This is a genomic window from Nocardia exalbida NBRC 100660 (assembly GCF_000308575.1).
GTDB lineage: Bacteria > Actinomycetota > Actinomycetes > Mycobacteriales > Mycobacteriaceae > Nocardia > Nocardia exalbida.
Window position 1 is genome coordinate 1 of the sequence record NZ_BAFZ01000162.1, and the last position, 57,671, is coordinate 57,671.

Consider the following 57,671-nt stretch of genomic DNA (forward strand, 5'->3'; position numbering starts at 1 on the left):
ACACCGTCACCCTCACCGGGACAGGCCTGACGGCAGCCACCGCGGTAAATTTCGGTGCGACACCGGCGGCCTCGTTCACGGTCGACTCCGACACCCAGATCACCGCGGTCACCCCCGCCGGAACGGGCACCGTGCAGGTCACCGTCACCACCACAGGAGGAACCAGTAACGGCGTCAGTTACACCTACGTCTGACAACAGACGCCGCTGGGCCGCCGACAAATTATTGCCGGCGGCCCAGTCTCGATACAGTCGAATACGTAGCCCTTCGAGCGCTTCGTGCGACCAGCCCGACCGTGCCCGCGCCACCTGCGGTTCCGGTCTCGGGCTGGCGATCGTCACCGAGATCATGCGGCCTTGCCCGAACCCGGTGCGCTGACGATGAGTCCCATCGCGAGGGTATCCGTCGGCGGGCGGGGGATGTCCGGCCAGGATCCGGTTCAGCTCGACGCGCATCGGGGCTGTCGCGGCTTGCCCGCCCGCGGCGGGTAGTTCGGAGAGGATCCACCCGACGCACGTTGGTGTACTGCGAGCAGGACCACAGCAGCGCGAACGCTTGCTGCTCGCGATCCCGTACACCAGCATCAGTATCCCTTGGCCTGCTCGATCACCGCACGGCCGACCTCGAACACGAACCGATCGGCATCACCGGGCGGTCGGGGCTGTTCAATGTCCACACCTCAGCCCTACCCGAGGCGCGGCGTGCGGATTCGAAAAGCCCACGCTGGGTCACGGGGTGAGCTTGCCGGGGTTGGTCCAGCGGGCGAGTAGGACGGTGGCGTCGTCCTGCAGTGTTCCGTGCTGATGGGCGAGCACGGCGTTGATCAGTCGGCGGGCCGTCTCCGGTGGGGGGTGGCCTGCCGCGGCCTCGCGGCGCAGGAAGTCGGTGAGGCGCTCTTCGCCGAAGAACGCGCCCTCGCCGTCACGGGCCTCGGTGATGCCGTCGGTGTAGAGGACGAGCCAATCGTCCGGTTGCAGAACTTCCTCGGCGACGGTGAGCTCGGCATCGCCGAGCCCCAGCGGCAGTCGGTGCCCGCCGCGGAGGGGTTTGACGATTCTGCCGCCGCGCATGATCATCGGTTCCGGGTGGCCCGCGTTGATGTAGCGCAGCCGACCGGTGGACATGTACAGCTCGGCAAGGACCGCCGTGGCGAACTGTCCGCGTCCGAACTGGTCGGCGATGGCCTGGTCGATGACGCGGGCTTGTTCGAACAGCCCGTGGCCGGCGTGGCGTGCACTGCGGTAGGCGGCCAGCGCCGTCGCCGCGATGAGGCCGCTGGCCGGGTCGTGGCCGACCGCGTCGATGACGATGAGTTGTGCGGTGGTGTCGGACAGCGCGTAGTCGAAGGCGTCGCCGTTGAGGTCGTGGCGTGGTTCCACGACGCCGCTGATCACGAAGTTGTCCACGCCGGCGGTCAACGGAGGCAACATCGACCAGATCAACTCCGCATTGGGAGTGCGGGGCGTGGTCAGCCGGGCGCCCTCCAGAGCGTCCCCGAGCCGGGTCGTCGCCGTGACCAGGTGACCGAGCAGCCGTGACATCCATCGGCATTGCACCCGAAGTCCCGGGTCGTAGAGGTCGGCGTGGTCCTCGACCTGGATGTCGAGGACGCCGAGGCGTTCGCTTCCATCGAGCAACGGAACCCACAACCGGGGCCGGTCGGCTCCGTGGGAAGGCAGGGTCTGCACGAGCCGGAACGCGCGGCCCGGCAGAGTCGTGTCGACATCGAGAACATCCACCGCAGCGGCGTGCTCGCACGTGCTGGACGGTGCTCGGACACGATGCAGGGAGCGCTCGTCGTAATCCACCAAATACATGTCGACGTGCACGCCGAGGGCGTGGCCGGCGGCTGCGGCGACGGCGGGTAACCGCTCGGGCGCCGCTTGGTGGGCGCCGTCGAGCAGAGCCACCAGCGCCGCGAGGGGGGCGCTTTCGGGCTCGGTGTCCCGGATGATGCGGCTGTAGGCGGCGCGTTTGGCCCAGGCGAGTTGGTCGAGGCGTTCGTTGACAGCATGGGCGAGGATGTCGCGATCGAGCGTGGGAAGTCCGCGGCCCCCGTGCACGTAGGCGTCGATCTCCAGACAGCCCGCGTCGCCACCCGAGGTGAAATAGCTCATCCACAGTTCTTCGAGGCTCAGTTCGGCGCCTTTCAACGCGAGCACCAGGCTGCGTTGCTGCTCGCGGGCGCGGTCACTGCCGCGACCGGCGGCGGCCGTCCGATTCTGTCGACAGCACAGTAAGCTCCGGTCGACAACGCTGCGATCCGAACCGGCGCTCGCCACCATCTCGATTGGTCGCATATCGGGCGTTTCAATCGTAGTGCACTGGCTGCATATTCCCGCTGGCTCGGCGGGGAAATACATATGCCGGGTGCCGCGCTGACCGCCCGAGTTCTCCTCGGTGATGTTTCCGGACGTCGGCCACGGGTAGGGCCCCCTCGTTGGAGTGTGACGACGACCATCGAGGAGTGGGATGTTCATTCACAACAAGGACCTGCAGTTCGAGGTGCGGGTGGACCGGCCGGATCCGCGGTTCGCGACCCTGCTGCAAGAGCAGTTCGGTGGAGCCAACGGCGAGCTCAAGGCCGCGATGCAGTACTTCACTCAGGCGTTCGTGCTGCGCCGCAAGAATCCGAAGATGTACGACTTGTTCATGGACATCGCCACCGAGGAGCTCAGTCACCTCGAGATCGTCGGCTCCATGATCACGATGCTGCTGGACGGGCTCAACGACGATCTGAAGCAGGCGAACCAGCGGTGTGACTGGATGCCGCTGGTCGGCGACTCGGCCGGCCGTGAGCAGGTCATCCACCAAGTCGCGGTGAACCCGTTGTATTTCGCCCTGACCGGCGGCGGCCCGGACGTCAAGGATTCGGCGGGGGTGCCGTGGCAGGGTTCATTCGTCAATGCCAACGGTGAGCCCTCGGTGGATCTGCGCAGTAATCTCGCGGCGGAGTCGCGAGCGAAAATCGTCTACGAATACCTCAAGCAGTTCACCGACGACCCGGGCGTGCAGGACACGTTGTCGTTCCTCATGACGCGCGAAGTCGCGCATTTCCAGCAGTTCACCGCGGCGCTCAACGAGCTGCCGGTCAACTTCCCGCCCGGAACGCTGCCCGGTGACGATCGGTTCCAGAACGTCGCGTTCAACATGTCCAATGGTGCGGCAAGCGCCCGCGGCCCGTGGAACGAAGGGCAAGGGCCTTGGCCGGAGGGCATGCAGTGGCGTTACGTCGACAATCCGGTTACCGAGTGGCTCGGCTCCGACGAGCGAGCCAACCACGGCGCCGAGGAGAATCCGCAGGGCGAACCCGCGGTGCAGGGCACCAAGCCGTTCACCCACGAACAGCACATGCCCGGCTGACCATCGCCGGTGTCTTCCAGGCAACTCACACCGGAGGTGTACCGATGGATGCCTTGACCTTCCTGCGCAACGATCACGAGAGCGTGCTGGGAATGATCGAACAGTTCGAACGCGGGCGCGGTGATGGTGCGGCCGAGACTCGGGCGCGTTCGGATCTCGCGACGAGTCTGGTGATCGCCGCATCGCAGCACGAAGCGGTGGAAGAGCAATTCTTCTGGCCGGCGGTGCGGCAGGCGCTTCCCGACGGTGACGAGCTGGCCGATCGGGCTCTCCAGCAGGAAAACCTCGCCAAGCGTCTGCTGCAGCAGATCGAGGATTCCGAAGCCGGATCAAGCGAGTTCGAGCAGGCACTCAGCGAGTTCATCGTCGTGGTCCGCGAGCACATCGAGTTCGAGCAGGATCAGGTGTGGCCCCTGTTCCGGCAGGCGGCCGACCGGGACACGATGGAGGAACTCGGGCAGAAGATGGCCACGGCGAAGAAGGTGGCCCCGACCCGACCGCATCCGGATACACCGTCGACTCCAGGTGCGCAAAAGACCGGCGGCTTGGTAGCAGCACTGACCGACAAAGCGCGTGACCTGCTCACCGGCAGGAGGTCACATCAGCCACCGGACCCACCGCCCACCTGAGCGCACACGTTCGCTACCTCGCTCGGGTGGGACCCACACGGGACAGACGGGAACCGCTGCGGCGGTGGCGGGCAGCACCCAGCCGCTCGTCACCGCCGTGAGTGAAGGCGGCTGTCGTCCGCGAGCGCGTGTGCGCACATCGGCCGACTGCACCGGGGTGGCGTACTGCGCAACGGTGATGTCGGCGGCGGCGCGCGTGCTCATGCGCCCGCTCCCAAGGCGCAGCGGCGCGCGAGGATCTCATCGAGACATGCGCGGGGTACACCACCAGCAGAGCGTGCTGAGGGTCGGCGACCCGCAGGACGCGGTCGTGGATACGGATGCCGGCGCCGCGACGGATGGGTGCAGGCAGCGACAGATGTCCGTACTTGGTGACACCGCCCCACATTGCCCAGAGGAAGGCCGGGGCGCACTCAGAAGCGCTCGATTGCCCGCGGGGCGGTCGACCGCGCCGAAGAATGGAAGCACCGGCAGAAACGTGTCGTCTGCCCCGATATCGGTTTCACAGCCGAACGCTGATCGGGAGTCAATAGGATTCGTGGGCGGGCGTTCCACGACTTCTCCGCGTGGCTGCGTTTCGGCGGCGAGGCGATCGGGCGCAACGACCCGGACTGCCAGAAGAAGATCATCAAGTTCAACGAGCTGCTCGCGAACTGCGTGATCTACTCCAACGCCTGCGATATCACCGCCGCAGCGAACGCCCTCGCCGGTGACGAGCACCCGATCGACACCGATGATCTGGCCACGATCTCCCCGTACATCACCCACACCATCCGCCGGTTCGGCGACTGGGTTCTTGATGGCCACCACCCGCTGGGAAATCACCAGCGATGGGTCGTCCTCGCGATCGGCACCCTTCAACGATGGCTGATACCTTGCAGAATTCGCACAGTTCGGCCAGTGCCTGGTCCAGATAGATGTATGAAGGAGACCTCTCCGCATGAACACGGCTGCACAGTGGTTCACCGGTCCGAACAGGCGTCGAAGTCGGATCGCGGTGCTGGTCGTGGCCGTCGTGGTGGGTGTCGCTGCGGTCGTATGGGCGGACCGATCACCACGGCAGTCCCAGCAGGCAACGCCGGTGGTGGGCGGCAAGTTTCGTATCGAGCCCACTCTAGGCTCCGCACCCACTCCTCGCTGGACGGTGCGCGCCGCCGATCTGTCCACTGACCCCGGCGCTGTTCTACTGTCCGCTCCGCACAGTCTGAACGTCTACTACGGAAACGGCACGCCGATGGATGCCGGGACCACGATCGTGGCGGCCACCGCGGTGCCGGACAGCCCGGGTGGCGGGGTCGGGCAGCCGGTCAGCGCGGTGCGACTGCACGGTATCGACCCCGAGACCGGAAAGCCACACTGGACAATCGATGTGGGCGCGATCGCCAGCTGCGCCGAACAGGTGTTTCAGGGCCTGCTGAGCTGTTGGGACACCCATCGGGTCCTGATCGTCGACAGCGCGACGGGCACGGTGCTCACCGATCACATCACCGATTTCGAGGTGGAGCAGGTCGATGCTCGCGACGGTGTCGTCACGGTGGCGGGGCGAACCGCGGATTGGCAGACCGCTGTCTTCACGCGAGGAACCGTCTCGGATATCGCCGCGAGCTGGCGTAAGACGTTTCCGACAGTGGTTCCCGGAGAGCCGGTCAGACCCGTCATCAGCGCACCGGACTACTTCCGGTATGGGCGCTACGGCAACATTCGTGTCCACGATTTGCGTACTGGCGAGCCGCTTTTCACCGGACCGGTCGGCTATGTCTTCGACGGCGGCATGATCGCCTCGCAGGTGATCGATCGCAGCGGCACTGCGGGAAAGGTCGCGTTGCTCGGCCGCGACGGACACAGCATCACCGAGGTCGCCAATGCCAGCTTCATGCTCGAGTGGTACCCGGTCGCCACCGCGTCGCCACTGCCGATCCTGACCGGCGAGAGTGCCTACGAGCGCACGACAGGCCGAGTCCTGTGGACCAATCCCGAGATCGGCATCGACGACACGGCCGGGCGCAAGGACGCGATCGAGGGTGTGGTGCGAGATACCGTGATCATCCGATCACTCGAGGGCACAACGCTTTCCGGGCTCGATCTCACCGACGGGCATCGCATTTGGCAGCGGCCCTCGCCGTTCGAACACGCCACGAAATTCACAAGCTATGACGGCATCACCGACGCAACCCATCTCATCCTGACCGACGGTGTCACCGTGCAGGCGATCGATGGCGTCGACGGAACTCCGGTGTGGTCGATGCCGTTGCCGCCAAGTGGTGATCCCAGAGTCCACTCGCAGGTGCGGGCGATGGGCGGTCGCATGGTCACCGTGACCGCGCATGAATTCACCGGATATGCTGCGGCATAATGTGACTCGAACGTTCGGCGACAGCCTTCATCGGCAAATTCAGTCGGCGACCGCAAGCGCCGGGTAGCCGGGTCGATCGGTCCCAACATCTGCGGGCGACGTTGATCGCCGTCTCGATTCGTCGTCGTTCTCTTCGGTCGACGTCTAGCTAGGCGGGGTGGTCGTCCATCGACGGGCACTACAGCTTCTACCTGCCCGACGTCGGCGGAGCACACCGGCCACTGCGTGATCCCGACGCCCCCGCCGACGAGTGACCGGGCTGTCGTGCGGACACGCTTCATACGAGATAGGTCAATTGGCCGCTCGGCGGCTCATTGTGGGGTCCTGGTGGCAAGGGCCTGGTAGTAATCGCGCGGTAAACAACGAAGTTGCTTGGACCAGCGGTGACGGTGGACTTATCGGTGACTGGCGCGACGGTGTAGCGGCGCTTGTCACGCTCATCGAGTTCGTCGTATGTCGCCCGTATAGGCTGCACCTGCAGGGGCCGAGCTTCGGCTTCTGGCAACATGTCACGCTGCTGGTCAGGCCATTGTCGTGTTTTCCGCGCGATTACTACTAACGGAATCCCTCGTGATGCGGATGGCGCATGGTGTTCGGCTGCCGTAGGGCACAATCGGACATATGGCACGGTCTTTGCCCGAGGGCGAATCGCTTCTGGTGCGTACGGACTTCACCGACGACGCGACGTGGGCCCAAACCCTCGCCGCGGTCATCGCGTCCTACGACGAAGACATGTCCCGAACTCGCGTTCTCGTGGCGTCATCAGGTTTTCACGCTCGCCGAGGCCGGGTATCGCGTGATCGCGCCGGATATGCGCGGTTACGGCGGTAGCTCGCGGCCGTCCGAGATCGAGGACTACGACGTATTGACGATCTGCGCCGACCTGGTGGGACTGTTGAATGCCCTCGGCGTGGAGGATGCCGTGTTCATCGGACACGACTGGGGTGCCGCGGTGGTCTGGCAGATGGCACTGGCCTATCCCGGCCGAGTGCGGGCAGTCGCTGGACTGAGCGTTCCACCGACGCCGCGCTCGCCGGTTCCACCGCTGGGGATTCTGCGTTCCCGGCTGGGAGCTTCGTTCTACTCGGCAGTGCCCATGCGCAGCCGAGCGTGCACAGCGCCATGACCAAGAGGAAGGCGGAGACCGACACTGTCGAACCGGTTGCCGCCAGCAGCGCGGTCATGAGGAAGGGCGTGCCACCACTGACCAGGGGGAGGAGCCAGGTTGATTCGAGTCCGGTGGTGATTGAGCGGCTGTGTCGCATCTGGAGGTGTTTGAGCAACGCAGCATCAGCAGGAATTGGTCAGAGGCGGAACCCGTCTGCGTCGATCGGCAGTGGAATCGTCGGCATCGAGTCCTCCCCATGCGCAACGGCGAGCAGGGCGGGGAACGAGGCAAGTTTGCGCCTCGGCCGTCCCTGAACCGCGCCGAGGTCGCGCTCGGTCCGATCGATCGCCCTCCACTGGTGCACGCCGACGGCGGTGGGCTGACGTTGCCGGACTAGTGCGTCGAGTTCCTGCGGGGTGGTTGCCGGGGTGGGAAGCAATCCTTCGGAATGGTCGGCGAGGAGCGCGGCGACAGTCTCGAGTGCGCATTTCTTGTTGGCGCCGATGCCTCCGGACGGGCCCCGCTTGATCCATCCCGCCGTGTAAACGCCGGGGATGGGTTCGCCGGTCCCGGCGAGGACTCGGCCGAAGTCGTTGGGCAGCACACCGCCGTCATGGTCGAAGGGCAGGCCGGACAGCGCAGCGCCGCGGTAGCCCACCGCCCGGAGTACCAGGCCCGCCTCGATGGTCTCTTCGATTCCGGTCGGGACAGCGCGGACGTCACCGCCGGGGCCGTGTTCGAGCCGATTGCGAGCCACACGCACTCCGGTGACTCGTTGATCGCCCAAGATCTCCAGCGGAGAACACAAGTAGCGCAGGACAATACGGCGCGACGCGACGCGGTGGCGTGTGGTGAGTACCGCGGCAGCCTGCGCTTTGGCCAGCCCGATCGGGTCCGATCGAAGTGCGGCGAGCTGGTCGGGATCCAACCTGGCCTCGTCGGACAAGGCGAGGACATCGGCGCCGTCGAGATCCGTCAGGGCGAGCAGCTCGGGAGTGGTGTACGCGGCCTGCGCGGGGCCGCGCCGGCCGAGTACCACGACTTCCTCGATCGTGCCGGCGGCCAGGGCGGCCAGCGCGTGGTCGGCCATATCGGTGGCGGCGAGCTCCGCGGGATCGGCGACCAGGAGGCGGGCGACGTCGAGGGCGACGTTGCCGTTGCCGACGACGACCGCACGGCGACAGGAGAGGTCGAACGTGCGGTCGATGAAGTCGGGGTGGCCGTTGTACCAGTTCACGAACTCGGTTGCCGACGCGCTGCCCGGCAGGTCCTCGCCGGGAATCCCCAGGCGGCGGTCACCGGAGGCCCCATAGGCATAGACGACTGCGTGGTGCGCTGCGGCCAGCTCGTCGTGGGTGATGTGGATACCGACCTCGACGTTGAGGTGGAAGCGGAAGCGGCCATCGGCGGCGGCGCGCTCGAATACCTCGGTGACGGATTTGGTGGACGGGTGGTCGGGGGCCACCCCGCCTCGCACCAGACCCCACGGTGTGGGCAGCCGGTCGAACATCGTGACTGTCGCGCCCGGATGCTCGAGCAGCTCGAGTGCGGCATACGCGCCCGCGGGCCCGGAGCCCACCACCGCGACTCGAAGCTCCTCGATCTCGGCCCGCGCAGCGGGCGGCGAGACGTCGGGGATGCCGGGCGGCAGCGGGTTTCGCTGGTAATAAGCCTCCGCCAGGTCCAAGAACCGGCCTGCCGCGGGCGCGGTGTCGCGGGTGATCGCCCCGACCGGGCACTCGGCGACGCACGCGCCACAGTCGATGCAGCCGGCGGGGTCGATGTAGAGGGCTTCGGCGGAGGCGAAGCCCGGTTCGTCGGGGGTGGGATGGATGCAGCCGACCGGGCACACCGGCACACAGGAGGCGTCGTTGCAGCACGGCTGGGTGATGACGTGGGGCATGGCGTTCCTTGCTAGCGGGAGTCGGGGAGCGGTTCCACGGTGACCGGGATTCCGTTGAGGGCGGCGTTTCCGCTGACGGTGTCCAGGAACAGCGGGTCGGTGACATCGTTGGCGCTCGCGCCAGCGACGCGGGAGGCCACGGACAGCCGACTTTCCGCCGCCGCGTGCCCGTACCCGTGCGGCAGGCTGACCGTGCCCGCCATGATGTCGGTGGTCTGCCTGATGTCCACCCGCACGGCGCCGGTGCGCGAGCGCAGCACGGCGGGCCCGTCGGCCAGTCCGAGGCGGGCCGCGTCGGCAGGATGCATGAGCAGATGGTGTCGCTGCGGACCGGCGACGAGGCGGGCGTAGTTGTGCATCCAGGAATTGTTGGAGCGCAGGTGCCGTCGGCCGATCAACAGCAGCGACCCTGGATCCGCCGGAGCCGTACACAGGTCGGAGCGCAGGGTGTCGAGGGCGTCCGCGATCTCCGGTGGCACGAGGTGTAGTCGGCGGTCCGGAGTGCGCAGGCGATGCTCGACGCCTGGCCGCAGCGGGCCCAGGTCCAGCCCGGCCGGGTGAGCGAGCAGTCGCCGCACGCTCAGTTTGTAGCGACCTGTGCGCAGGAGCAGGTCCACCAGCCGGCGCGGCGGTGTCCGCAGCCGAATCTCGGTGGCCAGGGCGGGCCTACTGAGGCGACGGCGCAATACCCGCATCCGGCCGCCTCCGAGGTGGCGTTGGTAGGCCGAGCCGAGGTCGCGGAAGATCTCCCAGTCGTGCCGCGCGCCGCGCGGCTTGGGCAGCACCGCGGGCGAGTATTTCGCGGTATTGCGGACGGCGAAGGACCGGAAAACCAAGTCGTAGTGGTCTCGTTCCAGCGCGCTGGTCGGCGGCAGGATGACGTCGGCGTGGCGAGTGGTCTCGTTGAGGTAGAAGTCCACGGCCACCATGAAGTCGAGGCCGCCGAGCGCGGTGCCGAGTGCGGCTCCGGCAGGAGTGGACAGCACCGGGTTTCCCGCGATCGTCAGCAGCGCCCGGACCTGCCCCTGGCCTGGCGTCGTGATCTCCTCGGCAAGGGCGGCGACCGGAAACTCCCCGGCGAAGGAAGGAAGCCCGCGCACACGGCTGCGGCGTCGGCCGAAATGGCCCGGGCTCAGCAGCCGTGTCATGTCGATGGCCGGGTCGGTGAACAGCGTCCCGCCCTCGCGGCCCAGGTTTCCGGTGATGATGTTGAGCACCTGGATGGCCCACTGGCACACAGTGCCGTGACGCTGGGTCGACACGCCGAACCTGCCGTAGCAGGCGGCGGGGCCCGCGTCGGCGAAGGAGTGGGCGAGGCGGGTGATCGTGGCGGCGGGCACGCCGCTGAAACGGCCAGCGGCTTCCGGCGTGAACTCGGCGACCGCGTCTCGCAGCGCGTCCGCACCCGTGATGTATTCGGGCAGGCGCGGTGCCCGGTCTCGCAAGACGACGTGCACCATGGCCAACAGCACCGCGGCGTCCGTGCCGGGCCGGATGAACACGTGCTCATCGGCGTCCGCGGCCGTCTCCGTGCGGCGCGGGTCGATGACGGTGACCCGCCCGCCGCGCTCGCGGATCTCCCGCAGCCGCCGCGCCATATCCGGCGCGGTCATCAGGCTTCCGTTCGACGCACGCGGGTTGGCACCGAACATGAGCAGGTGCTGTGTCCGGTCCAGATCCGGCTCCGGCAGCAGGAACTGGTGCCCGTACAGCAGTGCCGAAACGACCTGGTGCGGCAACTGGTCGACCGAGGATGCCGAGAAGTGGTTGTGGGTTCGCAGCAATGAGGCGAACGCTGACCCGTGGGTCATCGCGCCGAGGCTGTGGACCGAGGGGTTACCCAGGTAGACCGCCACCGCATCCGCGCCGTGGCGCCGACGGGCCTGAGCGAGTCCGCGGGCCGCCGCACTGATCGCCTCGGACCAGTCCACCTCCACCCATTCTCCGTCGATCTTGCGCAGCGGCCGCCGTAGCCGGTCCGGGTCGCTGTGCACGTCGGTCATCGCTACGGACTTGGGGCACACGTGGCCGCGGGACAGGGGGTCGTCGCGGTCGCCGCGCACACCGACGGCCCTCCCGCCCTCGATGGTGATTTCGATCCCGCAAATCGCCTCGCACAAGTTGCAAGCGGCCTTCGCGGTGCCGCCGCCCCCGGAGCCGCGTATCGCCCGCCCCGCCTTGGTCAACGCATCGACGGCTGCCCCGGTCGCGCTCATGGTGTAGTCGCCTCCGCAAGAGATCCGCTCGAACATGAACATGACGTCATGTTATTTTTTTCGTGTCTACCATGGATGCTGTGCCCGACGCCAGCCCCCTCCGCCGCGAACCGGTCCAGCAGCGCAGCCGCGAGCGCGTCCAGCGGATCTTGGACGCCGCCGTGGAGATCATCACGGCCCAGGGAACCGACGCGGCGACGGTCCGTTCCGTGGCGGAACGTGCTGGTGTCCCGTCCGCGACGGTGTACCAGTTCTTCACCAACCGCGACGCCATCTTCGAGCAGCTGCTCGCCCGCGAACTCAAGCGCCTCGATAGCGAACTGGAGCAGTCCCTCGCCACCGCCCGGCCACACCCGGACATCGCGGCCGCCGTCGAGGCGTTCATCGCCTTTCACGGCCGCCACTACATGTCCCACCCGGACTTCGTCGCCCTGTACTACGCCTCCCGGCACAACGAGGCTCTCCGCGACGACATCAGAAAACACCTCGGCAGGCTCACCGACCTGCTCCACCGCCACCTGCTTGCCACCGGCCTGCTCGCGCCCTCCACCAGCCGACGCGTCGTCGAAGTGGCCGTGGAGCTGGGTGACCACGTCTTCGAGCTGGCCCACCAGCGCGGCGACGAGAGTGACGCGCTGACCGACGAGGGTCGGATCGCCATCACTCGCTACTTGCAGGTCTATGCGGCCGCCCGCCAGCACGACGAGCCGATCGGGCTCCGTGAGCAGGTGGTCCGTGCCGAGCCGATGGCTTCGGCTGTTTCACAGAGCGCGCAGGCGTCGTCGTAGCGGCGCGGGACGTGAGCCTTTGGTGAGTAGCCCCGGTTGGGGCCGAGGAGGCTGGTGAGGTCTCGCATGGCCTGGGGTGCGGTTTGAAGTAGCGGGCGCAGGTTGTCGGGTTCGCGGTGCCGGGACCTGGCCATGAGTTCGAGCAGGCTGGCGTCGGCTTCCCCAGGGGGTGTGAGGACGGAGTGCCGCAGTTCGTGTGGAGGTCGCCGTGGTATCCGCCGAAAATCGGGCGGATACCGCGTAGCTCGTTGGTACAGAGCGGTTTTCTGCCCTCGACGCGTGATCTTGTAAAAACAGCGGTGGCGGACCCTGTTCGGTTGCTGATTCGTTTCATTGGATGAGGGAGGCTTCCTGACCGCTCGGCAGGTCGCGCTGTACGGCAGGTTCGGTGGTCCTCCGTCGGAGGAGGAGCTGGAGCGGTTCTTCGTCCTTGACGACGCGGACCGGAAGCTGATCGCGAAGAGGCGAGATGACAGCTCTCGCTTAGGTTTTGCGTTGCAGTGGCTGATCCGGGCCTTGCTCACCGCGGCCACGCCCGGGGTGACCACCGGGCCCCAACCGACGTTGAGGCTTGTGCCGTCAGTACCGCCGCCACCGTGATAGATAGGTCACCGAGGCGGGGTTCACCGCCGGACAGGTGCGTGTAGGAGGCCACGAAGCCGGGATGCCAGCCCCACGTCTACCAAAACTATGTTCGCGCCGAAACCCACGCCGCCGCCAACGCCCATCTCATCGCCGGGCAAGCCGGGATCGCCACCGCGCAACTGTGGGGCGGCGGGCTGGTCGCCGCGGTGGACGGCACCCGGTTCGTGGTGCCCGTGCGCAGCAACGACGCCCGACCGACGCGATGGGCTCGGCGAGGTCGCCGTTCCGGACTGGCGAGGTCGCGTGTCCAACTGTCGACTTCTTTGAGCCCCGCCCCGCCAGTTGGTTTCCAGAGGTGGAAAGGTGAATGCCTGAGGTTGTGCTGGGATGCTAGCGCGGAATGTTCGCCCCGGCGGGGTGGGGATCCGTTTCTGGGGTGGGTCAGTGGATGTGGCGTGAAGGCAGGTGTGGATGTCGATACCCGAGGAGCGGACTGCGCAACGGCAGTTCGCGTTGCAGGTCTATCAGGAGATGATGAGGGTCGGCGCCACCCGCGTATCCTACGACCCGGATGAGTTCGTCATCCGATACAACGACGGCATGGTGCTCAATCTGAGCAACATCTTCCAGCAGGTGCGGGATTTCTCTGCCGAGGAACGACGAGCTGAGGTGGAGCGGTTCGTCGCCGCGATGCTCGCTCCAGCTCTGGCACTGTCGAGCTGGGACCAGGTCCGTCCGCTGTTGCGACCTGTTCTGCGGCCCTGCACGTACATGCTCGAAGATTCCGATTCCCGGTTGCAGCGGCCGGCGTTTCCGTTCATCGATGAGATGGTGGCAATCGATGAGCCGGGCCGGATCCGACTCCCGGCACAACAGCAGCTGGTCGAATGGGGCGTGGGCGCGGAGGAGGTGTTCGAGGCCGCGCGGCAGAATCTCGCTGAAACGGTCATCACCACCGAGTTCGACGAGGGTGCCATAGTCCGTATCGTCGTCGACGACCCGAGCTATCTCCCGTCGTGGCTGCTCGTCCCGGGCTGGCTGGCGGCGTGTACCCGCAGCTACCGACATCGGCCGGTGGCGTTCATTCCGGATTACACGTCGTTGATCGTCGCTCCAGGTGATCCGGAACTGCTCGAGCATCTGTATCAGACCGTGGAGCAGGAAGTCCGTGACGCCGCCCGTCCCCTGTCACCGCAGGCCTACACAGTCGACGACAACGGGATGGTGGTCCCACTGGATCGGGCGATCACCGGACCGTTGCCGCCCGCCGTCGACCGAGCCCGGACGCTGCTGGCCTACAACGGATACGAAGCGCAGCGCGACTGGCTGCAGCAGAAATACAACTTCGACGCGGTGGTGGACGGGGACTTCGACGACGACGAGTCTGCGTCTCTCTTTGTCGCCGACATCATGATCCGGCAAGAGAAGGAGGATAGTTCGCCACAGATGGTGACGGTGTGGGGCGAAGGGGTACACTCGTCGCTGCCCGAGGCGGATTACATCGCTTTCGCATGCGAGGACATGGAACAGACGATCATCGTTCCGTTCCAGGCTGCGGTGGAGATCACCGGCATCACGCCGATCCCTGGGTTTCGCCCGACTCGATACCGTGCGGTCGACTGGCCCGACCACGTTACATGGTCCCGCCTTTCCGAGGCGGCTGTGACGACCGAATCGATGGACCGGGACCCGCGGAGCGTTGCGACATCGGGGAACCACATGACCTCCGACTACGACGGTTTCGTCGGTACCAGCGATATTGTCACCGATATTGTGTACCGCCAAGTGGTCGATTCTGAGCGGACCGCCCGAACCATTCTGGCTGAGCGCTTGACCGACAGCCCGCTCACCGCCTTGCAGGACGTCGCTCCCCATTTCCTAGGTCTCGCAGGGTATTTCAGCCGTGGCGATTTCGGTGAAAGCTCGGGAATTGTCCGTTCTCATGCTGACTCGGCCGCCAACGCGTTGGTGGCCCGGTTACAGTCGGCGCGCCGGCCAGTAGGTGATGGCTTTGTCTCGATGATCATCGGCGACGACACATACCAGATCCCGGCTACGGGCGGCACGTCACCACCGTTGCCGGCCTCGGATTTTCTGTCCGCCCTGTGGATCAGCGTTGTCACACGCAACCCGCGGCTGCTGATGTTTCTGCTGGGCAGTGCAGACCGCCCCGGCTACCCGCTCGCTGAGACGAATGACTACGCGAGTCTGTGGGGGCTGGCGTGGCAACAAATCCACTGCGGCGCCCCGGCAGTCCACGACACCTTGCACGCAGCCCAGAGTGCCGCCAAGGCGGCGGGCGACGAGTACGCTACCCGCTGCGCGGCTCCAGCGATCCAGGCGCTACAGGCTGCCGTCAGTGGTACGGCAACCGAGTTCAACACCGCGTTTCTCGACGCCCTGTGGCAGTACAGAGGCTTCTCGGGAACGAACGAAAGAAGCCTGATATCAGCCGGTTTCGTCGCCTGGCATCTGCTCGCACTGGCCTGCTTCGCTACCGATCGCGGTCTACCGCTCACCGTTGCCTCGGACTACCTCCCGCCAGCCCTTCTCGATCGTGCATGGACGCTCCCCCTCGCCGACGACATCATCCGCTACCCCAACTCGACGCACGACGATGACGGCAACCCGCTCCCTGCGCTCCGTCTCGGCGTCGACGGCCTCTGGGAGTTTGCCGGCTGGCCCAGCGACATGAGTGGGGGGTCCCGGTAGCACTGGCGTTGCGAATGCTCGACATGCAGGGCAACCCCAGGCTCGGACACGGTCAGCGCGCAGCGTCGGCCAGGCACGGTAGAGCGATGCGACCGGGGGATGCTCGCCGGCGTTCTTGCCGGTCTTGATCCGCAGACGCCCGGTGAGCGCGTTCATCGGCACGCCTTTGTCCTCGAGCGCGCGGCCCAGGATCAGCATGTCGTCGTCGATGACCTTCGGCCGAAGATCACGCGTAGAGGGCCGAGCGCGTCTGGTTCGCCGGGGCGGGGCATCCGGGCGCGTTTGCCGGAGAGCCGCAGTTGCGGGCCGTGCTTGTAAAGCAGGGTGGCCGCGGCCTCGGTACCGACGACATCGGCGAAAGCGTCGGGATGGTCGGCGGCCGCCGATTCCAGCCAGGCATAGGACAACACCATGGGCTGTGCACCCGGTCAGCTATCCCGCAGCTCGCTCGCGAGTCAGGTCCAGGCGGGTGCTCATGTCGAGCCGGAACCGGCCTTGGTTGGTGTCGGACCAGAACACCGGCCGAATCGCCCGACGCTCGCTGTCGCCGACCAGATCGTGGAAACCGGGATCCTGCAATCCGCTTCGAAACACCTGAAGCCGACCTACGAATCCCGCGCTTTACATAGGTAATTCAGCAGGGATACCATCTGGTCTGATTCGGATGAGCTGCCGGTGGGTCATCGGGACAAGCCACGAACTGGATCGTTGCTGGAGGTGGTTTCACCCGTGTTGTCCTGGTCAATGGAATCTGTCCGGGACTGGCTCATAGCTAGAACCGCCGCCCTGAGCGGGCTGGATCCCGGTGCAATCGATGGACGTGAGCCGTTTACCAGCTACGGGCTCGATTCGTTGATGTTGACGACGCTCGCCGACGAGTTGAGTGAGGCAGGGGGGCACCCCGTGTCGCCAGTCCTGTTCTGGGCGCATCGGTCGCCGATCACGCTGGCGCGCAGGCTGACCGGCGCCGGGTCGACGCCGCCGGTGCAGCGTGAAACGCCAGCTCAAGGTCAGCCGATAGCGATCGTCGGTCTTTCTTGCCGGTTCCCCGGCGCTCCCGACGCGACGGCATTCTGGCGATTACTCAGCTCAGGTGCGGACGCGCTCACCCAACCGCCGGACGGTCGATGGGCTCGCGACAGTCCGCCGCGCGGCGGGTTCCTCGACCGGATCGACGAGTTCGACCCGGAATTCTTCGGTATCTCTCCCCGGGAGGCTCCGCACGTCGATCCGCAGCAACGGCTCATGCTCGAACTGATGCAGGAAGCTCTCGATGACGCGGGCATTCCGCCTAGCGGTCTCGAAGGCAGCCGGACCGGAGTTTTCGTCGGTGCGATGTGGAGTGAATACGGGGCGGGAATCCGCGCGGACCCCGACCTGGTCACCCAGCACACCTTGGCCGGAGGCGATCCGAGCATTATTCCCGCCCGATTGTCCTACACGCTCGGTGCGCGCGGGCCGAGCCTTCAGGTGAATACCGCATGCTCGTCGTCACTGGTCGCGGTCCACCTCGCGGCTCAGAGCATGCGTGAAGGCGAGTGTGATCTCGCGTTGGCCGGTGGCGTGAGCCTGATGCTGGCGCAGGACACGGTGCACGCACTGTCCCGGCTCGGCGCGCTGGCACCAGACGGGCGGTCCAAGGCGTTCGACGCGCGTGCGGATGGATACGGCCGCGGCGAAGGTGGCGGGATGATCGTGCTCAAGCCGCTCGATCGGGCACTCGCCGACGGTGATCCGATTCACGGCGTGCTGAAGGGCAGCGCGGTGAACCACGACGGATTCAGTAACGGCCTGACGGCGCCGAGCCCGCAGGCCCAGGAATCCTTGCTGCGTAGCGCTTATCGCCGAGCGGGGGTTGTGCCTGCCGAGGTCGGGTACGTCGAGGCGCACGGGACGGGAACGGCGCTCGGTGACCCGATCGAGGCAAGCGCGCTGGGCGCGGTACTCGGCGTGGGCCGGTCTCGCGACCAGCTGTTGCCGATCGGTTCGGTCAAGAGCGCGATCGGCCATCTCGAACCTGCGGCCGGGATCGCCGGCCTGATCAAGGTGCTGCTGGCGATGCGGCATCGCACCGTGCCGCCATGCGGCCAGTTCGAAGAACCCAACCCGAATATCCCCTTCCGTCAATGGGGTTTACGGGTCCCCACGCGGGCGGAGCGGTGGCACGGCGACGCGGAAGGTCGCCTCGTCGCCGGGGTGAGCGCGTTCGGCTTCGGCGGTACGAACTGCCATGTGGTCCTCGAGAGCGGCGATGACTCTCCGGTCCACCTGCTGCCCCTTGCCGCGGGCACCGAAGACGGCCTCCGTGCCGCGGCGCGGGAGCTGGCGTCCACTCGGGACCTGCCGCCGATCGCCCGACTGTGCGCCGCCGCGTCTGTCGAGGCGGACGGCTCACACCGGCTCGCACTGTCCGTTCGCAACCGCGACGATATCGCCGCGGGCGCGGAGAAATTCCTCAGCGGCCGTGCCGGAGCCGGAATCAGCACCGGGATTACCGGCAGCGACCGGCCGAGGATCACGTTTCTGTTCGGTGGCCAGGGTGCGCAGTGGACCGGGATGGGTGCGCGGTTGTTGCGTGAGCCCGCGTTCCGGGCGGCGATCATGCGGTGCGAGACCGCGCTGCGCCCACACGTCGACTGGTCCCTCACCCGGCTGCTGACCTCGGCCGACGAGAGCTGGATCGAGCGCACTGAGCTGGTCCAGCCGGCGATCTTCGCGATGCAACTCGCGTTGACCGACCTGTGGCGATCACAGGGAGTCGAGCCGGATGCAGTCGCCGGGATGAGCATGGGTGAAGTCGCCGCCGCGCACGTCGCCGGAGCGATCACTCTCGATGATGCCGCGCTGATCATGTGCAGGCGCAGCGCGATCGCCGGCAGACTGCCCGGCCACGGCGGAATGGCCGTGCTCGACCTCTCCGCTGAGGACACCAACGACCTGCTGTCCAGGCACGGCGGTGAGGTGTGGGTCGCGGGCAGTGCGAGCCCCGGATCCACGGTCATCTCCGGTGATCGAGCAGCAATCAAGGTGATACGGGACCAACTCGCCGCGCGCTCGGTCGCGTCGGCATGGATCAGGGTCGACTACGCCTCGCACAGTCCCTATGTCGACTCCGTCCTGCCTGACCTGCGGGACGCGCTCGCTGATCTGCGGCCCGGCGAGACCCGGATCCCGTTCTATTCCTCGGCCACCGGGGCACAGATGCAGGGCGCGCTGCTCGATGCCGAGCACTGGGTGCGCACCGAACGCGAACCATGGCGGTTCGATACCGTGATGGAACACCTGCTCGCCGGGGGGCGCCAGGTCTTCGTCGACGTCGACCCGCATCCGATTCTCACGTCGGTAGTCGAGCAGCACGGCGGCACGGCGCTGCCGACATTGCGCCGTGCGGACCGCGACCACTCGACCTTGATCGACTCATTGGGCGCGCTGTACACCCTGGGAGCCGCCCAGCCGCCGCCGGATCAGGGCCGGACGGAGTTGCTGGTGCTCTCCGCCCGCTCTCGCGATTCCCTGCTGGCATCGGCGACCACGATGGCACGCGAGCTCAGTGGTGACAACGACATCGCCCTGCGCGATCTGTGTTACACGGCCGCGGTGCGGCGCGACCACCACGAACACCGGCTGGCGGTGACGGGTTCGTCTGCGAAGGAGCTGGCCGATTCACTGCGGGCCGCGGCTGTGGGGACCATGCCCGGCAACGCGTGGATGGGCAGCGTGGCACGTGGCGAGCGGCGAGCGATCGTGTTCGTGTGCTCCGGCCAGGGTTCGCAATGGGCCGGTATGGGCCGAAACCTGTTGCGTGCCGAGCCCGTTTTTCGCGCGGCTGTCGAAGAATGCGAGAAGTGGTTGCGTCCGCTGACCACCTGGTCGCTCACGGCCGAGCTGACCGCGCCGGTGGAACGAAGCCGCCTCGATGAGACCGCGGTCGCGCAGCCGGCTCTGTTCGCTGTCCAGGTGGGGATCGCGCGGCTGTGGCAGGCATGGGGGCTTGCGCCGGACGCGTTGATCGGCCACAGCGTCGGCGAAGTCACCGCCGCGTACCTGGCCGGGTCGCTGTCCCTCGCCGAAGCGGTCGAGGTGGTGTATCACCGGGGCCGGTTGATGCAGGCCGCGGCCGGAGAAGGTGGTATGGCTTCGGTGGAACTGCCCGCCGAGCGGATGAGCGATCTGCTCAGCGCGTACCAGGGTGAACTCACGATCGGCGCGATCAACGATCCCGATTCGACCGTCGTTTCCGGTGACGCCGCCGCACTGGCCGACTTGCTCGTACGGCTGCGCGGCGAGGGGATCGCATGTCGCGAGCTCCGGGTCGGTTACGCGTTCCACAGTGCGCGGATGAACCCGGCCGGGCGCGAATTGTCTCAGGCGCTCGGCACGCTCACTCCGGGGCCGAGTCGGTTGCCCATCTACAGCACGGTCTCCGGGAATCTCGTCGGCGACCAGCGTTTCGACGCGGACTACTGGGTGCGAAACGTGCGGGAGACCGTGCGGTTCGCGGACGCCATGAACGCCGCGATCTCCGACGGATACCGGGTTTTCCTGGAGATCGGCGCGCATCCGGTTCTGCTGGAGAACGTCCAGCGATGCCTGGCTGCCCGTCGGATCGAAGGTCACGCCGTTGGTTCGCTACGCAAGGGCGAGGACGAACGATCCGCGCTGCGCCGCGCGGCCGGCGCACTGTACGCCGGTGGCTGCTCGCCGGATTTCGATCGGCTACTCGAAACCGGCAGGGTCGTGTCGCTACCCGCTTACCAATGGCGACGGAAGCGATACTGGCTCGCGGCCGACCGGCGTACCGCGCTCGCCGGCGACGGCGGGGGCCATCCGTTGCTCGGCACAGGCCTGATCTCGGCGGTAGAGCAGGGAACCCGTTACTGGCAACGCGCGCTGGACCCGGTCAGGCTGCCGTATCTCGCGGACCTCACGGTGCGCGGGACCACTGTGATCTCGGCGGCCGCGTTCGCCGAAATGGCATTGGCGTCGGGCGCCGAGGCGTACGCGACCAAGGACATCGTCGTCACCGACTTGGTGTTCGAGCGCATGCTGGAAGTGACCGCGGCCGCGGCGCCCACGACCCAGACAGTGATCAGCACACGGGAGGGGCTCTTCCAGGTATTCGGCCAGCGTGGTCCGGATTGGGTGCGGCACGCACTGGCCACCGTCGGGCCGGACACCGAAAAGCCGGATGTGCGCGAGGCCCCCGCCCTGATACGGCACCGCTGCACCGGGCATCGGGACCGGTCAGCGCACTACCGCGCGCTGGCCGGGGCGGGGCTGGGAATCGGAGAGCACCTTCGTGGGGTATCGGAGCTGTGGTTCGGCCACGAGGAAGTGCTTGCCCGGCTCGTGCCGCCGGAGCTGCCACATGGTCGAGAGACCGATTACCGAATCGCTCCCTCGATACTCGACGCTGGTCTGCAGGCGCTGATCGCCCTGTGCAACGGTTCGTCCGGAAGCAATGTGGTGACCGGGATCGGTCGGTTGCGAGTGCATCGGACCCCGGCGGGCCCGGTATGGGCGCACGGCCGATCAGCGGGGTCGGGCGGCGACCTCTACCTGCTCGATGACGACGGCCGGGTATTGGTGCAGGCCGAGGGCGTGCGCCTGCGCCGGCTCACAGATCCCGATACGGTCGCGGATTGCCTGTACACGGTGGAATGGCGCGAAAGAGCGGTCCGGCAACCCGTGCCAGATCGAGCCGGGGCGTGGATCGTGGTGGCGGGCGAGGATCGCCTCGGCGCTGAGCTCGCGGAAGAGCTGCGAGCTCGAGGCAAGCAGTGTGAGCTGGTGACCGCGCAGACGGCGGACCCGATCCGAACAGACTCTCTGCGTGCGGTTCTGACCGGACCGGCCCCGGCGGGGGTTGTGCACATCGGAAGTCTCGGCAGCGCGAGCCTGCGTGGGTTGGCCGACGCGCTGGCCGGGATGGGCTGGCGCGATCAGCCACGGCTGTGGCTGGTGACCCGTGCCGCCCAGGCGGTCGGCGAGCACGTATCGGCGGTGGATGTCGACCAGGCGGCGTTGTGGGGACTCGGCAGGGCGATCGGGCTCGACCATCCCGAGCTGTCGGTCACGCGGGTGGACCTTGCCGAGCAGACGACACTCGATGAGGCGGCCACGCTGGTGACGGTCCTGCTCAGCGATGATCGTGAGACCGATGTCGCCCTGCGTCCCGGTGGCCGGTTCGTGGCCAGGCTGGTTCGCGCGCCGGACGTCCGTGAGCGAGCGACGGCATTACGGGCGGACGGCGCATACCTGATCGTCGGCGCGGGTGCCGCACTCGCCGAGTCGTTCGCCAGGTGGATGACCGACTGCGGTGCGCGCAACATCGTGATACTGGACCGAGACGGCGCCATCGGGCCGATCAGCATTCCGGGAGCGCAGGTGTCGACCATCGACACGTGCGGGACCGACGACCGCGAGATGACCAGGCTGATCACCGAGATCGAGGCTGTGTCGGGCCCATTGCGCGGGCTCATCCACGCCGATGGTGAGGACAGCGCCTGGCGGTGGCATAGACACACGCTCGATCGCGAGCTGGATCTGTTCGTGCTCTGCTCATCGGTCGCCTCGTTGTTCGGGTCTCCGGGCGACTCGATGGCAAGCGCACGGATGAACGCGATCGCACACCATCGCCGTGCCCGCGGCCTGCGCGCACTGAGCCTGCACCTCGCGCAGGCAGGCATGGCGACACACGGCATCGCCGATGCGTCCTCGGCAGACCTCGCGCGCGCATTGGACCACGGGGTATCTGCGGATCTCGGTCAACTCGCGGTGATGAAGCTGAACCTCCGGCACTGGTACGAATCCTTCCCCAGCGTGGCGGGGACACCGCTGTTCGATGAGATAGAAATCCGTGCCGCGGGGAGCGCCACCGCGCTCGCCGACAGGCTGGCCGCGGCCGGCGCCCCGGAACGGGCCGGCTTGATCGAGCAGCACCTGATCGAGCAGGTTTCCCTGACGCTGCAACGAGATCCCCCGAGCCTGAGCCGGCAGTCGACGTTCCAGGACATGGGCATGGACTCGCTGATGGCGGTGGAGCTACGCAACCGGCTGGAATCGTCGCTCGGCGTCCGGTTGTCCGTCGCGCTGGTCTTCACCTACTCGACCGTCGCCGCGCTCACCGAGTTCGTCGCGGACCAACTCGCGGGGAGGGAGACTCCGGCCGGAGATCCGGAACCGGACGATCGGTCTTGCATGGCAGCGGACATCGATCTGCTCTCCGACGAGGAAGCCGAGGCCATGCTGCTGGAGAGCATCCAGCTCGTCGAACAGGAACAGCAAGATGACTGAGCAGACATCGCCCGTGAAGAAGGCCTTGGCGGCTATGCGGACACTGCAAGCCCGGCTGGACGGGGAGCTGATGGCGAAGACCGAGCCGATCGCCATTATCGGCATGGGCTGCCGTGTGCCGGGCGGCGGCCGCGGCCCCGACGAATTCTGGCAATTGCTCGACGACGGCGTCGATGCGATCACCGAAGTGCCTCCGGACCGGTGGGTGGGTGAGGTCGGCAGTCCGACGCGCTGGGGTGGCTTTCTGTCCGATGTGGACGCCTTCGACGCCGCCTTCTTCGGCATCGCGCCCCGGGAGGCCGAGGCGATGGACCCCCAGCAGCGCCTGCTGCTGGAAGTCGCCTGGGAGGCGCTGGAACAGGCCGGGCACGCTCGGCCCGACCGGCTGGCGGGCTCGAGAACCGGTGTCTTCACCGGTGTTGTCGTCACCGACTACGACCGGCTGAGCCTCGGAAACCGGGACATCTACACGGTGACCGGCAACGGGCACTCGTTCCCCGCAGGACGGCTGTCCTACGTGCTCGGGCTGCAGGGACCCAGCATGGTCGTGGACACGGCGTGCTCGTCGTCGCTGGTCGCCGTGCATCTCGCGGTCCAGAGCCTCCGTTCCGGAGAGAGCGCGATGGCGCTGGCCGGTGGGGTCAACCTGATGCTGGCCAGAGACATGACCGACATGCTGGCCAGCTCGCGCGCGCTGTCCGAGGACGGGCGATGCAAAACCTTCGATGCGCTGGCCAACGGCTATGTCCGGGGCGAGGGCTGCGGGATGCTGGTCCTGCGACGGCTTTCCGACGCGGTGGCCGACGGCGATCCGGTGCTCGCGGTGATCCGTGGTTCCGCGGTGAACTCCGATGGCCGTTCCTCCGGGCTGACCGCGCCGAACGTCTCGGCGCAGAAGGCTTTGCTCCGTCAGGCGTTGCGCAGCGCCCGCGCCGAGGCGGCGGACATCAGTTACGTCGAGACGCACGGCACCGGAACCCCGCTCGGTGATCCGATCGAAGTGGACGCGCTCGCCGACGTGCTCGGCGGGTTGCGCGACGATGGTTCGCGTTGCGTGCTCGGCGCGGTGAAGACCAATATCGGGCATCTCGAAGCGGCTGCCGGGGTGATAGGGCTCATCAAGGTCGTGCTCGCGCTGCAGCGGGAGCGCATCCCGGCGAACCTGCACTTGCGCACCGTCAATCCCAGGATCGACCTCACCGGAACCGCCCTGGTTCTGCCGAGTGACCCGGTTTCGTGGCCCAAACGCGACGGTGCGACGCGGTTGGCGGGTGTCAGCTCGTTCGGCATCAGCGGCACCAATGCGCACGTCATCGTCGCCGATCCGCCGGAGCAGGCCGAGCCTCCCGTGACCGAACCCGGACCGGCACTGGTGCCGATCTCCGCGCGCGATGCGGGCGCACTCACCGATTTGGTCGCCGCGTTCCGCGCCATGCTCGACGAGCGGCAGGCCGAGATCCCGGATATCGCCTACACCGCGGCTGTCCGCAGGCATCATCATCGGCTCCGGGCCGCCTGGGTGCTGCCCGGCGACGGGCCGCCGCGCCTGGTGCCCGGCACTGAGCCGGCCGAACGGCCGAGAGTGGTTTTCGTGTTCCCTGGCCAGGGCTCGCAGTGGCTCGGCATGGGGCGTGCACTGCTCGCCGGCGAGCCCGCGTTCCGAGCGGCTGTCGAGACATGCGACGACGCGATCAGAAACGAGACCGGATGGTCTGTCATCGATGAATTGACCGCCGGGCCGACCACGTCGCGGCTCGACCGGGTGGACGTCGTGCAGCCGGTCCTGTTCGCGATGGAGGTCGCGTTGGCGGCACTGTGGCGATCGAAGGGCATCGAGCCGGACGCCGTCATCGGGCACAGCATGGGTGAGGTGGCCGCCGCGCATGTGGCCGGCGCGCTCACGCTGACCGACGCGGCGCGCGTCATCTGCCGCCGCAGCCGATTGCTGCGCGCACTGGCCGGGCGCGGCGCGATGGCGCTGGTGGAACTGCCGATCGAGCGAGCGAGCGCGGCGCTGTCCGGAGTCGCCGATCGGGTGTCGATCGCGGCGAGCAACAGCGCGCGCTCGACGGTGCTCTCCGGTGATCCGGACACACTGAACGAGCTCGTGGCCGAGCTGACCGGTGCGGGGGTGTTCTGTCGTCGGATCAAGGTCGAGGTCGCCGCGCACAGCCCACAGGTCGATGCCATCACCGATGAATTGAGTCGCCAACTCGGCGCGCTGACGCCGAAGGCCACCACGGTGCCGATGTGGTCCACCGTGCTCGGTAAGGTCTGCGACGGGGCCGAGCTGGATACCGCCTACTGGATACGCAACCTTCGTGAACCCGTGTTGTTCGCGCAGGCGGTCCGTGACTGCATGGCGCTGGGGCGCACGATCTTCGTCGAGCTGACCCCGCACCCCATCCTGCTGCCCTCGATCGAAGAGGACGGAGGCCTGGTCGTTGCGTCCGGGCGGCGCGAACACGATGAGCGCGCGGTTTTCCTGGAATCGCTCGCCGCACTGTATGTCCGCGGCTGCCAGGTGGACTGGCCCGCCCTCCACCGGAGTGGCGGACGCTGCGTGCCACTGCCCGCCTACCCGTGGCGGCGCCAGCGGTACTGGGTGGATCGAACTCCGGCTGCGCGCGCCGAGCACGGGCATCCATTGCTCGGTGGGCCGGTCAGCCCGGCAACCTCACCGGGTACCCGGATCTGGGAGCGCGAGCTGAATCTGCCGTACCTGGCCGACCACATGGTCGACGGCGCGGTGGTGTTCCCGGCGTCGGGATATGTCGAAATGGCGCTCGGCGCATGCGGACGATCGATGGTGCTGGAGGACATCGCATTCGACCGAATGGCGATTCTCGCGAAGGACGGCTCGGGACACGTCCAGTTCATCGAGGACTCCGACCATTTCCAGGTGTATTGCCGAGCGACGAGGGGCGAACCGTGGGTTCTGTGCGCGCACGGGACCGCCCGTCACGGTGGCGAGGGACCGCCGAGGGCCGAGCCGCCATCGTCGGTGCGGAACCGGTGCGGCACCGAGGTATCCGTAGCGGAGCACTACGCGCGGTATGCCGGGCGAGCTGTCGACTACGGCCCGGCTTTCCGTGGTGTGCAACGAATGTGGACCGGTGACGGGGAGGGCGTGGCCTTGGTCGAGCTGACCGGCTCGTCTCCGGGGTATGTCTGTCACCCTGCGCTGCTGGACGCTTGTTTCCAAGTGCTCGGCAGCGTGCTACTCGACCAGCGGGCCGGCGGCGGGGTCATTCCGGTTCGGATCGACCGGCTCCGAATGCACCGGACACCAGGTGGCCGTGTGTGGGTGCACGCCCTTGCCCGGCCCACCGAGGACAGTGGGGATCTGCTGGTGCTCGACGAAGACGGCACCGTGCTGATCGAGGTCGAGGGATTGACAGTGGCAAGGCCAGCCGGACCGGGACCGTACCGGGACTGGCTCTACCGGGTGGCATGGCGCGCCGCAGAGCGGCTCGTTGCCCCGGACCCTGGCGATGGGCCTTCGGGGACGTGGCTGGTGCTCACCGACTCCGCCGGTGTCGGTACACGTCTGGCCACGCTGCTCGAACAGCGTGGTCAAACCTGCGTACTGGTCGGCAATCGGGACATCGACGTCGCCGATGACGATGCGTGGAGCGCGCTGCTCGACGACGTCGCCGCCGATGGCGAAAGCGCCTGCATCGGGGTAGTGCATCTGTGGAGCCTGGACACCACCGGTACCGAAAATGTCACCGCCGACACGCTGACCGCCGATCAGCACATCACCGGACTCAGCACAGTGCGGCTCGTCCGCGCACTCGCTCGCCTCCGTCCGCGAGACCATCCCCGGCTGTGGTTGGTCACCAGAGGCGCGCAGCAGGTGGGCCACGAACCGGTCGAGGTGTCCCAGGCGCCGTTGTGGGGATTGGCAAGGACATTGAGCGTGGAGCACCCCGAACTGGCGTGCGTGCGGGTCGACCTCGGATCGGGTTGGGCGCCACCCCGTTGCGCCGACGAACTCCTTCCCGAGTTGGTCGGTGCGGACGGCGAGGACGAGATCGCCTTACGGGAGGAAGGGCGGAATGTGGCGAGGCTGGTACGGGCCTCGTTCGAGCCACGGGACGTCGAACTGTCCTTCGCCCGGGGCACGTACCTGATCAGTGGCGGGCTCGGCGGGCTCGGCATCGGTTTGGCGCGCTGGCTGGCCGCACACGGTGCGCGGCACCTCGTGCTGGCCGGACGGCATGATCCGGTTCCGGACGTGCGGGCCAGAATCGACGAGCTCAGGAGCGAAGGCGTCGAGGTCGTGGTCGCGCGGGCGGACGTGGCCCGGCGCCAGGACGTCGCCGCGCTGCTCGCGGACATCGACGCCCGGATGCCGCCACTGCGCGGAGTGCTGCACGCGGCCATGGTGCTCGACGATCGGACCATTCTGGAACTGGATGCCGAGCGATACGACCGCGTGCTGGCACCCAAGATGCGGGGGGCTTGGAATCTGCATGAGCTCACCGAGGACCGGGAGCTGGAGTTCTTCGTGATGTACTCGTCGGCCTCTGCCCTGCTCGGCTCGCCGGGGCAGGCAAACTACGCGGCTGCCAACGCATTTCTCGGCGCGCTCGCCCGGCATCGGGAACACGGTGGCCGAAAGGCTCTGTGCGTGGACTGGGGGTTGTACTCGCAGGAAGGAATCATGGCGGAACGCAACACCGAAGGCCGGCGACTCGCGCATCGGGGGGTTGGCACCCTGACCCCCGAACAAGGCACGGACATCCTCGGTCTGCTGTTGGGTGGCAACACCAGCCAGATCGCTGCGGCCAATCTCGATCTGCGACAGTGGCTGGCGTTCTACCCGGCTTCGGCCGGTGCGTCGCTGTTCACCGAATTCGGTGACGATGGGAGGGAGAGTGCGAGCAGGCCATCGGATCCCTGGTTCGCCGACCGGCTGCGCGCGGCGACACCTGCCGAACGCCCACGCTTGATCGACGACGTCGTTACTGAGCAACTCGGCCGGATCCTGCATCTCGACGCGGCTGCGATCGACCGGAAGGCACCGCTGACCAGCATGGGAGTCGACTCGCTGATGGCGCTGGAACTGCGGAACCGGCTGGAGGCGGCGCTCGGCGTGCGGCTGTCCGCGACGCTGCTGTACAGCGCACCGACGGTACGGGCATTGACCGAACAGCTACTCGACGTGCTCGGTATGGCCGAGCCCCAGGAGGCCATCGACGAGGTCGATGACCTCCGCGACCTGCTGGCGCAGATCGACGATTCGATCGACCGGCTCGAGCGCAGGCAGTTGCCGTGACCGTCATCGACGAGGAAGGCTACCGCTCGCGCCTGGTGAAAGCGGCTGCCGCGCTGCGGAGCCTGGAGGCCGAGGTCGCGCGGCTGACGCGGCAGCAATCCGAACCTGTCGCCGTGATCGGCATGGGCTGCCGCTTCCCCGGCGGCGCCGACGACCCGGAATCATTCTGGACGTTGCTCTCCGACGGCGTCGACGCGGTGTCCGAGCGGCCGGCTCGCGCCACCGACGATGCCGCGCGAACAGGTGCCTTCCTCTCCGCTGTCGACGGTTTCGACGCGGCGTTCTTCGGAATCTCGCCGAGGGAGGCCGCGGCGCTGGATCCGCAACATCGGCTGCTGCTCGAAGTCGCCTGGGAAGCGCTGGAAGACGCCGGCGTGGTGACCGAGCGGCTGATCGGTAGCAGAACCGGTGTGTTCGTCGGCATGAGCAGCAACGACTATCTGCTGCTCAGCGCCAGATCCGGCGCGATGGGCGGGTACGCGGGCACCGGAACGGCCCACTGTTTCGGTGCGGGCCGGTTGTCCTACCTGCTCGGACTGCGGGGGCCGAGTCTCGCGGTGGACACCGCGTGCTCATCGTCGCTGGTTGCGGTACACCTGGCGATTCGCAGTCTGCGGACAGGAGAGAGCTCGCTCGCGCTGGCCGGGGGAGTGAATCTCGTTCTCGACGAGTCGGTGACCCAGATAGTGGCCGATCTGCAGGCGCTGTCGCCGGACGGCCGGTGTCGCGCATTCGACGCGCGTGCGAATGGGTTCGTCAGAGGCGAGGGTTGCGGAATCGTGGTGCTGAAGAGACTGTCCGACGCGCTGGCCGACGGTGATCGGGTGCTTGCCGTGCTGCGGGGTTCCTCGATGAACTCGGACGGTCGCTCGGCCGGACTGACCGCGCCGAACCCATCGGCGCAAAAGGACATGCTGCGTCAGGCCTTCGCCGATGCGCGGGTGCGACCCGACGACATCGGATACGTGGAAACTCACGGCACCGGAACAGCGCTCGGGGACCCGATCGAGATCGAGGCCTTGACCGAAGTCTTCGGCGAACCGGAGCCCGACAGCGGCGGTTGTGTACTCGGCGCCGTCAAGACCAACGTCGGGCATCTCGAAGCCGCCGCCGGGATCGCCGGATTGATCAAGGCGGTACTGGCATTGCGGAATGCGGAGATCCCCCGCAACCTGCACTTCAGCACCCTGAATCCGAGGATTTCCCTGACCGGAACACCATTCGTGATCCCGAAGACGGCCGTGGCGTGGCCTCAAAGCGATCGGCCACGCATCGCAGGTGTCAGTTCGTTCGGCATGAGCGGCACCAACGCGCATGTCGTCGTTGCCGAAGCGCCTACGCCCGAGCAGGTGCCACCGCGCGCCGGGCCCGTTGTGCTCCCGCTGTCGGCACGCAGCCCCGCGGCGCTGACCGAGCTTGCTTCGGCACACGCGAGTGTCCTCGAACGGGGCAACGATCCGCACGATATCGCCTATACCGCGGGGGCACGGCGTGATCATCACGAGTGGCGGACCGCGGTGGTCGGGGAGTCCGGAGCCGAATTGGCCGGGAAGCTGCGCGCCTTCGCACGGGACGGCGCCACCGTGGCACGAGCCGCCGCGCCGCCTGCGCTCACCTATGTCTTCTCCGGACAGGGCTCGCAGTGGATCGGCATGGGACAGCAATTGCGATCCAGCGAGCCGGTTTTCGCCGCTGTGCTCGGTCAATGCGATGAGCTCATCGCGAAGAACGCATCCTTTTCGCTGCTCGCGGAGCTGGCCGCACCACCGGACCGGTCGAGGTTGCGGCGCACCGAGATCGCCCAGCCCGCGCTGTTCGCCTTCCAGGTCGCGCTGGCCGCCCTGCTGTCCTCATGGGGCATCCGACCGGACGCGGTCATCGGGCACAGCGTCGGTGAAATCGCCGCAGCGCACGTCGCAGGTGCGTTGAGTCTCGCGGAAGCCATCAGGATCGTGGTGTCCAGAGGCCGCATCATGGCGCGGGCAGCCGGTTCGGGGACGATGGTCGCGGTCGAGCTGGCCCACGATGAGGTCGCGGCCTTGTTGTCCGCGACCGACACTTCGGTCGCGGTGGCCGCGATCAACGACGACAACTCCGTCGTGCTGTCCGGCACGGTGGACGAGCTGCACACCGTGCTCGGCCCACTGCAGCGACAAGGCGTTCGCTGCCATCGGCTGCCGGTCGACTACGCGTTCCACTCCCCGTCGATGGCTCCACAGGCCGTGGAGCTCGCGCAGGAGCTCGGCACGGTCGAGGCGGGCCGGACCGCGTGCCCCATGTACAGCACGGCACGCGGAGACCGGATCGCCGGAAATGAATTGACCGGGGAGTACTGGGCGGACAATGTCCGGCATCCGGTGCGGTTCGCCGAAGCCGTGCACGCTGCGGGCAGAGACGGGCAGCGGCTCTTTCTCGAGATAGCACCGCACTCTGTGCTGGCCGGCCATGTCGCGAACTGTCTCGGCGCGCCGGCGGCCATACCGACGCTGCGCAGGGAGCGTCCGGAAATGCTCAGCCTGCTGAACGCGGTCGCCGACCTCTACACCGCGGGGTATCCGGTGAACTTCGGCGGCCTTTACCCGGATCGCCGCCCGGTGGTGTTGTTGCCACACTATCCGTGGCAGCGCAAGCGTCACTGGCTCGACACCCCGGAACCCCCACGCGAACAGGTCGCCGTCGAGCCGGTGCATTGGCTCGCGGAGCTGATCGGGCTGCCGGATGGCGAGCGAGAGGCCGCGATCGAGTCGGCGGTACGCGCGGACGCGGCTACCGTGCTCCAGTTGTCTTCGCCATCCGATGTCCCGGTCGACGGCAAGTTCATGGAGCTGGGCATGGATTCGCTGATGACCGTGCAACTGCGGCATGAACTGGCCGCGCGAACGGGACTCGCGCTGCCATCCACTCTCGCCTTCGATCACCCGACCCCACGGGCGATCACTCGGTACTTGCTGAAGATGCTCGCGGAGCGCGAAGAGGATGAATCATGATCAAGGTTTACGGGACAGCCACCAGCGCGTGCACGCACAAAGTGTTGATGGTGCTGGCCGAGAAGGACCAGCAAGCCGAGCTGGTCGAGGTGAGTGTTCTCAAAGGACACGACAAGTCTCCGGAACACCGGCAACGCCAGCCCTTCGGTGAGATTCCGGTACTCGAAGACGACGGGTTCCTGCTGTACGAATCGCGGGCGATCATCCGCTATCTCGATCAGCGGCTGCCGGGCCCCGCGCTGACGCCGGACAACCTTCAGCTGCACGGGCTGATGGAACAGTGGATCAGCATCGAGCAAAGCTATGTCAGCGGCCCGGTGTGGGAGCTGGTCCGTGGCGGCCCGGTCTACGAGATCATCCGGAGCAGCCCCGCTGCCGCGCTGTTGCCGCCGCCGCCGGACCAGGACGCTATCGCCGCTGCCCGCGCCGCGCTGGAGACACCTTTCGACGTCGCGGACGCCACGCTGTCCAGGCAGGAATTCCTCGCCGGCCCCGAGTTCTCACTCGCCGAGGTCACCTGGCTGCCCTACTTGCAATATCTGGTCGCCTCCAACGGCGCGGACCTGATCGATGCGCGGCCGAACCTGGCGCGGTGGTGGCGGGAGATCAGTGGAAGGCCGACTTGGCTTCGAGTCGGCAAGGTGCTGGAGCGACCCGAATGAACCAGTTCGATCTGTGGGGTGAGCAGATGCGGGTCGATCCGTTGCCGACGCTGGCGCGGATGCGTGCCGAGGCACCGATCGTCCGGCTGTTCAATCCGCACCAGGGGGCGCCCGAGTGGCGCGTGACCCGCTACGCCGACGTGGTGGAACTGCTCCGTGATCCCCGTTTCAGCAAGGACAAGCGGAAACTGTCCGATCAGGCACGTTCCCGGTACTTCCGGGTCACCGAATTCGACCGGCTGGACAAGCACATGCTCTACGCCGATCCGCCCGAGCACAGCAGGATGCGCGCACTGGTGGCCAAAGCGTTCACTCCCCGCCGGATCTCGCAGCTGCGCCCACTCATCGCCGAGGCGACGCAGAGGCTGCTGGACCTCGCCGAGCAGCAGGACTCGGTGGACCTGCTCGACACACTGGCATTCCGGTTGCCGATCACCGTGCTGGTCGAGCTGATCGGGGTTCCGATCGAAGACCAGGAGCGCTTCCGGGAGTGGACCAGAATTCTGATTGCTCCGCCGTCGGAAGGAGACTTCGACGCCCTGCGCCGGATGGCGATCGAGTTTCAGCAGTACCTCGAGGAATTCCTCGAGCTGCGCCGCAGGCACCCTCGCGACGACCTCACCAGCGCGTTGATCGAGGCGCAGACGCATGGCGACCGGCTCTCATCGGTAGAACTGATGAGCATGGTCTTCCTGCTCATCGCAGCAGGGTTCGAGACGACGGGCAACCTCATCGGCAACGGGGTGTGGGCGCTGCTCCGTCACCCAGAGCAGATGCGGCGGCTGCGCGACACGCCTGAACTCATCGAACCAGCCATCGAGGAGGTGTTGCGATACTGCCCGCCGGTAGCCAACAGCACCGGGGCCTTTCCGCTGACCGATGTCGAGTTCCAAGGCACGGTCATTCCGGCCGAGGAACTGGTCGTCGCTTCGTTGCTGTCGGCACATCACGACGAGGAACGGTTTCCCCAACCGGACCGGTTCGACATCACCAGGACACCGAACCAGCATCTGGGGTTCGGCCATGGCCTGCACTTCTGTCTCGGATCGTCGCTGGCAAAACTCGAGGCGCAGGTGGCTGTCGGCACCCTGGTGCAGCGCTTTCCCGGCCTGGGGTTCGCCGCCGATCCGGACACGTTGCGATGGAAGATCGGCGTATTCGTCCACGGCCTGGAATGCCTGCCTGTGACCTGGGAAGCGCGATGACGATCAGAGTGCGCCAGGCGGCGCTGGACGACCTGGATGAGATCATGGCCGTCGAGCAGGACTGGGAGGAATCCCAGCGGGCGAGCCGGGACCAGATGACAGCTCGCCTGCGCGCCTTCCCCGAGGGATTCTGGATTTTCGAGCAGGACGATGAGGTCGTCGGAACCTTGATGGGCTTCCCCATGCGCTACACGCCGGACAAGATCGCCGAACTCAGCGATTGGGATACGGTCACCGGTCACGGCTACTACCCGACGATAGGTCTGGACACCGCGAACGCCATCTACCTCGCCTCCGGCTCATTGAAGCGGAGCGCGCGCGGCGGAATGGCATACGCGGTGATGATGGAGACCCCGGTCGAGCTGGCCGAGCGGTTGGCGCTGGACTATGTTCTCACCGGAGCCAAGATCCCCGGCTACGACGCCTATTGCCGCCGGTTCGGTGAGATCGACGCAGGCGACTACGCGTTTCGTCAGCTCGGCGGCTGCCTCGTCGATCCGTTCCTGGAGATGTACCGGGGGCATGGCTATCTGGTGCCGGACCGACGGCACATCATCCCCGGATACTATCCAGATCCGCCGAGCAGGGACTACGGCGCGATCGTCGTCCGGAACACGTCCGGTCGATGAACTACGTCTCCGGAACGAGACTCGGGGCCCGCGACCACCGCCGCCGGTAGTGAACCGAACCAGGTTGCCGCCGATCGTGAGCACCACCTCGGCGTCCGCGGTCGCGGTGTCGGCCACGTGGACCGTGGCACCGGGAATCCCGGTGGCTGGACTCAGCCGGTGTGCGGGATGCTCGGGGAGTCGGACATCGCTTCCGTCTCAGATGTCGCCGGGGCCTTTGCACCCCCATCGTCGCCGAGATGCCACGGTCGTCGTCACCGCTGTTCCCGCCACCGCCGCCCGGATCGGAGTTGTACCCGCGCTTCCCTTGGATGTCCAGAGATTCATCGCTCGACCGACCGTTGACACGTTGGTCGGTGGGTGCCTTCAGGATTGTGGGTCGCGCGCGTGACCAGCGCCGCCTTCGGTGAGCATTGGTCGCGAATCGGCATCATCGCGATCGTCTTCGCCCTCCTGGCTGTTGAGCTGAATGTGCGAGACCGGTAGTGCGCTGATGAAGGCGCGCAGATGCCCATCGACGCAGGCTGGTTTGACGATCGAGCTGAGGTGACCGGCATCCGCTACGATCACCAGCTCAGCACCGGGTATCCAGGCGGCGGCGCGCACCTTGTGTCGTAAAGGGATCATGCGGTCTTCGGCGCCCGCGATGACCAGGACCCGTGCGCGACCGAGAACCGGCAGGCCGGCGCTGTGGTCACAGGTCGACACATCGGCCAGCAATGACAGCAACGTCATCGTTCGCAGGGAAGCGATCAGCCTGCGGGCCCGGCGTAGCGAGACGAAGGGCGCGTAGCTGCTCGGCGCGGTCCGACGTCCGGTGAGTTCACGGTGTCGGCGTTCGCTGGTGTCGGTGAGCAGGCGACGCAACGGGGGTATCGCCCACCACAGCATCCGCACCACCGAACCGACGACGAAGTCAGGGAGACGCAGGGCAATCGCACCCCACCTGCGGGGAACACAGTCCAGGAGTGCGACTCCGGCCACCAGGCGTCCGAAAAGCTCCGGACGCTGTTCGGCCAAGGCGGACACCGCCATCCCACCGAGTGAGTGCGCGACGATCACTACCGGACGCTCGGATGCGATAGCGTCGATGACCGTTCCGATGTCCCGCCCTAGCTGCGCGACCGTGGCCCGGCCGGCCGCCGGTTCGTCGGAGCGTCCGTGCCCACGGTGGTCGAACAGCACCATGCGGCCCAGGTCGGCGAGAGTCGCGCGCTGATGGCCCCAATAGATCAAGCCGGTATTGATACCGTTGACGAAGAGGACGGTGTGCGGACCGGCCGGGTCTCCGTCGAGTTCGACATGCAGTCCGACGCCGTCCTCGGTGATGATCCGCATCTCGTCCATGTCGAGGATTATGCGTGTAGTACCGACATTGCTTGTACGCCAGAACTATTCTTCCGAAGGTCGTTGACATCCAGGGGGACCTACTGTGGCGCAGGGGCCGGCGTTGATCGTGCATCTGACCGATGTCTTCGCGCCCCGCGTGGGGGGTATCGAGGTGCTGGTCGAGTCCCTGGCTCGCGCACAGGCCGCTGTCGGCGAGGAAGTGCACGTCATCACCGCGACCGTCGGCGGCAGCGACTCCGACCTTCCGTTCCGCGTCCACCGGCCACGCCGAATGACCGACGTGCGCGGCATCCTTCGGCGACTGCGGCCCAGTGTCGTGCACATACACGTGAGTGTGGCGTCACCGCTGGCGCTGTACTCCGCGCACCACGCGCTTCGGTTGTGTATCCCGCTCGTGATCACGGTGCACAGCATGTGGGATCCCCCGGTCCAGGTCTGCTACAGCGTGATCGGGCGGCTGGCCGGCTGGCACGACGGCATGGTGTTCACGGCGGTGAGTACAGTCGTCGCCGGCCAGGTCGCGCGCGCGTTGTCCAGTACCCCCGTCGTCGTGCCCAACGCGGTGGCAACCGATCTGTGGAGGGCGTCGTCCGCGAGTGGCAGCGATCTGCATGTCGTTTCGGTGGGCAGGCTGGTCACGCGCAGGCAACCGATGAAACTGCTCGAGGTGCTGCGGCTGGCGCAGGGCCGGCTGGCCGGTGACGTGCGGGTGCGCGCGACGATCGTCGGCTCGGGCCCGCGCCGCGGTGCGATGCTCCGCTATCTGCGCAGGCATGACATGGCCGAGTGGGTGCATTTGGTGGGTGCGCAGGATCATCGGGCGGTGCGCGAGATCTTGGCGGCGGCGGACGTGTACCTGAATGTCACCCGTCGCGAGGCCTTCGGGTTGGCGACCTTGGAGGCCCGAACTGCCGGGGTTCCGGTGATCGCTCGATCCGGCACCGGCGTCGCGGATTTCGTCGAGGACGGCCGCGAGGGTTTGCTGTGCCGCTCCACCGAGGACCTCGTCACCGCATTGGTATCGTTGGGCCGGCGGCGGACGTTGCGGGAACGCATCAGCGCCCACAATCGAGCCGTACCCCCCGCCGAATTCAGTTGGCCTGTCGTATTGGATCGGCTGCGTACCTGCTACGACGATGCCGCACGGCGCGTCATGGCAGCGGCCCACGGGGACGACACGCTCGGATGATCTCGCCGACACATGTCGCCCGCATCGGGTGGAGCAACGTCGAACATTTCCGTAAACGGTTCGGCAACACGACGATCAGCGGCTTCGCGCATGACCTCTCGCGAGCCGTACGGCTGGTGCACCGGGATCCGCCTGCGCGCTCGGCGCCTGCCCGCGCCGAGCGCGTGATCATCACATTGTCGACCGTGCCGCACCGTGTGCGGTACCTGGGTCCGGTGCTGCGCAGCCTGCTCGACCAGACCGAACCCGCCGATCAAGTCGTGCTCACCTGGCCACGGCACTCGCTACGCACGGGCGACCCATATCCGCAACCGCCGGCACTGCCATCGGGTGTGGAAGTGCTGCGGTGTACGGATCTGGGCCCAGCGACAAAACTGCTGCCCACGCTGCTGGCCGAGCCGGACGCCGTCATCGTGGTGGTCGACGATGACGCGATCTATCCGGACACGTTCGTCGCCGATCTGCTCGTGGCGCATCGCTTGGAGCCGAAAGCCGCTGTCGGAGTGCGGGGATCGAGCGTGCGTTTCGACCGTGACCCGCGCTATTGCGGACACGTATACGGCACCGCGGTGTCCGAGGCCACCCCGGTCGATGTGCTGATGGGTATGTGGGGATATCTGATCCCGCCCGGAGCGCTGGACGACGATGTCCACGATTTCGACGGCTGGCCGCCGGAAATGCGATGGCAGGACGACGTGTGGATCTCTGGGCACCTGGCGCGCCGGGGTGTGCCGCGGTTGGTGATACCAGTACGCGGGGTACCGATCGAGGCTGCGGGCGCGTTCGTGGGCGCGCTGCACCACACCGTGAACAGGTCAGGCCGCAACGAGGCCGTCGCCCTCAGCATGTTCCGAAACCGGTGGGAACCGTCGGTAGAATCACCGACGAAGGACCACTGGGGTCGCGAATGAGCTCGTAGGCGGTCGGGGCCGGCTGCCGCATGTAGCGCGGAACCGCTGCCCCGCACACCTGCACGCGCAGTTGATGTCCGGTGGCGAACCGGTGCGCGATCGGCCACAACTCGACCCGTATGTCGTCCTCATCGGTGAGGGGCTCGACCCGCCGTACGCCTTCGCAGATGTTGAAAGATCGCCCATTGGGATGAACGTCGCACACGCGCACGACGACATCGCAGACGCCACGCCCGCGCTGCGGGCATGCGGGGGCTATGCGCAACCGAAGCTCGGCGACCACCGTTCCGATGATCTCGAGCGGTGCGCCGAGCGGGTCGCTGGTGTAGGTCAGCAGGTCGGGCCGACTTTCGATCTGCCGGCAGTCCTGGGGCCGCGAGAACCCGACGATCACGGGACCACGGGGAGCGGGCGTGGGGTCCGCAGGGTCGTATCGGAAATGATCGCTTCCCGTTTGCTCAGCAGACACACGCGACAGCCGCCCGCACTCACGCAAGTGCCACCGTACGGCACCGGTTCCGGGTGGAGGCCAGCAAGCGTATTCGCGCCAGCGCCGAACGCCGGTGACAAACAGGCGAACGGGCTTGCGAGACGGACGATCCTCACCTCCACGCAGGTGGGCGTGAAACCACTGCCGCGCCTCACGATTCGCGACGACGAACTGGTGCGGGTTGTAATGCCCCCATGGTCCGATGGTGAGTCGCGGCGCACCACCAGCCGCACTCAATGCGGCATAGTCGCGGACGAGGCCGGGCAGGAAGATGTCATACCAACCGCCGACCAGATGCACCGGGGTTCCGGCGCACTCCGCGGGTGCACGACCGTGGTCGAGCAGTTCCCGCAACGGGCTGCCCGCGCCGATGTCGGCGATCACGGCTTGATAGAAGGAGACCGTTCGACCACCGGTCAGCACGTCCAACTCCGCGGCCGGGCGGCCCGACGCGATCGCGCGGCGTGCCCGACGGGGCGCCCGCAGCGCGGTGATGAAGCTGTGATTCGAACACCAGATCAGCACGGACTCCAGCGCAGTCGAACCGCCGGTGAAGATCGTGTCGGCCACCGATGAGGACGCGACATGAACCGAAACAGCACGCAATTCGGGGATGTCGGCCGCAATGGCCCAGTGTGCGAACCCCATCGCGCTCATGCCATGCAACGCCAGCCGGCCGTCGAACCACACCTGACCTCGAAGCCACTCGATCGTCGCCAACCCATCAGCACGCTCGGTGCTCAGCGGTAACACATCCTCGGCCGAGCGGCCGTCCTGGACCACCACCTGAAATCCCGCGCGCGCGAAATACAATCCATAGATGACGCCGAGCGGTCGCCGTCCCATAGGGGATCGCACCAGGATGGTCGGTCCGGATGTACTCGACGCACGGTGGTACCGGTCGGCGAGCAGGCATTCACCATCCGGCATCGGAACGGACAGGTCTCTCTCTATCCGGAGGTCAAACATCACGCTGGACAAACCATTCCGTGCCGCAGATCCGTCGAAACAGCGGCATCGGCAGCCCCCGCAACAAGCGCAGGGTGCGCACGCCGTCACCGCCACCCGCCTGGCTGGCGTGGGCCATCATGCTGGCGCGCTTGACGCTCGCATAGCGTCGCACGTCGACCCGGTGGGTGATGTCCGCGCCGGGGACGAAGCTCGCGCTGAATCGCTCCATCGCTACCCCGGCGGGCAACAATCCGACAGCGTGCACCAAGCGCAGTACTCTCAGTAACTGATCGCGATCGACTGTCGCCTCCAGCAACAACGGCGTGGCGGCCTGCCGCGCCGCCGCCGCAACCACCCGATGTACCTGCACGTGATCGGGATGTCCGTAACCTCCGGATTCGTCATAGGACGTGACCACCCCGGCCCGCTCCTCGACCAAGAGTGCGGCAAGCCGCTCGGCTGCCCGGGTGACAGGTACGCCGCAGAAGCCGCCTGGCACGTGACCGTCGAGTCCGGAATCCGCGTACCCGAGGAATTCCACCCGGTCGCAACCCAGGACCGCGGCTGATGCCAACGCCTCCGCCTCGCGACGCGCTGCGAGCTGCGGACCCGGTGGCGAATCCGCGAGTCCCGCGGCGCCATCGGTCGCGAACACGACGACCGTGCGCCGCCCCGCCTCGCTGACCCTGCGCATCGTTCCCGCCGTCAACAGTGATTCGTCGTCGGGATGCGCGTGCACGAAGACCCACGGCGTATCCGGCGCGCCGAGCCACTCGACGGGGGTTCGGGATGTCACGCTTCGCGCCGATCCCGTGCCTCATTCTCCGCGGCGTCCAGCGCCACAGCCTCGGCAGGGGTGGCTGCGGACCCGCCGAGATGACGCGGTTGCCACCACTGTCCCGTCCCGGACTCGGGGTATTCTCGCTGTGCCCGGTCCAAGAGTTCCTGCATACGGTCACGCAGCTGGACGGTGACGCAGTCCGGGTCGTCGTCAGCCGCGGGGAACATCGGCTCACCCACGAGCACCGTGAGTGGTAGACCCCGCTGATCGAGCTCGCGGTGGTGCGTGGTCCACAGTCGCTGTGTCCCCCATACAGCCACCGGCACCAGCGGCACCCCGCACCCTGCCGCCAACCGTGCCGCTCCCGTCCGCAACCGCTGGACGGTGAACGATCGTGCGATCGTCCCTTCCGGGAACACCCCGATGAGGTCCCCTGCGTCGAGCGCGGTGGTCGCGGCGCGGTAGGCCTTGCCGTCACCGCCGGAACCCACTGCGATGTGCCGCATACCGCGCATCGCGGCGCCATAGACCCGATGGTCGAAATGCTCCTGCGTCGAGAGGAACCTGGTCGCCCGGCCCACCTTGTCCGCAGCAAGCGCGAGAGCGAAAGGGTCCAGATACGACACGTGATTGCCGGCCACCACCGCACCCCCGACACGGGGCAGGTGTGATTCATCGACTATCCGAATCCGCAGACGCAGTGCGCGCCGACCGGCTTTCACCATGAAAAGCGCGAGAGGATAGACGATTTCACTCACCATCCGAATCTAGCCGCTACGAGCCGGCGCCGAGCTGTTCGTGCTCGATCTGCTCGAATTCGACGATGCCGGCGCCATGGCTCTGCCCTCATGGCGAGCGGCGTGCCCGCCTGGGCGATCTCGATCTCACCGGCGCAGGGGTTCGCGTCCCGCCGTACTGGATCTTCACCTACCCGACACTTGTCGAGCTTCATGGTTGATCATCGCCGGATCGGTCGTGGGACTTCCGGATGAGGTCGGCCGCGTATCGCGCGATGACCTCGGGGGGTGTCCCTGTGGTGTTGGTAAAGCTGGATCGGTCGTGGTGTCAGTTCAGTCGTAGTAGGCCGGCGTCGGTGGTTCGGAACCCGCAGGTGTCGCGATAGAAACTGGTGAGGTGTGGTTCGTAGTCGACGTGCAGCCACTCGAGGCCGAGTTCGCGAAGGTCGCTGATAAGAGCCGCGACCAGGCTGGTTCCGATGCGGCGTCCTCTCAGCCCGGGTCGTCATGACGAATGAAGTCACGCCATCGTGGCACCACCTCGATGCGGGGACCCGCGGATTTCGGAAGGCCGGGGAGAATTGCCAGCTCGATCAGGCAACCACAAACTCAAACGTGCCCCGTTCCTGGCGGCCTTCGCCGCCCTGCGCGGCCCGGCGTCACCTCAACTTCCACCCGCTTCGACAAGCCTTCAGACCAGCGGGGGCCAGGCGCACCACGAATTTGCAGTGCTGAAGAGACCTACGCGCAACTAACCTCGTACCGTGACCACGGATCTGCATCGGGCGGCACTGATCACCGAAACCGACGCGCTCGCAGAACTTCTGCGCGAGGCTGACCCCGCAACCCCGATTCCCACCTGTCCCGGCTGGACACTGGCCGACCTCGCCACCCACGTCGGACGGGCTCAGCGATGGGCGGCGGCGATGATCACCGATCGATCCACCGAGGAATTCGACATCCGAGCAGTACCCGATGGAGCACGACCCGCCGACCCGCAGGCAGCGGCACGATGGCTGTCGGAAGGCGCCCGGCTCGCCCTTGCCGCCGTCGACAGCACCGGCCCAGATGCCGAGATCTGGACCACTCTCGGAACGCCACGCCCGGTCCACTGGTGGATTCGCCGCCTCGCCCACGAGGCCGTCGCGCACCACGCCGACGCACTACTGGCTCTCGGGCGACCAGTCTCGATCGAACCCGCCGTGGCCGCCGATGCCATCAGTGAATGGCTCGACCTGCTGAGCGTCGGACTCACCCGCCGCGCCGAAACCGTCCTGGCCGCCGACACCACCTTGCACCTGCACGCCACCGACCCGGAACTCGGCCCCGACGGCGAGTGGATCATCCGCCCCTCCGGTCGCTCGATCACCTGGGAACACGCCCACGCCAAGGCGACCGTCGCCGTGCGGGCACGCGCCTTCATCCTCCTGCTCGTCCTACTCGGACGAATTCGATCCGATGATCCCGGAGTCGAAATTCACGGTGATCCGGGCATTCTGACCTGGTGGCTCGAACGAACCCCGTTCTGACCACGTCGAGCCCACCGATCCGCGAACTCGACTCCGATGTCCTGAGCATGGGTATCAGACCGATTGTGCATCTGCACTTGCAGGCGGGGTTTTCGGGGAAGAAACCACCCCGAAGGATCTGTCGTCGGGCCAGGACGTGACGCTCTTCTTCGGCGGCGCGCAGGAACGCAGCCCGCCATTCGGAACTCTGCCTATTGCAGACCTCAGGTCTGAAAGGGGTGCGGCCGCAGACCGTGGAATGGTAGCGGAGTCGTTAGGGGCGAACATGTCGACACGACGCGTACCTACGGCGCAAAATGAGTGGAGCCGGGACAGGGCTATCAGCGATTCTCTGCCTCCGGCAGTAACACTGAACCGGGGCGAAGCGAAGGCAAATCGAACGAACCTTCTCGGGTAAGGGCACGAGTCGAATCAACATCCGCGTGCGCGCACGATCGCGTACCGCCGCAGAACTGGTGCCACTGTCGCCCACGAAATCTATGAACCTGGTGAGGCTCGAGTTCGGAAACCATCTTTTCCCCATCGCACCCGCCGGTCGGACGACTGGTCGTGCATTGCCTCGCAGGCATTTGATACCGATGCTCTGACTGCAGCCGGCGCCCGAACGCGGCAGAGGACGTTCGCTGGCGCTATCCGGCCGGTTCCCACAAAAGGAGGTCATCGATGACCAGTTTGGATATCGGACCAGGAGCGTTGTCCGAGCCCGGCGTGCAGGGCGGGCCAGGTTTCATTCTCAGCCGGCCCGAGTGGATCAAAATCCAGGTCTTCGTTCAGGATGCGCTCGTCCTTCCGACAACGCAGACCGAGTTCCGGAACTCCTTGGGCCCGGGTGCGCCCAGTGACCTGTCCGACTTCACCAAGCTGATCAATGTCTATCGGCTGATCAATGATGACGGCAAGAATTGGCGTGACTCGATCTATCCCAAGATGATCAGCGTGGCCGGCAATATCCTTCAGTACGGCAGGGACAAGGTCCCGGTCTACTACCCGCCCATCAAAGACCTGGCGCAACGGCTGATGAACAATCCGAACGATCAGCAGGCGAAGAACGACTTGAAAGCGGTTCTCAGGACGTTGCGGGGCGAGGCAGATAAGCAGGTGCAGTGGGCGCGCTTGGTCTCGGGCACGACTTTCCAGTTCGCGTATGACATCGAGACCGACAAAACAACGTTGACGGGGACGGACGGCAATGGTGGCCTGGTCGCGTACTACGACAAGAAATACGGTCGAGCCAGCCAGGCCGTCGCCGACGTCACGAAGGAGATCGCCGACGAGAAGACTGTGTTGAAGGCGGCGAACGACGAGTACAACCACGATGTCGTGGTCGCTTCGACAACGCCGGCCTACGCGTGGCTGGGATTGCCCGGGTTCATCGCCGGAGCGGTCGTGGCCGGTGAATACGGCGCTCGCGCTGTCGAGGCACTGAAACGAGTGAATGCCGCCAAGGCGCAGATCAACAAGCTGGAAGCCGAGTTGGCCGCCGACGCGAATCTGATGAACGCCGCTCGGTCCGCCCAGCAGAGCTCCTCGACGATCGCCCAGGACATCACCGCAGTCCTCCCGGTGGTCCAGAAGGTCGAGGGGGTATGGGGTGCTTTGTTCGACGACCTCGGGTACATCCTGGACTTGATCGACAACAACATCGCGCAGGTCCCACCGATCATCATGGACCTGGGCGTCGACGCGGCCATCGCCAAGTGGGCCGCGGTGGCCGAGGAGGCCGGCAACTTCCTCAGGAACGCCCATGTCAGCGAGCAGCCCAACGGTTTCGAGCAGTGGACCGTGGAGGGATGGCGGCTGGCGACCCTCATCACGCCGAACCGCGTCCTCGCGGGCGCGCTCCGGTGACTGTCACTGCATCCACATGGAAGGGAGATTCTGCGATGACCGAGTTGAATATCGGGCCCCGGGAACTGGCGGAACCGGGCGAGCAGGGCGGGCCGGCGTTTACGCTGAGCCGGGCCGAGTGGGTCAGGATCCAGGCCTACGTTCAGGAGGCCCTTGTCCTCCCGACAACCGAAACCCAGTTCCGCAACAACTTGGGCTCGGGCGCACCCAGCGACCTGTCCGACTTCACCAAGTTGATCGACGCCTACCAGGAGATCAACAAGCATGTAACGACGTGGCGCGAGACGATCTATCCTGCCACGATCAGCCTGGCCGGCGACATCAACGATTACGGTTCGAACAAAGCGCCCATCTATTACCCGCCCATCAAGGATCTGGCGCAAAAACTGACGGACAATCCGAACGACCAGCAGGCGAAAGACAAGCTCGAGGCGATTCTGGACGTGTTGAAGAAGGACGCCGACACGCGGGTGCAGAAAGCGACCGCAGTCACCGCCCAAATTCATCAGTTCGCGAAGGACACCGAGACGGACAAGACGACGATGGTGGGGACCGGCGGTGACGGTGGCCTCGTCGCGTACTACGACGACAAGTACGGCAAAGCCAGCAAGGATGTCGCCGACGTCACGAAGCAGATCGCCGACGCGAAGGCCGTGCTGAAGGCCGCGAACGACGAGTACAACCACGATGTCGTGGTGGCCGCGACGTCGCCGACCTACGCATGGCTGGGACTGCCCGGCTTCATCGCCGCATCAGTCGTGGCCGGCGTCTACGGCAGTCGCGCCGTGGAGGCCCTACACAGGATCAACGCCGCCAAGGACCTCATCAATTCGCTGGAGGCGAAGTACGCCGCCTACGCGAACCTGATGCACGCCGTCGAATCCGCTGAGGACAGCTCCACGACGATCGGGCAGGACCTCACCGCGGTGCTCCCGGTCATCCAGAAGATCGAGGGCGTTTGGGGGGCCATCTCGAGCGACCTCGAGACGATCCGGACGATGATCGACAAAAACATCGAGCAGGTCCCCCCGATCATCATGGACCTGGGCGTCGACGCGGCCATCCGTAAGTGGGCCGCGGTGGCCGAGGAGGCCGACAGCTTCCGCATGAATGCCTACGTCACCCAGCAGCAGCGCACCAGTTTGGACCAGTGGACGGTGGAGGCATGGCGGCTGGATACCCTCCTCACCCCCAACTGCGTCCTCGCGGGCGTGTAGGACCGCGCCATGAATATCGTTGCGGCGCAATCCTACGATTGGCGCACGCTCTACGGTGACATCGAACAGCAGGGCAACGTGCCCTGCTGTTCGGCCACCGTGATCGACGCCACCTATGCGGTGTTCCGGGCCATGTACCTCGACCTGGGCGAGGTACAGACCGCGTTGCACAACTCGGGTTTCGATCCTGTGCTGGTGACGCTGGTAGCCGACGTCGTGAATGTGCCCGCCGGGGTCTCATGGCAGCTGAAGCAAACTGTTCTGTGGATCCAGGCGCGACGGCTGCAGAGCGACGAGCTGTTCACCGTGACCCTCGACTACCAAAACGATCACGGTGCCCGATTCGTGCTCTTCTGCGACGAGCTGGCAGGCAGCGTGCAGGGCCAGGCTGTGGTCGCCTCCCAGCAGACCATCGCCCTACCCGTCATCGATGCCCCACCACCCTCCGGCGGCGTGCTGATCAAGTACGTCGAGGGCAGTGGCCCGGTCCAAAGCCCTCTGGACCGGGCCCACGGTGTCGCGGCCCTGACTGCCCCGGACTACTTCCAACAGGCGCTGCGCACCGAGTTCCTGTTCGCCTCGCTGCTCTACGACACCCATCCGGACCTGGCGCTACGCCAGCTGACATGGCTGAAGAACTGGTCGGGCTACAACGTCGAGCTGCTGAGCGTGCTCCTGCGCAGCTCGTCGCTGCTGACGCTGCTCACCGCGCAGCTGAACGCGGAATCCGATGGGACAGTCTTCGTCCCGTATCTGAGTCGGCAGGTCTACACCGACCTCGCGCAGTCCTTCGTCGCCGAAGCCAAACAGTACGAGGCCGACTACCAGGCCCTCAGCACCCAGACCGTCGTCACCGACAACTTCATCCAGCTCGCCAAGGCGCTGCTGGCGAACAAGACCTACGAGACCCAATACACCACTCAACTACTGGCCCAGGCGAAAAACAACTTCGACAACGCCAGCGCCGCGGTCACCGCCGCACAGCAACGGCTGACGGCAGCCCAGGACACTGCCGAGGAGACCCAGATCGACTTCGAGGACGTCGGCGTACCCGAATGGAAGAATCAACAGATCCTCAAGGCGATCATCGACCTCAGCACCGCGGTCATCACCTTCGGCGTCGGGATCGGCGCCATGTTCGTCGGTGACCCCGTCGCAGGTGCCGCCGCCGCAGGCAGCGCGATCAAAGGAGCGGAGGCGGTGGAAGCTGCGGCCCAGGCCGGCAGTGACATCGCGAAACTGGCCGCGAGCCTCAAAGACTGCATGGACCAGCTCAAAAAGATCGCGGAGGCACTGAAAAAGGTCTATGACCTGTCAAAGGAGATCGTCGACGCCGTCGAGGACTTCCACAACGCCGAGGAATACGCTGCCAAGCTGAAAGACATGAACCTCGACACCGGCGGAGCGGATCTCACCGCTACCTACCAGTGGCGGATCTACCAGCAGAACACCGACGCCATGCTCGCCGACCCGGTCCAGAAAGGTATCCGCTACGCACGCGAGCTCGAGCTCGCCGTCGACGCCGTCGCCATCCACGGGCAGGAATTGGCCGCCGCCCAAGCGGCCGCGGTCGCGGCCGGCCAGCAGTACGCCGCTGTCAGCCTGCAAAAACAGTTGGCCGAACAGGAACAGCAGCAATTGCAGCAGTACCTGGACTCCCTGGTCCACGGCAAGGCTCCCCTGGCAGCGCTGATGCAGCAGTTGTACCAGCGCTACCTCGACACCAAGAGCTCACTGTTCACCGCCCTACAGGGCTACCGCGCATCGTACTTCTACTGGGCACTGGCACCCTCGGTAGTGCGCCCACGCATCCTCGACAACATCGGCGAACTCGATGCCGGACTGACGAACCTGACAAGCATCACCATGGACTCCGCGACTGCGCTGGAACACTTCTCCCCGCCGCCGCAGATCCTGGCCGACAAGAGATACACCATCAACAGCACAAACGCCCCCGACGTCCTCGCCCAATTCAAGAAATCAGGGACCGCCCGCTTCGAGGTACCACTGGACACCGACGAGTTCGCCGGTTTCGGCCGAGTCCGGCTCACCCGCGTCCGGATATGGGTGGACAAGGCTGCACCGCGAAACGGCAGCTCGATCAACCTGACCATCAGCAATCAAGGCAACTACCTCGATCGCTATCGAGGGAAAACGTATCAATTCACTTCCAAGCCTTTAGCTCTCGACTTCGAATACCGGGTCACCGCCAAGAAGAACGGACCACCCGACTGGAGCTTCGACGACGGAACTTACGGTTACGTCGAAGTCGACGGCGCCCTCGATCATGAGGTGAGCTACGCATACTTCGAACCGACGCCCTTCGCCGGATGGAACATCATGGTCGACCCGTCGACAACCGACTTGTCGAACGCGACTTCGATCACCATGCAGTTCTCCGGCTCGATAATCCACGACGCGTGACGGACCGCCGCCGCGCACGCCGGCGTCGATGCTCGGTCTCGCTGCTGGCAGCAGTTCCGGGGCGCGCGCGGCGACACTATGCGGCGCAGGCCCGCTCCGACTCCGCGCCGACCGCGGTCTTCGAGGGATTTTCGGTGGGGGAAGCGGGCCGAGCGGATGCGTCCTTCACCGCCGTGGGATTCGCGGGCGCGTTCGGGCAGTCGCCCGACGGCTTCGCGCAGCGACGGCGCTTTCAACGCTCGGGTGAGGAAGGTCAGCTCCACCACCCGGTCTCCGGCGCGACCAACGGCAGCGTGAGTATCGCCTGGCGATCGGCGCTACCCGGTCGGTTGGCGCGCATCCCAATGCGCGCCGAGGCCGGGTATTCACCAGCGACGGCCACTGACTCAACTGGGTATCGAAATCGGCACTCGCCGCGGAGGGCATCGACTTCAGTAAGGCTCCAGCAGTTCGACCACTTCGGTTGTGCTGCAGCCCCCGTTTCTGGGAAATCCCCTGTGCGGTTCTTATGAGATGCTGTTTATCCGGACGCGACGTCGGCACAAGGTGGCTCGATGGATATCAACTTGTCGGAGAGCAAAACAGGTCCCACGCCCTCACCATCCCCTGGACCGTCGCCTATCGCACCGCCCAAGGGCTGGCAGGTGCCGCTCGACCCTCCACCCCGGGCATCCAAGGCTCTCGCCGACTATGTCGTCGCCGCCCGACGACTCTTCCAGGAGCTGGTTGATACGCTGGGCACTCCGCGATACGCGGTACCGCCACCCGTGGTTCCACCCGCTGCTCCGCCCTTACTGCCGGCCGGAGCCACCAGCCCGACCGGGGCGGCCGCCGCGTCGTACGCGAGCTTCCAGGATGTTCTCCGAAGTCGCTCAGCGGCGTGGCACGGCACAGACAGCACCGCCATCGCCACCGCCCGAGAGGTCGCCACGATAGGTTCGGCGGCGCTACAGCAAATTCAGGACCTGGTCCATCGGTTGCAGGACGTGTTGAACGCGGCCAGCCTCGATCGAACAGTGCCCGCCGCTTACACCAAACGCCCCTCCACCGATGTTCTGGCTTCTTACGCGGAATATCAACTCGTCCTCACCGTCGAGCGAACGCTCCAGCGAGCAATCGATGTCCTCATGCGCGCACAAGAGGATCTGGGCGATAAATACGTGCTGGCTCCACTCACGCCGGCGATCCCGGTGGTTCCCGAGGGGATGCTGCCGCCCGAGCCCGTCCCCATGCCCGAGCTACAGTGGCCTCCGCGGAATCAGGGGACGATGGAGGTATGAACCCCGGCCGTATCCCAAATCGCCAGGCCGGGTTGCAAGCTCACTACCATCGCGCGCGGGTATGGATCGACCGTCGTGGCTTCGGTCGCTCCGGGCTTCGCCGCCATGGCGATCCACGCGATGAAGCCGACCTGCTGCGAGACGATTGATTTCTTCCGACCCCGAGTGCTGGGCGAACCGGGCATATGCCCGTGCAATCAAGTTGGATATCGTCAGCAAGACAACGCCCTCGGCCTGGTCGCCTCAACTTCCGCATCTTCTCCCGGCACCCGCCGCCCGGCGTCTGCGTGTCCATGTGATCTGCGGTAGCAGTGTCACTCCGGGTGTGCGGCTTGGTCGCGTTCGGGGGCGGCATCTCCTTGGTAGCTATCCATGTAGTCGCTGCGCGACTTCGGTGGCCCAATAGGTGATGACGATCCGAGCCCCGGCACGGCGGATCGCGGTGAGGCTCTCTTCGATAGCCCGCTCACGGTGCAGCATCCCGTGCCTGGCAGCGGCCTCGATCGCGGCGTATTCGCCTGAAACCTGGTAGGCGGCAACGGGCACATCCACCGTGTCGGCCACCCGGCGGACAACGTCGAGGTAGAGTCCGGCGGGTTTGACCATGACCAGGTCGGCGCCCTCCTCGACGTCCAGCCGCACCTCACGCAGCGCCTCGCGCAGGTTGGCAGGGTCCTGTTGATGGGTAGACCTGCCACCGACCAACGAGGATTCGACGGCCGTACGGAAAGGCCCGTAGAAGGCGGAGTCGTATTTGGCGGCATAGGCGAGAATGGGTACGCGCTCATGTCCCGCAACGTCGAGTCCGGCGCGAATGGCGGCGACTTGACCGTCCATCATGCCGCTCGGTGCCACCATGTGAGCTCCGGCTTCAGCCTGTGCCAGTGCTGTTCGGGTGTACGCCCGCAGCGTGGCGTCGTTGTCCACGTCGCCGTCGGCCCCGAGGAGGCCGACATGACCATGGTCGGTGTATTCGTCGAGATTGATGTCGCCTATCACCACGGCCGCCTCGCCGACTTCAGCCACGACATCGGCAATCGCCAGTTGGGCAATGCCGCGTTCGTCCCAGGCGCCGCGGCCGTCCGGATGCTTCGCCTCGGGTATGCCGAAGATCATGACGCCGCCCACGCCCGCCTGTACCGCGGTCGCTGCCGCCTTGCGAAGGCTTTCGCGTGTGTGCTGCATCTGGCCGGGCATCGCGGGGATGGGGCGGGACTCCGTGATGCCTTCACGCACGAAGAGGGGCTGGACAAGATCGGACGGGTGCAGCCTGTTCTCGGCCACCAACCTCCGAAGCGCGGCGGTGCGGCGCAGCCGCCGTGGTCGGACCACGGGGAAGTTCATGACGTAGCCTCCAGCGACCGCTCGACGTGCTCCACGACGGCCCGAGATGGCTGCCGGTACCAATATCCGGACGTGGCCTTGGCGGTTATGCCGAGATCGCGTAAGCCGGCCAGGTGCTCGGCGGTCTTGACCGCCAGCCCGCCAGGGTCGATCACCGGCAGCCCACACAGCTGCCGGATCTGTAAGTGGACGAGGAGCTCGTTGGGGATGCCCTCCGCGGGCACCAGCCACTGCGCGCCTGCCTTCGCTGCCCGTTCGGCGGCGGCAGTGTACGCACGCACGAACGGATCGAAATCCTCGGCCAGCGCCCGAGAGACGACTGCAGCACCGTCATCGACTACCTGGTAGGAGGCCAGAGTCGCGCCGGCGGAGGCGATGTTGTCGGTGATCGGCTCGGCCAGATGAGGAATGAAGCCGATCACGCCGAGCCGGTGCCGCTCTAGCCGGGCGGCATGCCAGGTCGCGTCTCCGTAACCGACGACGGGGATGGTGGCCCGGATGCGCGCGGCGGCGAGCCCAGGGTCCTGGCCGGCACCGCTGATCCACGCGGTGCAGCCATCCCGTTCGGCGGAAACGGCCGTGCGCGCGAAGTAGTCGCCGAATATCAGCCCGAGTGAGCCGAAGCCGACCAAGTGCTCGGGCAGCTCGGTCGCATACGTCAGTGGTGGCAGAGTGCGGATTTCGACCGTGGTGCCCGGAGCCGCGACGTTCGTCAGGTGGCTGGCGTAGAGTTTGTCGAGCAGCGGCGCGCGCCCCTCGACGGCGTGTTTTTGAAACCGTATTCGCATGTCAGTTTGCCTTATTCGCAGGGATTCGTGTCGAGCATGGAGGCTTTGGCCAGGTAGGCCCTCGTCGCTTCATCGTCGGCTGCGATGGCCCGCAGAGCGGCGACGGCGGCAGGCAACCGGGCGGCCTCACCGTCTTGCACGCCCACGACCCTCGCTTCGCTGGCCGGGACGACGTGATCGATCAGAACTGCGTGACGACGCCGCGCCCACCTCGCCAAGGCCGCCGATGACGCGGACCCCGCCAGCACACCGGCCAGTGTTCTGCCGAGATCGACCACGTCGTGGAGGCCGGCGTTCATATTGAGACCGCCTGCGGTCGATGTGACGTGCGCGGCGTCACCCGCGAACAGCACCCGGCCGTGGTGGAACGCGCCGAGGACCCCCACTGCCAGGTTGTAGCGGTGCACGCCGATGACGTTCAGGTCACTGAGTTGCAGTCCGGCCACACGCTGCGGCACAGGCTCGCCACGTACCAGTCTGAGAACGATCCGCCAATGGTCGGGCAATCGCAACAGGCTGCACGACTGGACCGGGTCGCGGATGTAGGTCACCGGCGCAAGCCCCGGAAGCAGTTCATCGAGTGGGGAGCGGGTGAAGATTCGCAGTGCGTGCGTGGGGTAGACCGACCGCCGTAACGACAGACCGAGCGAGGTCCTGACGGTGCTGCGTGCGCCGTCTGCCGCGACGAGATACTGAGCCCGCTCTCGTCCGCTCGAGGTCCGAGCCTCTATGGCCGGGCCCGTGTCGGTCACGGATTCGACCCGAGCGCCGAACCGGACAACCACCTCCGGGTAGCGCCTCAACGCCCAGAGGCCCGATGCCCTATACGCCTGGCACGCACCGCTGGTCTACGGCGCCGCGTTGATCGAGGCCGGCCGCTATCGCCGCGGGCGCCAGGAACTCATCAAGATCGTCAGCGAGGTACCCGGGGAGATATACCCGACCCTATTGCCACATTTCTATCGGTATCTGGTCGATGCCGAACTCGCTCTCGGACGGATCGACGCCGCGGAGAAGACGACTCGACGCGTCGAAACGATCGTCGACGGCATGCCGATGATGCATATGCGGCTCGGCGACGCACGATACTGCCGCGCGCACGTACAGCTGACCCGCGAGGAGGTACGGGCGGCCGCCGACAACGCCGAGAGGGCCGTCACCGAGTACACCACCAGCGGCACTGCTCTGGATGCGGCCCGGGCTCGTCTGTTGTTCGGACACGCGCTCGCCGATCTGCACGACCTCACCGCGGCGAAAGCCCAATTCGACGCAGCGCTCCTGGCATTCGAACTCTGTGGCGCGGAACGGCTCGCCGAGCGTGCTCGCCTGGCTCTGCACCGGGTAGGCGAGCGGCAGACGTCAGGACCACGAAGCCGTTCCCGCGCGACCACGGTGCGGCTCGGCGATCTGACCGAGCGGCAATCCGAGATCGTCGACCGCGTCGTACTCGGCCGGACGAACCGCCAGATCTCACAGGAACTCTACGTGAGCGAGAAGACTATCGAGGCCCATCTGACCCGCCTTTATACCAAGCTCGGCGTTTCCTCACGGGCGGAACTCGCCGCCCTGGCGGCCAGCGAACGCATTCAGCCTCGGACATGACCTGCAGCGCCGGCCATGTGGTCCGATGCTCGGGTCCGCGCGGCTACTCGGCTGGTGTTCCGCGCCTGAAATTCCTTGTAGATATCGTGCGAGGGAGCGCAACATGACGAATCCGGTCGCGCGCTCGACAAGCGTGCCGATGGCGGAGCAGTTCCGGCCCCGGTGATGAGGTCGCCTTCCCAGTGTCCCGGCACTGTCCGGTCCTCGACTTCGGCGGCCCGTTGACTGATCGAGACCGCACCGGCATGACGACTTCGGCGCTCGTCGGTCTTGCGGTGCGGCTTGCGTAGCGCACGTCCGGTTCGCAGACACTGCGCCAGTTCACGTTTGAGCGCTTCTCGTCTTCGAACGTGGAGCGACTGATAGATCGTCTCGTGGGAGACACACATACACGGATCGTCGGGAAATCGACCAGCAGCCGCTGGCTGATCTGCTCGGGGCTGTGCTTCAACAGCAACTGCCGCTCGACATGGGCGCCCAGTCGGGAATCGCGGCGGAGCAACGCGATTTCGGGGACGGAGGGCGCGCTTGTCGGCGAGCGCCTGAGCAACAGTCACCCGATATCCCGTCTTCGGTCGGCGAGTGCCACGCGCAATCTCGCGGCTGACGGTCGAGGCAGACCTTCCGATCGACCTGGTGATCGCACTGATACCCTCGCCCGCCGCGGCCGGGGTGTCGATGATCTCGCCCTCACGGATCCACGCTCAGAACGAACGCTGAACCTCAACCGATATCGCAGGACGCCCCAACTCGAACCCCTCGTCGACAAGGGTGTTGCGTTGACCCCTTTGAACCTAGCCTGGTTCGTTCTGCGCGGAGCCTCCAGCCGCAGCCCGGACCAATGCGGCGACGGCAACAACGCCGGGCGAGGCTTCGGGTTTCCGTTGGGCCAGCATCAGGTCGACGGTTTGCGGGTGTCGGAGATGGCGGTAGGTGATGCCGTCCAGTCCGAGGCTGCGGACGGGTTCGGGAGCCAGGGCGACTCCGAGGCCGGCGGCTACGGAGACCGCGAGGGTTGCGGTCTCGCTGACTTCGAGTACCTGGGGCCGGAAACCGGCGCGTGCGCACGCGTCCAGCACCAGGTGGTGCATCGTGGATCTTGCGCCTGAAGGGTGGGTGATGAAGCTCTCGGCGTCCAAGGCAGCGAGATCGATCGGATCCGTGTGAGCCAAGGGGTGGTTCGTGGGGAGCACAGCGAGAAATTGTTCGGTGCGCAGGGTTTCGAGCACGATGTCCGGCCCGTCAGGGCTCGGCGACCTCAGGTGATGGACCCCTCGTCGTGGACCTGGTTCGGCGGTCGGTTGAGGTCGAACCAGGACCAGGTCGTATTCGCCGGGCTGGCGGTGTACCGGACCGTTGGGTAAAGTGATCGTTGTACTTTTTGTGGCGGCTCTGCTGCTGATGCGGCAGCGCAGACAGCAGGGGATGCCGATGTTCGTCGCCGAAGAACCGCTCGCACAACGATGGCCGCTCGGCGCGACAGCATGTTCGGGCAGTTCGGCGAACCGATCATGACGAGTCTGGACGTGGCCGTAGTTCGCCAGTTGCGGCCGGAGAAGCGGACTTCCATCTTGCGGGGCGCACACGCCGTGTTCTGTCGCGACGGTTATACCCGCGCCTCCATTGATGCCATCGCACGCGAATCAGCGGTGTCGACCCGCACGATCTACAAGCACTTCGCAGATAAGAAGCAGCTGTTCACCGCGGTGATCATCGACAGCGCGGAGCGTGCGCGGGCCAGTCGATGTGCTGCGATCGAACACCATTTGAGCGATGTCGTGGATATCGATGTCGCTCTCACTGCCTTGGGCCGCACCTTCGTCGTCGGCGGCGACGAGGACCACTTCGCCCTCGTCCGCCAGATCCGTGCCGAGGCGGACCACATCCCGGGCGCGATACTCGATACATGGCTCGACGCCGGCCCACGCACGGTTCATGCCGCTCTGGCCCGAAGGTTTTCGGATCTCGCCGTGCGGGGATTGCTCGACCTCGAAGATGCCGAACGTGCAGCCGCTCACTTCGTCCTCCTCGCCGCCGGTGAGGCCAACCATCGGACTTTCTGGGGCGCTATCGACGCCGAGCCCGGTGCCATCGATGCCAGCGTGACCTCCGGCGTCCGTGCCTTCCTCCGCGCCTATCGAGCCGGTCCCGCGAGCTGAACCACCCACAAGGCGCCGAGAACGGGATGCCCTCACCGGTTGGCGTCGAAGTCCCCTCCACCTCGATCGAGCCGATCGCCGACGTCGCCGACGGTGCGAAAGGAACCGATCATGTCCCCTGTGGAACTGGCCTCCGCCAGAGTGCTGCTCACCGGCGCCACCGGTGGTCTCGGCCATGCGGTGGCGCGTGAACTCGCCTCCCGCGGCGCTGATCTCGTGCTGACCGGCCGTCGCGCCGATGCGTTGTCCGCGCTCGCCGCCGAACTGGACGCAGCTGTAATCCCCGCCGATCTCTCGAACCTCGAGGACCTGTCGCGATTGCTGGGCCAGGCTGGACCGGTGGATGTTCTCATCGCCAACGCGGGTCTACCGGCAGGCGGGCATATTCTCGACTTCTCCGCCGCTGATCTCGACCGTGTCCTCGATGTCAATCTGCGGGCGCCGATGTTGCTCGCCCGCGCGCTGGCGGAGCAGATGACTGCGCGGGGAGCGGGCCACATCGTCTTCATGGGGTCGGTCGCCGGCCTGCTGCCCGCACCGCGGGTCAGCTTGTACAACGCGACCAAATTCGGCCTGCGCGGCTTCGCGCTGGCCCTGCGGCACGATCTTCGCGACGCCGGGATCGGCGTGTCCATCGTCGAACCCGGATTCGTCCGTGACGCCGGAATGTTCGCCGACAGCGGCAGCCGAGTCCCACCGGGAATGCGCACGGCCACACCACAGCAAGTTTCCCACGCTGTCATCCGAGCAATTCGCGGCAACATCGACGAAATCGTCGTCGCCCCAATCGAAACACGCCTACTGGCGACGATCGGATGCATCGCCCCGGCGCTCGTCGCACCGATACACCACCTCATCGATTCCGAACGCCTCGGCACCGAACTCGGCAGCCGATTTCACCACGAGGCCTGAACCTCTACCACCTTGTGCTGACTTGTGAGGAAGGAGGCCGGCGTGAGGCATCGCCAGGTCGTTGTAGTCGGCGCGGGCCCGGTCGGGCTGTGGTTGGCCGCGGAACTGCGCTTGGGCGGCGTCGAAGTGCTGGTGTTGGAGGCGCGTACAGAGCCGGACCCGAATTCCAAAGCGCTGGCCATCCATCCGCGCACCCTCGAGATGCTGGCGTCCCGAGCCCTCGTGCACCGATTCCTCGCTGAAGGGAGCCGGATCCCGAGCGGACACTTCGCCGCGTTGGACACTCGGCTGGACTTCCGGCTACTGGACACTTCGTACCAATTCACGCTGTCACTGCCGCAGGTACGGACCGAACAACTCTTGGAAGCACATGCGCGGGCGGCCGGAGCCGAAATCCGGCGCGGGCAGCGCGTAACCGGATTGACCGTGCGGGGCGAGTCGATCACCGTGCATGTCGATCAGAACTCCGACATCGAGGCCGAGTGGGTCGTGGGATGTGACGGGGTCCGCAGCACGGTCCGGCAGGCCGCGGGCATCGCTTATCCAGGTGACGAGTCGACCATGCTGGGTTGGCTCGGCGACGTCGAACTCGCCGACCCACCGCCCCAGCCTGTCCGCACCGAATGGACCGAGTCGGGCCTGCTGATGAGCGTGCGACTACCCAGCGGCTCTTACCGCCTGATCGGTATCACTCCCCAGGATCTGCGGACCGACTGGCCCGGCGCCCTCACACTCGACGAACTGCGGGCGAAGACCATCGAACTCGTCGGGACGGACTGGGCGATGCACTCGCCGAAGTGGTTGTCGCGCTTCGGCAATGCCGCCCGGCAAGCCGAACGCTACCGAACCGGCAGAGTGTCGCTCGCCGGTGACGCGGCACACCAGCACATGCCGGCCGGTGGAGTCGGAATGAATCTCGGCCTCGCGGACGCGATGAACCTCGGCTGGAAGCTTGCCGCCACCGCGTCAGGGAGAGCGCCCGAAGGCTTGCTCGATACCTATCACACCGAGCGGCATCCCGTCGGTTCCCGAGCGCTGCTCAGCACACAAGCCCAGGCAGCGCTGATGACCGCATTCTCACCGGACGGCAGGCAGTTGCGCGCCCTATTGTCCGCGATGATCGCCGACCGACCCGAATTCGCGCGCGAGCTCGGCGAACAACTATCCGGACTGTCGGTGACCTACCCATCCGCACCCGGCACGCACCACCTCACTGGCCACCATGCCCCCGACCTGCCGCTCACCGACGGTCGCACGCTGTTCACAACCCTCACCGACGCTCGCCACGTACTGCTCGATCTGACCGGCGCCCTGGAGCCGGTCGCGAATCTGCCGTTCGCGCGCGCAGTCCCGATCCAGGACCGGCCGGAGTGGGCAGGAGCGACAGCCGCGCTCGTCCGACCGGACGGATACTTGGACTGGGTCGGCTGCCACAACACCGGCCTCGCGACCGCCCTGTCCACCGCGGGGCTCGCCTAGCACTGCACATGGGGCGCCCATTGGATGCGGGCATCGCCATCGATATTGCAGCGGCAGGTTCTGAAACAGCAGAGGCGGGGTGGCGTACTATCGGTGCGCACTGAAGTAATGGGGGTGGGGTCACCGTGAATCAGACAGAGCCGAGCCCGGGGCGCGCCGGTAGGGGAGATGTCGTGCAGCCATCGCGCGCAGTCGGCCGGCCGCCGGTCGATCCCGGTTCACTGCCGCACGATCTGCTGCAGTGGTCAGCGGCTGCGTTCGGTGCGGTCGCGCCTGCTGCGACAGTGTTCGGTAAAGCATTTCTCGAAGCGCTCGGTCAGCGTGCCGCCGACGGTGCGGCAGCGCTTCCGGGCAAACTACGCCAACGCTGGTTCTTTCGGCGGGCACGGCGATCGCAGGGTGAACGGGAGGTGGTTGCCGTGCTCGACATCGAGAACGTGAACGCGGCAGCGATCCTGATCACCGCTGATCTTCCGGACGAGGCGCGCCTGGCCCTGCTCGACCTCGATCCTACCGAGCCTGCGCTGCACGGAAAGGTACTGGGGTGGGACGCCGGAACCCAGCAGTGGGTCACCGTGGAAGCACCGGTCACGCAGGTGAGTCCGCCGCCTGGGGATCGGATCTGACCGAACGCCGCAGCCGAATCAGTCTCTGGGCACGTCACGTCGAACGGGATACGTCAGGCGGATGCCGGAGAGGACTGGCCCGTCGGGGCCCGGCCCGTCGAGCTGGTCGACGGTCTTGACGATCGCGATGCCGTAGGAGCGGCGGGTGTTCGCCGATCCGACGGTGTCGAGGAAGGCCTCGGCGGCGGTGGGCAGGGTCCGCGCCGGGGCGGTGCGTAGGCGGGTCACCTTCGCGGTCATCGGATCCGCCCTTCCGGGTTGCGACGGATAACGGGGCCGCTTCGCGTACGCGCCGGAGCCGGTCCGTCCCCAGCAGGTTCCCACGATGCCCCGG

Annotated in this window: 40 protein-coding genes and 6 pseudogenes; 29 read left to right on the plus strand and 17 right to left on the minus strand. The window is 66.5% G+C overall.

All coding sequences use genetic code 11. The features are described from left to right. On the plus strand, positions 1 to 194 hold a 194-nt coding region (locus ON29_RS31635; protein ID WP_040871889.1), incomplete at its 5' end, for an IPT/TIG domain-containing protein. 534 nt (positions 195 to 728) lie between these two features. Here ON29_RS31635 and ON29_RS31640 read toward each other — a convergent pair. Then, positions 729 to 2,300, minus strand: a complete 1,572-nt coding sequence (locus ON29_RS31640; RefSeq protein WP_245549277.1) for a PP2C family protein-serine/threonine phosphatase — start codon at positions 2,298 to 2,300, stop codon at positions 729 to 731. 172 nt (positions 2,301 to 2,472) lie between these two features. On the opposite strand from ON29_RS31640, the gene ON29_RS31645 reads away from it, so the two are divergent. From ON29_RS31645 to ON29_RS37355, 6 genes and pseudogenes are all read left to right on the plus strand, one after another. After that, complete coding sequence (locus ON29_RS31645; RefSeq protein ID WP_040871890.1) at positions 2,473 to 3,363, plus strand: manganese catalase family protein; 891 nt, start codon at positions 2,473 to 2,475, stop codon at positions 3,361 to 3,363. A gap of 44 nt (positions 3,364 to 3,407) precedes the next feature. Continuing rightward, on the plus strand, positions 3,408 to 3,992 hold the full coding sequence (locus ON29_RS31650; RefSeq protein WP_040871891.1) for a hemerythrin domain-containing protein: 585 nt from the start codon (positions 3,408 to 3,410) through the stop codon (positions 3,990 to 3,992). A gap of 534 nt (positions 3,993 to 4,526) precedes the next feature. Further along, a pseudogene (locus ON29_RS37565) lies at positions 4,527 to 4,769 on the plus strand (Tn3 family transposase); the annotation flags it as partial. A 163-nt stretch (positions 4,770 to 4,932) separates the two neighbouring features. After that, on the plus strand, positions 4,933 to 6,345 hold the full coding sequence (locus ON29_RS31655; RefSeq protein WP_157172971.1) for an outer membrane protein assembly factor BamB family protein: 1,413 nt from the start codon (positions 4,933 to 4,935) through the stop codon (positions 6,343 to 6,345). A 621-nt stretch (positions 6,346 to 6,966) separates the two neighbouring features. Next, complete coding sequence (locus ON29_RS37905) at positions 6,967 to 7,176, plus strand: DUF6924 domain-containing protein (RefSeq protein WP_373283948.1); 210 nt, start codon at positions 6,967 to 6,969, stop codon at positions 7,174 to 7,176. Further along, positions 7,082 to 7,429, plus strand: a pseudogene (locus tag ON29_RS37355) (alpha/beta fold hydrolase); the annotation flags it as partial. The gene ON29_RS37905 and the pseudogene ON29_RS37355, both read left to right, overlap by 95 nt. A gap of 220 nt (positions 7,430 to 7,649) precedes the next feature. Here the strand turns inward: ON29_RS37355 and ON29_RS31665 are convergent. After that, on the minus strand, positions 7,650 to 9,356 hold the full coding sequence (locus ON29_RS31665) for an FAD-dependent oxidoreductase (protein ID WP_051175817.1): 1,707 nt from the start codon (positions 9,354 to 9,356) through the stop codon (positions 7,650 to 7,652). A gap of 11 nt (positions 9,357 to 9,367) precedes the next feature. Beyond that, entirely contained in the window at positions 9,368 to 11,614 is a 2,247-nt protein-coding gene (locus tag ON29_RS31670; protein ID WP_245549278.1) for a molybdopterin-dependent oxidoreductase, read from the minus strand. A 38-nt stretch (positions 11,615 to 11,652) separates the two neighbouring features. On the opposite strand from ON29_RS31670, the gene ON29_RS31675 reads away from it, so the two are divergent. From ON29_RS31675 to ON29_RS31685, 4 genes and pseudogenes are all read left to right on the plus strand, one after another. Next, positions 11,653 to 12,360 carry a TetR/AcrR family transcriptional regulator gene (locus tag ON29_RS31675; RefSeq protein WP_051175818.1) on the plus strand — a complete coding sequence of 236 codons (708 nt, stop codon included), beginning with the start codon at positions 11,653 to 11,655 and terminating at the stop codon, positions 12,358 to 12,360. Positions 12,361 to 12,693: 333 nt separating this feature from the next. Next, positions 12,694 to 12,960 (plus strand): DUF4158 domain-containing protein, encoded by a 267-nt coding sequence (locus ON29_RS37910; RefSeq protein ID WP_040871893.1) that lies wholly within the window; start codon positions 12,694 to 12,696, stop codon positions 12,958 to 12,960. A gap of 74 nt (positions 12,961 to 13,034) precedes the next feature. Beyond that, positions 13,035 to 13,226, plus strand: a pseudogene (locus tag ON29_RS37360) (Tn3 family transposase); the annotation flags it as partial. 190 nt (positions 13,227 to 13,416) lie between these two features. After that, on the plus strand, positions 13,417 to 15,657 hold the full coding sequence (locus ON29_RS31685) for an Imm49 family immunity protein (RefSeq protein WP_157172972.1): 2,241 nt from the start codon (positions 13,417 to 13,419) through the stop codon (positions 15,655 to 15,657). Positions 15,658 to 15,848: 191 nt separating this feature from the next. Here ON29_RS31685 and ON29_RS31690 read toward each other — a convergent pair whose 3' ends face one another. Then, positions 15,849 to 16,070, minus strand: coding sequence for a hypothetical protein (locus ON29_RS31690; RefSeq protein WP_040871895.1), 222 nt, complete (start codon positions 16,068 to 16,070; stop codon positions 15,849 to 15,851). A 304-nt stretch (positions 16,071 to 16,374) separates the two neighbouring features. Between ON29_RS31690 and ON29_RS34190 the strand changes: the two genes are divergently transcribed. The 6 genes from ON29_RS34190 to ON29_RS31720 are packed head-to-tail and all read left to right on the plus strand — an operon-like array spanning position 16,375 to position 33,720. After that, positions 16,375 to 22,953, plus strand: a complete 6,579-nt coding sequence (locus ON29_RS34190; protein WP_245549281.1) for a type I polyketide synthase — start codon at positions 16,375 to 16,377, stop codon at positions 22,951 to 22,953. Further along, entirely contained in the window at positions 22,946 to 28,237 is a 5,292-nt protein-coding gene (locus ON29_RS31700; protein ID WP_040871896.1) for a type I polyketide synthase, read from the plus strand. Before ON29_RS34190 ends, ON29_RS31700 begins: the two co-directional genes overlap by 8 nt. Then, the gene (locus ON29_RS31705) at positions 28,234 to 31,224 is read left to right on the plus strand and encodes a type I polyketide synthase (protein ID WP_051175821.1); all 2,991 of its coding nucleotides are present in this window, start codon (positions 28,234 to 28,236) and stop codon (positions 31,222 to 31,224) included. The genes ON29_RS31700 and ON29_RS31705 overlap by 4 nt, the downstream gene beginning before the upstream one ends. Further along, positions 31,221 to 31,886 (plus strand): glutathione S-transferase family protein, encoded by a 666-nt coding sequence (locus tag ON29_RS31710; RefSeq protein ID WP_217999367.1) that lies wholly within the window; start codon positions 31,221 to 31,223, stop codon positions 31,884 to 31,886. The genes ON29_RS31705 and ON29_RS31710 overlap by 4 nt, the downstream gene beginning before the upstream one ends. Further along, the gene (locus ON29_RS31715) at positions 31,883 to 33,091 is read left to right on the plus strand and encodes a cytochrome P450 family protein (RefSeq protein WP_040871897.1); all 1,209 of its coding nucleotides are present in this window, start codon (positions 31,883 to 31,885) and stop codon (positions 33,089 to 33,091) included. The genes ON29_RS31710 and ON29_RS31715 overlap by 4 nt, the downstream gene beginning before the upstream one ends. Beyond that, entirely contained in the window at positions 33,088 to 33,720 is a 633-nt protein-coding gene (locus tag ON29_RS31720; RefSeq protein WP_040871898.1) for a GNAT family N-acetyltransferase, read from the plus strand. The genes ON29_RS31715 and ON29_RS31720 overlap by 4 nt, the downstream gene beginning before the upstream one ends. Positions 33,721 to 34,086: 366 nt before the next feature. Here the strand turns inward: ON29_RS31720 and ON29_RS31725 are convergent, their stop codons facing one another. After that, positions 34,087 to 35,067 carry an alpha/beta fold hydrolase gene (locus tag ON29_RS31725; protein WP_051175822.1) on the minus strand — a complete coding sequence of 327 codons (981 nt, stop codon included), beginning with the start codon at positions 35,065 to 35,067 and terminating at the stop codon, positions 34,087 to 34,089. Between the two features lie 85 nt (positions 35,068 to 35,152). On the opposite strand from ON29_RS31725, the gene ON29_RS31730 reads away from it, so the two are divergent. Together ON29_RS31730 and ON29_RS31735 are read left to right on the plus strand one after the other, a co-directional pair. Beyond that, on the plus strand, positions 35,153 to 36,259 hold the full coding sequence (locus tag ON29_RS31730; protein ID WP_051175823.1) for a glycosyltransferase family 4 protein: 1,107 nt from the start codon (positions 35,153 to 35,155) through the stop codon (positions 36,257 to 36,259). Further along, positions 36,256 to 37,170 carry a hypothetical protein gene (locus ON29_RS31735; RefSeq protein WP_040871899.1) on the plus strand — a complete coding sequence of 305 codons (915 nt, stop codon included), beginning with the start codon at positions 36,256 to 36,258 and terminating at the stop codon, positions 37,168 to 37,170. The genes ON29_RS31730 and ON29_RS31735 overlap by 4 nt, the downstream gene beginning before the upstream one ends. Here ON29_RS31735 and ON29_RS31740 read toward each other — a convergent pair. The 4 genes from ON29_RS31740 to ON29_RS37915 all read right to left on the minus strand — a co-directional run bounded on the left by ON29_RS31740 (position 37,100) and on the right by ON29_RS37915 (position 40,625). Next, positions 37,100 to 38,629, minus strand: coding sequence for a CocE/NonD family hydrolase (locus ON29_RS31740; RefSeq protein WP_040871900.1), 1,530 nt, complete (start codon positions 38,627 to 38,629; stop codon positions 37,100 to 37,102). The genes ON29_RS31735 and ON29_RS31740 overlap by 71 nt on opposite strands. Continuing rightward, positions 38,622 to 39,407 (minus strand): PIG-L deacetylase family protein, encoded by a 786-nt coding sequence (locus tag ON29_RS31745; RefSeq protein ID WP_051175825.1) that lies wholly within the window; start codon positions 39,405 to 39,407, stop codon positions 38,622 to 38,624. The genes ON29_RS31740 and ON29_RS31745 overlap by 8 nt, the downstream gene beginning before the upstream one ends. Continuing rightward, on the minus strand, positions 39,404 to 40,153 hold the full coding sequence (locus ON29_RS31750; protein ID WP_306307231.1) for a lysophospholipid acyltransferase family protein: 750 nt from the start codon (positions 40,151 to 40,153) through the stop codon (positions 39,404 to 39,406). The genes ON29_RS31745 and ON29_RS31750 overlap by 4 nt, the downstream gene beginning before the upstream one ends. Before the next feature lie 304 nt (positions 40,154 to 40,457). Continuing rightward, the gene (locus tag ON29_RS37915) at positions 40,458 to 40,625 is read right to left on the minus strand and encodes a GNAT family protein (protein WP_373283949.1); all 168 of its coding nucleotides are present in this window, start codon (positions 40,623 to 40,625) and stop codon (positions 40,458 to 40,460) included. 268 nt (positions 40,626 to 40,893) lie between these two features. Here ON29_RS37915 and ON29_RS31755 point away from each other — a divergent pair, with 268 nt between their 5' ends. From ON29_RS31755 to ON29_RS31770, 4 genes are all read left to right on the plus strand, one after another. Next, entirely contained in the window at positions 40,894 to 41,658 is a 765-nt protein-coding gene (locus tag ON29_RS31755) for a maleylpyruvate isomerase family mycothiol-dependent enzyme (RefSeq protein ID WP_083864204.1), read from the plus strand. A gap of 663 nt (positions 41,659 to 42,321) precedes the next feature. Then, positions 42,322 to 43,506, plus strand: a complete 1,185-nt coding sequence (locus ON29_RS31760; RefSeq protein ID WP_083864205.1) for an alpha-xenorhabdolysin family binary toxin subunit A — start codon at positions 42,322 to 42,324, stop codon at positions 43,504 to 43,506. Positions 43,507 to 43,541: 35 nt separating this feature from the next. Then, positions 43,542 to 44,723: an alpha-xenorhabdolysin family binary toxin subunit A gene (locus ON29_RS31765; protein ID WP_040871902.1), complete on the plus strand. Its 1,182-nt coding sequence runs from the start codon at positions 43,542 to 43,544 to the stop codon at positions 44,721 to 44,723. 99 nt (positions 44,724 to 44,822) lie between these two features. Next, positions 44,823 to 47,147 (plus strand): hypothetical protein, encoded by a 2,325-nt coding sequence (locus ON29_RS31770; protein WP_157172976.1) that lies wholly within the window; start codon positions 44,823 to 44,825, stop codon positions 47,145 to 47,147. 116 nt (positions 47,148 to 47,263) lie between these two features. On the opposite strand, the pseudogene ON29_RS36795 reads toward ON29_RS31770, so the two are convergent. Both ON29_RS36795 and ON29_RS37365 read right to left on the minus strand, forming a co-directional pair. Then, positions 47,264 to 47,413 (minus strand): annotated as a pseudogene (locus ON29_RS36795) (IS21-like element ISAau2 family helper ATPase IstB); the annotation flags it as partial. Continuing rightward, positions 47,410 to 47,555 (minus strand): annotated as a pseudogene (locus ON29_RS37365) (IS21 family transposase); the annotation flags it as partial. The pseudogenes ON29_RS37365 and ON29_RS36795, both read right to left, overlap by 4 nt. A 146-nt stretch (positions 47,556 to 47,701) precedes the next feature. Between ON29_RS37365 and ON29_RS31775 the strand changes: the two are divergent. Then, complete coding sequence (locus ON29_RS31775) at positions 47,702 to 48,427, plus strand: hypothetical protein (protein ID WP_157172977.1); 726 nt, start codon at positions 47,702 to 47,704, stop codon at positions 48,425 to 48,427. Positions 48,428 to 48,793: 366 nt separating this feature from the next. On the opposite strand, the gene hemB is transcribed toward ON29_RS31775, so the two are convergent. From hemB to ON29_RS31790, 3 genes are read right to left on the minus strand one after another with little or no spacing between them, the layout of a single operon-like run. Then, positions 48,794 to 49,771 (minus strand): porphobilinogen synthase, encoded by a 978-nt coding sequence (hemB, locus tag ON29_RS31780; RefSeq protein ID WP_040871905.1) that lies wholly within the window; start codon positions 49,769 to 49,771, stop codon positions 48,794 to 48,796. Then, positions 49,768 to 50,559, minus strand: coding sequence for an aspartate/glutamate racemase family protein (locus ON29_RS31785; RefSeq protein WP_040871906.1), 792 nt, complete (start codon positions 50,557 to 50,559; stop codon positions 49,768 to 49,770). Before ON29_RS31785 ends, hemB begins: the two co-directional genes overlap by 4 nt. Before the next feature lie 11 nt (positions 50,560 to 50,570). Beyond that, on the minus strand, positions 50,571 to 51,344 hold the full coding sequence (locus tag ON29_RS31790; RefSeq protein ID WP_040871907.1) for an FAD-dependent oxidoreductase: 774 nt from the start codon (positions 51,342 to 51,344) through the stop codon (positions 50,571 to 50,573). Positions 51,345 to 51,420: 76 nt separating this feature from the next. On the opposite strand from ON29_RS31790, the gene ON29_RS31795 reads away from it, so the two are divergent. Continuing rightward, positions 51,421 to 52,161 (plus strand): LuxR C-terminal-related transcriptional regulator, encoded by a 741-nt coding sequence (locus ON29_RS31795; protein ID WP_040871908.1) that lies wholly within the window; start codon positions 51,421 to 51,423, stop codon positions 52,159 to 52,161. An 89-nt stretch (positions 52,162 to 52,250) separates the two neighbouring features. On the opposite strand, the pseudogene ON29_RS37920 reads toward ON29_RS31795, so the two are convergent. Next, positions 52,251 to 52,859: pseudogene (locus ON29_RS37920) on the minus strand (IS30 family transposase); the annotation flags it as partial. A 96-nt stretch (positions 52,860 to 52,955) separates the two neighbouring features. After that, positions 52,956 to 53,747 carry a LysR family substrate-binding domain-containing protein gene (locus tag ON29_RS37570; RefSeq protein ID WP_281032577.1) on the minus strand — a complete coding sequence of 264 codons (792 nt, stop codon included), beginning with the start codon at positions 53,745 to 53,747 and terminating at the stop codon, positions 52,956 to 52,958. Here ON29_RS37570 and ON29_RS31810 point away from each other — a divergent pair. The 4 genes from ON29_RS31810 to ON29_RS36270 all read left to right on the plus strand — a co-directional run bounded on the left by ON29_RS31810 (position 53,646) and on the right by ON29_RS36270 (position 57,337). Then, positions 53,646 to 54,320, plus strand: coding sequence for a TetR/AcrR family transcriptional regulator (locus ON29_RS31810; RefSeq protein ID WP_169332620.1), 675 nt, complete (start codon positions 53,646 to 53,648; stop codon positions 54,318 to 54,320). The two genes, ON29_RS37570 and ON29_RS31810, sit on opposite strands and share 102 nt — an antisense overlap. A gap of 111 nt (positions 54,321 to 54,431) precedes the next feature. Further along, a complete protein-coding gene (locus tag ON29_RS31815; RefSeq protein ID WP_051175828.1) occupies positions 54,432 to 55,232 on the plus strand; it encodes an SDR family NAD(P)-dependent oxidoreductase in 801 nt (266 codons plus the stop codon). Between the two features lie 42 nt (positions 55,233 to 55,274). Next, complete coding sequence (locus ON29_RS31820; RefSeq protein WP_040871931.1) at positions 55,275 to 56,711, plus strand: FAD-dependent monooxygenase; 1,437 nt, start codon at positions 55,275 to 55,277, stop codon at positions 56,709 to 56,711. A gap of 419 nt (positions 56,712 to 57,130) precedes the next feature. Then, positions 57,131 to 57,337, plus strand: a complete 207-nt coding sequence (locus tag ON29_RS36270) for a hypothetical protein (RefSeq protein ID WP_157172979.1) — start codon at positions 57,131 to 57,133, stop codon at positions 57,335 to 57,337. An 18-nt stretch (positions 57,338 to 57,355) separates the two neighbouring features. On the opposite strand, the gene ON29_RS31830 is transcribed toward ON29_RS36270, so the two are convergent. After that, positions 57,356 to 57,577: a hypothetical protein gene (locus ON29_RS31830; RefSeq protein WP_040871912.1), complete on the minus strand. Its 222-nt coding sequence runs from the start codon at positions 57,575 to 57,577 to the stop codon at positions 57,356 to 57,358. Positions 57,578 to 57,671 lie beyond the last annotated feature (94 nt).

Bases quoted from the DNA above. Each gene is read 5' to 3' on its own strand.
- hemB (WP_040871905.1), bottom strand. From the start codon at position 49,771: ATGAACTTCCCCGTGGTCCGACCACGGCGGCTGCGCCGCACCGCCGCG.
- ON29_RS31725 (WP_051175822.1), bottom strand. From the start codon at position 35,067: ATGGACGAGATGCGGATCATCACCGAGGACGGCGTCGGACTGCATGTC.
- ON29_RS31735 (WP_040871899.1), top strand. From the start codon at position 36,256: ATGATCTCGCCGACACATGTCGCCCGCATCGGGTGGAGCAACGTCGAA.
- ON29_RS31710 (WP_217999367.1), top strand. From the start codon at position 31,221: ATGATCAAGGTTTACGGGACAGCCACCAGCGCGTGCACGCACAAAGTG.
- ON29_RS31650 (WP_040871891.1), top strand. From the start codon at position 3,408: ATGGATGCCTTGACCTTCCTGCGCAACGATCACGAGAGCGTGCTGGGA.
- ON29_RS31760 (WP_083864205.1), top strand. From the start codon at position 42,322: ATGACCAGTTTGGATATCGGACCAGGAGCGTTGTCCGAGCCCGGCGTG.
- ON29_RS31655 (WP_157172971.1), top strand. From the start codon at position 4,933: ATGAACACGGCTGCACAGTGGTTCACCGGTCCGAACAGGCGTCGAAGT.
- ON29_RS31690 (WP_040871895.1), bottom strand. From the start codon at position 16,070: ATGGTGTTGTCCTATGCCTGGCTGGAATCGGCGGCCGCCGACCATCCC.
- ON29_RS31810 (WP_169332620.1), top strand. From the start codon at position 53,646: ATGTTCGGGCAGTTCGGCGAACCGATCATGACGAGTCTGGACGTGGCC.
- ON29_RS31670 (WP_245549278.1), bottom strand. From the start codon at position 11,614: ATGTTCATGTTCGAGCGGATCTCTTGCGGAGGCGACTACACCATGAGC.
- ON29_RS31715 (WP_040871897.1), top strand. From the start codon at position 31,883: ATGAACCAGTTCGATCTGTGGGGTGAGCAGATGCGGGTCGATCCGTTG.
- ON29_RS31750 (WP_306307231.1), bottom strand. From the start codon at position 40,153: ATGGTGAGTGAAATCGTCTATCCTCTCGCGCTTTTCATGGTGAAAGCC.
- ON29_RS31815 (WP_051175828.1), top strand. From the start codon at position 54,432: ATGTCCCCTGTGGAACTGGCCTCCGCCAGAGTGCTGCTCACCGGCGCC.
- ON29_RS31785 (WP_040871906.1), bottom strand. From the start codon at position 50,559: ATGCGAATACGGTTTCAAAAACACGCCGTCGAGGGGCGCGCGCCGCTG.
- ON29_RS31640 (WP_245549277.1), bottom strand. From the start codon at position 2,300: ATGCGACCAATCGAGATGGTGGCGAGCGCCGGTTCGGATCGCAGCGTT.
- ON29_RS31685 (WP_157172972.1), top strand. From the start codon at position 13,417: ATGTCGATACCCGAGGAGCGGACTGCGCAACGGCAGTTCGCGTTGCAG.
- ON29_RS31720 (WP_040871898.1), top strand. From the start codon at position 33,088: ATGACGATCAGAGTGCGCCAGGCGGCGCTGGACGACCTGGATGAGATC.
- ON29_RS37905 (WP_373283948.1), top strand. From the start codon at position 6,967: ATGGCACGGTCTTTGCCCGAGGGCGAATCGCTTCTGGTGCGTACGGAC.
- ON29_RS31830 (WP_040871912.1), bottom strand. From the start codon at position 57,577: ATGACCGCGAAGGTGACCCGCCTACGCACCGCCCCGGCGCGGACCCTG.
- ON29_RS31775 (WP_157172977.1), top strand. From the start codon at position 47,702: ATGGATATCAACTTGTCGGAGAGCAAAACAGGTCCCACGCCCTCACCA.
- ON29_RS31700 (WP_040871896.1), top strand. From the start codon at position 22,946: ATGACTGAGCAGACATCGCCCGTGAAGAAGGCCTTGGCGGCTATGCGG.
- ON29_RS31645 (WP_040871890.1), top strand. From the start codon at position 2,473: ATGTTCATTCACAACAAGGACCTGCAGTTCGAGGTGCGGGTGGACCGG.
- ON29_RS31765 (WP_040871902.1), top strand. From the start codon at position 43,542: ATGACCGAGTTGAATATCGGGCCCCGGGAACTGGCGGAACCGGGCGAG.
- ON29_RS31665 (WP_051175817.1), bottom strand. From the start codon at position 9,356: ATGCCCCACGTCATCACCCAGCCGTGCTGCAACGACGCCTCCTGTGTG.
- ON29_RS31740 (WP_040871900.1), bottom strand. From the start codon at position 38,629: ATGTTTGACCTCCGGATAGAGAGAGACCTGTCCGTTCCGATGCCGGAT.